The 55,867-nt window shown below is 43.0% G+C and carries 46 protein-coding genes (1 of these 46 running past the window's edge); 6 read left to right on the top strand and 40 right to left on the bottom strand.

Annotated elements, in window-relative coordinates; translation table 11 throughout:
- Window positions 1–259: 259 nt before the first annotated feature.
- A complete protein-coding gene (locus RUMTOR_RS11530) occupies window positions 260–1,285 on the bottom strand; it encodes a branched-chain amino acid aminotransferase (protein WP_009243246.1) in 1,026 nt (341 codons plus the stop codon).
- 80 nt (window positions 1,286–1,365) lie between these two features.
- A complete protein-coding gene (locus tag RUMTOR_RS11525) occupies window positions 1,366–2,793 on the bottom strand; it encodes a hypothetical protein (protein WP_004848111.1) in 1,428 nt (475 codons plus the stop codon).
- A 226-nt stretch (window positions 2,794–3,019) separates the two neighbouring features.
- Here RUMTOR_RS11525 and RUMTOR_RS13950 point away from each other — a divergent pair, with 226 nt between their 5' ends.
- Window positions 3,020–3,421, top strand: a complete 402-nt coding sequence (locus RUMTOR_RS13950) for a DUF2752 domain-containing protein (RefSeq protein ID WP_004848110.1) — start codon at window positions 3,020–3,022, stop codon at window positions 3,419–3,421.
- Window positions 3,422–3,443: 22 nt separating this feature from the next.
- Window positions 3,444–4,913 (top strand): DUF4234 domain-containing protein, encoded by a 1,470-nt coding sequence (locus tag RUMTOR_RS11515; protein WP_004848109.1) that lies wholly within the window; start codon window positions 3,444–3,446, stop codon window positions 4,911–4,913.
- Between the two features lie 198 nt (window positions 4,914–5,111).
- Here the strand turns inward: RUMTOR_RS11515 and RUMTOR_RS11510 are convergent, their stop codons facing one another.
- From RUMTOR_RS11510 to RUMTOR_RS11500, 3 genes are read right to left on the bottom strand one after another with little or no spacing between them, the layout of a single operon-like run.
- Window positions 5,112–6,071 (bottom strand): serine hydrolase, encoded by a 960-nt coding sequence (locus RUMTOR_RS11510; protein ID WP_004848108.1) that lies wholly within the window; start codon window positions 6,069–6,071, stop codon window positions 5,112–5,114.
- A gap of 39 nt (window positions 6,072–6,110) precedes the next feature.
- Window positions 6,111–6,989: an N-acetylmuramoyl-L-alanine amidase gene (locus tag RUMTOR_RS11505; protein WP_004848106.1), complete on the bottom strand. Its 879-nt coding sequence runs from the start codon at window positions 6,987–6,989 to the stop codon at window positions 6,111–6,113.
- 19 nt (window positions 6,990–7,008) lie between these two features.
- A complete protein-coding gene (locus RUMTOR_RS11500; RefSeq protein WP_004848105.1) occupies window positions 7,009–8,238 on the bottom strand; it encodes a YARHG domain-containing protein in 1,230 nt (409 codons plus the stop codon).
- A gap of 194 nt (window positions 8,239–8,432) precedes the next feature.
- On the opposite strand from RUMTOR_RS11500, the gene RUMTOR_RS11495 reads away from it, so the two are divergent.
- Window positions 8,433–9,215, top strand: a complete 783-nt coding sequence (locus RUMTOR_RS11495; RefSeq protein WP_004848102.1) for an EFR1 family ferrodoxin — start codon at window positions 8,433–8,435, stop codon at window positions 9,213–9,215.
- A gap of 208 nt (window positions 9,216–9,423) precedes the next feature.
- Here RUMTOR_RS11495 and RUMTOR_RS11490 read toward each other — a convergent pair whose 3' ends face one another.
- The 9 genes from RUMTOR_RS11490 to mtaB form a co-directional block, all read right to left on the bottom strand.
- Window positions 9,424–15,492 carry a beta-N-acetylglucosaminidase domain-containing protein gene (locus tag RUMTOR_RS11490; protein ID WP_044998279.1) on the bottom strand — a complete coding sequence of 2,023 codons (6,069 nt, stop codon included), beginning with the start codon at window positions 15,490–15,492 and terminating at the stop codon, window positions 9,424–9,426.
- A 257-nt stretch (window positions 15,493–15,749) separates the two neighbouring features.
- Window positions 15,750–16,985 (bottom strand): peptidase U32 family protein, encoded by a 1,236-nt coding sequence (locus RUMTOR_RS11485; RefSeq protein WP_009243253.1) that lies wholly within the window; start codon window positions 16,983–16,985, stop codon window positions 15,750–15,752.
- 62 nt (window positions 16,986–17,047) lie between these two features.
- Complete coding sequence (locus tag RUMTOR_RS11480; RefSeq protein ID WP_004848095.1) at window positions 17,048–17,713, bottom strand: O-methyltransferase; 666 nt, start codon at window positions 17,711–17,713, stop codon at window positions 17,048–17,050.
- A 3-nt stretch (window positions 17,714–17,716) separates the two neighbouring features.
- A complete protein-coding gene (locus RUMTOR_RS11475; RefSeq protein WP_009243254.1) occupies window positions 17,717–19,387 on the bottom strand; it encodes a ribonuclease J in 1,671 nt (556 codons plus the stop codon).
- Between the two features lie 16 nt (window positions 19,388–19,403).
- A complete protein-coding gene (locus RUMTOR_RS11470; protein WP_004848091.1) occupies window positions 19,404–19,865 on the bottom strand; it encodes a Fur family transcriptional regulator in 462 nt (153 codons plus the stop codon).
- A 147-nt stretch (window positions 19,866–20,012) separates the two neighbouring features.
- Entirely contained in the window at window positions 20,013–20,273 is a 261-nt protein-coding gene (locus tag RUMTOR_RS11465) for a DUF1292 domain-containing protein (RefSeq protein ID WP_004848089.1), read from the bottom strand.
- Between the two features lie 157 nt (window positions 20,274–20,430).
- The gene (ruvX, locus tag RUMTOR_RS11460; protein WP_004848085.1) at window positions 20,431–20,868 is read right to left on the bottom strand and encodes a Holliday junction resolvase RuvX; all 438 of its coding nucleotides are present in this window, start codon (window positions 20,866–20,868) and stop codon (window positions 20,431–20,433) included.
- Between the two features lie 6 nt (window positions 20,869–20,874).
- The gene (locus tag RUMTOR_RS11455) at window positions 20,875–21,138 is read right to left on the bottom strand and encodes an IreB family regulatory phosphoprotein (RefSeq protein ID WP_004848083.1); all 264 of its coding nucleotides are present in this window, start codon (window positions 21,136–21,138) and stop codon (window positions 20,875–20,877) included.
- Between the two features lie 114 nt (window positions 21,139–21,252).
- Window positions 21,253–22,548, bottom strand: coding sequence for a tRNA (N(6)-L-threonylcarbamoyladenosine(37)-C(2))-methylthiotransferase MtaB (gene mtaB, locus RUMTOR_RS11450; protein ID WP_009243255.1), 1,296 nt, complete (start codon window positions 22,546–22,548; stop codon window positions 21,253–21,255).
- A gap of 119 nt (window positions 22,549–22,667) precedes the next feature.
- On the opposite strand from mtaB, the gene RUMTOR_RS11445 reads away from it, so the two are divergent.
- Window positions 22,668–22,901 carry an HPr family phosphocarrier protein gene (locus RUMTOR_RS11445; protein WP_004848079.1) on the top strand — a complete coding sequence of 78 codons (234 nt, stop codon included), beginning with the start codon at window positions 22,668–22,670 and terminating at the stop codon, window positions 22,899–22,901.
- Between the two features lie 158 nt (window positions 22,902–23,059).
- Here RUMTOR_RS11445 and thiI read toward each other — a convergent pair whose 3' ends face one another.
- The 15 genes from thiI to RUMTOR_RS11370 all read right to left on the bottom strand — a co-directional run bounded on the left by thiI (window position 23,060) and on the right by RUMTOR_RS11370 (window position 41,170).
- Window positions 23,060–24,244, bottom strand: a complete 1,185-nt coding sequence (thiI, locus tag RUMTOR_RS11440; protein WP_009243256.1) for a tRNA uracil 4-sulfurtransferase ThiI — start codon at window positions 24,242–24,244, stop codon at window positions 23,060–23,062.
- 42 nt (window positions 24,245–24,286) lie between these two features.
- Window positions 24,287–25,444, bottom strand: a complete 1,158-nt coding sequence (locus RUMTOR_RS11435; RefSeq protein WP_004848074.1) for a cysteine desulfurase family protein — start codon at window positions 25,442–25,444, stop codon at window positions 24,287–24,289.
- A gap of 34 nt (window positions 25,445–25,478) precedes the next feature.
- On the bottom strand, window positions 25,479–26,246 hold the full coding sequence (locus RUMTOR_RS11430; RefSeq protein WP_004848072.1) for a 16S rRNA (uracil(1498)-N(3))-methyltransferase: 768 nt from the start codon (window positions 26,244–26,246) through the stop codon (window positions 25,479–25,481).
- A gap of 19 nt (window positions 26,247–26,265) precedes the next feature.
- On the bottom strand, window positions 26,266–27,219 hold the full coding sequence (gene prmA, locus RUMTOR_RS11425; protein WP_004848070.1) for a 50S ribosomal protein L11 methyltransferase: 954 nt from the start codon (window positions 27,217–27,219) through the stop codon (window positions 26,266–26,268).
- Window positions 27,220–27,222: 3 nt separating this feature from the next.
- On the bottom strand, window positions 27,223–28,242 hold the full coding sequence (locus RUMTOR_RS11420) for a glycoside hydrolase family 25 protein (protein WP_009243258.1): 1,020 nt from the start codon (window positions 28,240–28,242) through the stop codon (window positions 27,223–27,225).
- Window positions 28,243–28,320: 78 nt separating this feature from the next.
- Window positions 28,321–28,785 carry an MOSC domain-containing protein gene (locus tag RUMTOR_RS11415; protein ID WP_004848067.1) on the bottom strand — a complete coding sequence of 155 codons (465 nt, stop codon included), beginning with the start codon at window positions 28,783–28,785 and terminating at the stop codon, window positions 28,321–28,323.
- An 80-nt stretch (window positions 28,786–28,865) separates the two neighbouring features.
- On the bottom strand, window positions 28,866–29,837 hold the full coding sequence (moaA, locus tag RUMTOR_RS11410) for a GTP 3',8-cyclase MoaA (RefSeq protein ID WP_044998277.1): 972 nt from the start codon (window positions 29,835–29,837) through the stop codon (window positions 28,866–28,868).
- A complete protein-coding gene (moaCB, locus tag RUMTOR_RS11405; protein ID WP_009243260.1) occupies window positions 29,834–30,910 on the bottom strand; it encodes a bifunctional molybdenum cofactor biosynthesis protein MoaC/MoaB in 1,077 nt (358 codons plus the stop codon). The genes moaA and moaCB overlap by 4 nt, the downstream gene beginning before the upstream one ends.
- A 156-nt stretch (window positions 30,911–31,066) precedes the next feature.
- Entirely contained in the window at window positions 31,067–33,004 is a 1,938-nt protein-coding gene (locus tag RUMTOR_RS11400; protein WP_004848060.1) for an oxidoreductase, read from the bottom strand.
- Between the two features lie 25 nt (window positions 33,005–33,029).
- On the bottom strand, window positions 33,030–33,974 hold the full coding sequence (locus RUMTOR_RS11395; protein WP_004848058.1) for an NmrA family NAD(P)-binding protein: 945 nt from the start codon (window positions 33,972–33,974) through the stop codon (window positions 33,030–33,032).
- Between the two features lie 82 nt (window positions 33,975–34,056).
- Entirely contained in the window at window positions 34,057–34,929 is an 873-nt protein-coding gene (locus tag RUMTOR_RS11390; protein WP_227070116.1) for a LysR family transcriptional regulator, read from the bottom strand.
- 336 nt (window positions 34,930–35,265) lie between these two features.
- Window positions 35,266–37,101: an ABC transporter ATP-binding protein gene (locus RUMTOR_RS11385; RefSeq protein WP_004848054.1), complete on the bottom strand. Its 1,836-nt coding sequence runs from the start codon at window positions 37,099–37,101 to the stop codon at window positions 35,266–35,268.
- A complete protein-coding gene (locus RUMTOR_RS11380) occupies window positions 37,094–39,418 on the bottom strand; it encodes an ABC transporter ATP-binding protein (protein WP_004848052.1) in 2,325 nt (774 codons plus the stop codon). Before RUMTOR_RS11380 ends, RUMTOR_RS11385 begins: the two co-directional genes overlap by 8 nt.
- Window positions 39,415–39,870 carry a MarR family winged helix-turn-helix transcriptional regulator gene (locus RUMTOR_RS11375; RefSeq protein WP_004848051.1) on the bottom strand — a complete coding sequence of 152 codons (456 nt, stop codon included), beginning with the start codon at window positions 39,868–39,870 and terminating at the stop codon, window positions 39,415–39,417. Before RUMTOR_RS11375 ends, RUMTOR_RS11380 begins: the two co-directional genes overlap by 4 nt.
- Window positions 39,871–40,006: 136 nt before the next feature.
- Window positions 40,007–41,170, bottom strand: a complete 1,164-nt coding sequence (locus tag RUMTOR_RS11370; protein ID WP_004848049.1) for a DUF4317 domain-containing protein — start codon at window positions 41,168–41,170, stop codon at window positions 40,007–40,009.
- Between the two features lie 331 nt (window positions 41,171–41,501).
- On the opposite strand from RUMTOR_RS11370, the gene RUMTOR_RS11365 reads away from it, so the two are divergent.
- The gene (locus tag RUMTOR_RS11365) at window positions 41,502–42,842 is read left to right on the top strand and encodes an MATE family efflux transporter (RefSeq protein WP_004848047.1); all 1,341 of its coding nucleotides are present in this window, start codon (window positions 41,502–41,504) and stop codon (window positions 42,840–42,842) included.
- 75 nt (window positions 42,843–42,917) lie between these two features.
- On the opposite strand, the gene pflA is transcribed toward RUMTOR_RS11365, so the two are convergent.
- The 4 genes from pflA to RUMTOR_RS11345 form a co-directional block, all read right to left on the bottom strand.
- Entirely contained in the window at window positions 42,918–43,670 is a 753-nt protein-coding gene (gene pflA, locus RUMTOR_RS11360; protein ID WP_004848044.1) for a pyruvate formate-lyase-activating protein, read from the bottom strand.
- A gap of 206 nt (window positions 43,671–43,876) precedes the next feature.
- Window positions 43,877–46,129 (bottom strand): formate C-acetyltransferase, encoded by a 2,253-nt coding sequence (pflB, locus tag RUMTOR_RS11355; protein ID WP_004848042.1) that lies wholly within the window; start codon window positions 46,127–46,129, stop codon window positions 43,877–43,879.
- A gap of 282 nt (window positions 46,130–46,411) precedes the next feature.
- Window positions 46,412–47,743 (bottom strand): MATE family efflux transporter, encoded by a 1,332-nt coding sequence (locus RUMTOR_RS11350; RefSeq protein ID WP_009320016.1) that lies wholly within the window; start codon window positions 47,741–47,743, stop codon window positions 46,412–46,414.
- Window positions 47,740–48,231 carry a MarR family winged helix-turn-helix transcriptional regulator gene (locus tag RUMTOR_RS11345; RefSeq protein WP_004848037.1) on the bottom strand — a complete coding sequence of 164 codons (492 nt, stop codon included), beginning with the start codon at window positions 48,229–48,231 and terminating at the stop codon, window positions 47,740–47,742. The genes RUMTOR_RS11350 and RUMTOR_RS11345 overlap by 4 nt, the downstream gene beginning before the upstream one ends.
- Before the next feature lie 290 nt (window positions 48,232–48,521).
- Here RUMTOR_RS11345 and RUMTOR_RS11340 point away from each other — a divergent pair, with 290 nt between their 5' ends.
- On the top strand, window positions 48,522–49,016 hold the full coding sequence (locus RUMTOR_RS11340) for a GNAT family N-acetyltransferase (RefSeq protein ID WP_004848035.1): 495 nt from the start codon (window positions 48,522–48,524) through the stop codon (window positions 49,014–49,016).
- A 27-nt stretch (window positions 49,017–49,043) separates the two neighbouring features.
- Here RUMTOR_RS11340 and RUMTOR_RS11335 read toward each other — a convergent pair whose 3' ends face one another.
- The 7 genes from RUMTOR_RS11335 to RUMTOR_RS11305 all read right to left on the bottom strand — a co-directional run.
- Window positions 49,044–49,673 carry a cytidylate kinase-like family protein gene (locus tag RUMTOR_RS11335; protein WP_004848033.1) on the bottom strand — a complete coding sequence of 210 codons (630 nt, stop codon included), beginning with the start codon at window positions 49,671–49,673 and terminating at the stop codon, window positions 49,044–49,046.
- Window positions 49,674–49,688: 15 nt separating this feature from the next.
- Window positions 49,689–50,399: an ABC transporter ATP-binding protein gene (locus RUMTOR_RS11330; protein WP_004848031.1), complete on the bottom strand. Its 711-nt coding sequence runs from the start codon at window positions 50,397–50,399 to the stop codon at window positions 49,689–49,691.
- 11 nt (window positions 50,400–50,410) lie between these two features.
- Complete coding sequence (locus RUMTOR_RS11325; RefSeq protein ID WP_004848029.1) at window positions 50,411–51,169, bottom strand: ABC transporter ATP-binding protein; 759 nt, start codon at window positions 51,167–51,169, stop codon at window positions 50,411–50,413.
- Entirely contained in the window at window positions 51,169–52,236 is a 1,068-nt protein-coding gene (locus tag RUMTOR_RS11320) for a branched-chain amino acid ABC transporter permease (RefSeq protein ID WP_004848027.1), read from the bottom strand. Before RUMTOR_RS11320 ends, RUMTOR_RS11325 begins: the two co-directional genes overlap by 1 nt.
- Before the next feature lie 12 nt (window positions 52,237–52,248).
- The gene (locus tag RUMTOR_RS11315; RefSeq protein ID WP_004848026.1) at window positions 52,249–53,133 is read right to left on the bottom strand and encodes a branched-chain amino acid ABC transporter permease; all 885 of its coding nucleotides are present in this window, start codon (window positions 53,131–53,133) and stop codon (window positions 52,249–52,251) included.
- A 238-nt stretch (window positions 53,134–53,371) separates the two neighbouring features.
- The gene (locus RUMTOR_RS11310) at window positions 53,372–54,016 is read right to left on the bottom strand and encodes a cytidylate kinase-like family protein (RefSeq protein WP_004848025.1); all 645 of its coding nucleotides are present in this window, start codon (window positions 54,014–54,016) and stop codon (window positions 53,372–53,374) included.
- A gap of 89 nt (window positions 54,017–54,105) precedes the next feature.
- Window positions 54,106–55,867, bottom strand: partial view of an ABC transporter permease gene (locus RUMTOR_RS11305; protein ID WP_004848023.1) — the 3' portion only. Its footprint extends 389 nt past the window's final position; 1,762 of the gene's 2,151 nt are visible here — the last part of the coding sequence; its start codon lies beyond the right edge, outside the window; its stop codon occupies window positions 54,106–54,108.

The raw sequence follows: 55,867 nt of genomic DNA, 5'->3' as shown, positions 1-55,867 counted from the left end.
AGCTGCTGCCCTAAAAACAAGCGAATCACCGGAAGTGCCAAAAGGCATCTTCTGGAATTATAAGCAGTTACCAAGTTCTCGGACGAGCCCGGAGGGTTTTGTTCTGTAGGAAATCGAAATTTCCTATAGCATAAAAACAGCCCGCTTCAGGGATTCCCGGTCGCGGAACTGTTTTTATATTTCAATCATTACTTATATTACTTTTCTTTATACTGTCTTCTATACTATTTTCAAATTGCTTTTTATACTGCACTTTCTGTCATTCGATTACTTTCAGCCATCCTTCCGGTGCCTCGATATGTCCCATCTGGATTCCTGTCAACGTCTCATACAATTTCTGTGTGATTGGTCCCATTTTCTCCATTCCGCTTGGGAAACAGATTTCGTTACCATGATCTACCACTTTTCCGACAGGCGAAATTACTGCTGCCGTTCCGCACAGACCACACTCTGCAAAATCTTTTACTTCATCAAAATAAACGTCTCTTTCTTCCACTTCAAGACCAAGATAATGTTCTGCTACATACATAATAGATCTTCTTGTAATAGACGGAAGAATCGTATCTGAATGAGGTGTTACAATTTTATTATCTTTTGTTACGAAAATAAAGTTTGCGCCTCCCGTTTCTTCCACTTTTGTTCTCGTTGCCGAATCAAGATACATGTTTTCATCAAATCCGTTTGCATGAGCCGTAACAATCGCATGAAGACTCATTGCATAATTAAGCCCCGCCTTAATATGCCCCGTTCCGTGAGGAGCTGCCCGGTCAAAATCAGATACACAGATCGTAATCGGTTTTGCACCACCTTTAAAATACGGACCTACAGGTGTTGTAAACACTCTGAACTGATATTCATCTGCAGGCTTTACTCCGATTACAGGATTAATCCCAAACATATATGGTCTGATATATAATGAAGCGCCTGAACCATAAGGCGGAACATAAGCGGCATTTGCCTGAACCGTCTGCACGATTGCATCAACAAATCGGTCTTCCGGAAAGACCGGCATTTCCAAACGTTTTGCCGAATCCACCATGCGCGCCGCATTCAGATCCGGGCGAAAGGTAACGATACGTCCATCTTCTGTCGTATACGCTTTCATTCCCTCAAATACAGTCTGTGCATATTGAAGCACTCCGGCACATTCATTCATTACAATGTTAGCATCCTCTGTAAGCGTTCCCTCATCCCATTTTCCGTCTTTATAATTTGCAACATATCTCTTATCTGTCTGTACATATTCAAATCCTATATTTGCCCAGTCAAGATTTTTCTTTTCCATAATAAAGCGCCTCCATTCCTCCATTTTAGAAAACAATCACTTCTTTCTTTAAGACATTATAATACCGCCGTTTTTAAAAATCAAGAGTGCACTCTGTTTTTTTCTTGTACAATCTTCTCATACCATTTCTCTGCCGCGCCCTTTTCTTTACTATTAATAAATATGATTTCATCTGAAGTATTTATCTGCAAAATCGGTGTACACTCTACATAAATATACATTCTGCATTTTCCAGTCTTCTTTCCTCTGAATTTCCCGATTTTCTTTTGACCATCATCAGATCCATTTACTCGTTTGTATTCATCATTCGGAAGCTTTGGTAAAAGTTCTGCGCTTTGCACTTCATCAATATCAATTTCCATATCGGAATAGCCGGATGTAATCTCGATTTTATCAGATCCGACAGAAACTTTTATCGGAGTAAAATCAATCCGAAACATCAGCACACACACCCACAGAAGACATACTATCGTAATGACTATCCCTGCCGCAAACGAAATTTTCCCTGCCGGACGCGCCATATTCGTCGTATAGTTAAAAGAACACGCCCAATCCTGCACGATCAGCCGTTTATCATTCGGATTACTGTACCATCCGTTTTTCCAATAAATATCATCATCAACATAATGCAAAGTTTCATTATTCTGCAGAATCCGGTTTCTTTTTTTCTTTATATAAAATACTCCGCTCATAAAAATGAAAATCGGAACACTTTCAAGTATAATGTATACAATATATACTTCTGATCCGATCCACATCTTCTCATCCATAAAATATGTTACCCAAAGATACGCTCCGGTATTAAAAAGACTTCCGGCTATCAGTGACCATGACCAAACATTTTTCTGCAACCGGTTCACCGCCAGATTCATCTTAACATCTTCACTGTACACCGTATTGCGCGTTCGCAATATAACCGCATGTACAGCAGCAAACACAAGATTAACTGCAAATCCGCACAAAAATAAGATCCATCCATCTTCCGACTCTTTTAAATATAGTCTCACTTGCGGTAATAAACATGGCAGGACGATCAATCCGCAAAACAAAATATGCCACAACGGAGACATTCCCATTTTCTCCGATTGTGCAGACACTGTTGCATCAACTGCCGAATCCGCAGTCATAATCTTGCTTCCATTACTCCCGATCCAACCGTTTTTCATCTTCAGATCATACAGTTTTCTGTGCGTTCTATATAATAGAAGAATCGCTCCGATGCACACCTCCACAAGCCATATACTCCACACGATCATAAAGACCGAAATATACCAGAAGCAAAATCCGCATACCGCAATTCCTGCCAGCAAGTTCAAAGTATAAAACCATTTTGTCCATGTACGGTATTTTTTCATAAGCATTTTTACTTCTTCGCTTTCAGCCGCCGAACCCGGCAAATGCACTCCCATAAGCATCCCTTCCTCATACTTACGTTTCGTTCCGTAAACACCGTAAAAAATACCGATTGTACCTACATTCACGATCAAAAAAATAACAAACATCATCATCTGTCATCCCTCCGTTCCTGCAAAGTTCCGATCATACAAACCGGCAAGATCTTCCCTTTTTTTGATACGATCTCATACTTTATTTTGTATTATCTACAATAATACAAAATATGAGGAAAATCAACTTCTTCCAAAGCCATATCCTGATTGTGCGTCCACAATTATGTACACAGATTGACAATATTTTTCACCTATTGTAAACTAGAAAAATAAGGGAGAAACCAATATGAAAAAACGGCAGAATATAAGCGCACTTTTTACAATCGCAGTGTTTTATCTTATTTTAGAATCGGTATTTGGAATTACCTGTCCGATTCTTTTCCTGACCGGAATTTCCTGTGCCGGCTGCGGAATGTCGAGAGCATGGTTTTGTGTACTCCGTATGGACTTCACCGGAGCTTTCCGATACCATCCGCTTTTTTGGATATTACCGATAGGAATTATGCTGTTTCTCTTTTGGGATAAGATACCAAAAAAGATACAGAAGATCTTACTTATAACTGCCTGTGTACTATTTGGGGCAGTATACATCTTACGAATGTTGGATACGGCCGATTCCATCGTTGTCTTTCAGCCGGAAAAGGGAGCGATTTTTTCATTGATTTCTCAACTCTTTACAAAAAAATAAAGGAAACGAGGAGGGCTTTTATATGCAATGCAAGACATGCGGAAGAGAAATCTCAGACACCGCAAAGTTTTGTCCGTATTGCGGCAGCAAAACTGAGCCGCCGCATAATTCTGCTGAAAACAAAACAGCAGAAACAGCTTATGAAACCACTGCGAACACAAACGCCGAAACAGCTTACGGTACAGAAACAAACAAAAACTCAGAAACAGCTTACGGTACAGAAGCAAACAAAAACGCAGAAACAGCTTACGGTACAAAAACAAGCAAAACACCAGAAACAGACAGAGAAACTTTTAAAAACAATACAGAAGACCGCTTTCAAACAGCATCAGCAGGCGACTTAGATGAGACGAAGAAATTTTTACAGATCGGCTTTTTCATTTTAGCAGCACTCTGCTTCGTTATGGCTTTCCGCAATCTACTCTCAGGCATTCAGAATTTTTCTTACAGCCTCATCATGCAAGGTCTGGGAAATCTTCTTAACATGGTATGTTATGCAGGAATAGCGGCAGTATTGGTAATGATCGCACTTTCAAAAGAAAAACAGAGGATCAAAACATTTTTCGTAATCTTAAGCGGATTAGCGGCAATCATAGCGCTGTGCGGAATCATTGAATTTATTACATCTATGTTCCGAAGCTTCAGATATTATTTTTCTTTTGATACATTTTTCTGGATCTTATCTTCTTTATTATTAACGTTAACCATTATGGCGGCGGTTGTCGGCATCACTTATACACTCCTGCATCTCTCAGGATCGACACCGGATTTATCAAATATCACAGGAGTCATCGGCGGATCTGCCCGCAGCAGTCAGACATCCGAAACAGCACAGGGCAATACAAATAAAAAAACCAACTATCAAAACGCCGGAACAGATCATATGAATCAAAACAGCAAGACAAACTGCGAATCACAAGCCGGCAGTACAAACTATGAGGGGCAGAACATGGGTACAAACTACAACAATCAAGGAACAAACTACAATAACCAGGGACCAAACTACAACAACCAGGGTACAAACTATAATAACCAGGGACCAAATTACAACTATCAAAGTTCCGGTCCGAACTATTCAGGATCGGGTGTTACGCCACTGAAAACCGACCGCGGACTGCTCGGTTATATCGTTCTTTCGATTCTTACATGCGGAATTTACAGTTATTACTTTATATACACAGTTGCCCGCGATGTTAATACTGCTTGTGCCGGAGACGGAAAATCAACAGGCGGATTAGTACAGTTCATCCTGCTTTCCATCCTCACTTGCGGAATTTACAGTTGGTGGTGGCAGTATTCTCTCGGAAACCGCCTTGCAGCAAACGCACCTCGTTACGGTCTGTCATTTACAGAAAACGGTACTACTATTTTATTATGGCTTTTCTTTGGCTCTTTCCTCTGTTTCATCGGACCGTTTATTGCAATGAATATCATTATTAAAAATACAAACAGCATCTGTATGGCATACAATCGTTACAACGGATTAATTTAATCATTTAACATTATAATAAAAGGTTCTGCCCGAACGATCTGCATCCTGAAACTTCAGATACAAGTCAAACATAAAATTCGGTCAGAACCTTTTTTATTTCTCCTATAATCTTTTCACAATCTCTTTACAATCTCTTTTTACCATTTCCTAATATATATCCGAAAATAATATCCCGCAGTCAAAATCAAAATATTCCTGTCACGGACACATATACTCATAAATCTGCGCCGAAATCTCTCGGATAACAGATCTTGCGGCAGAAGTATCAGATAAACCGCTCATCATCACACAAACTGTATATGCTCCGTTTTCCCCAAATATAATTGCCGCGTCATTTTCCACATCGGAAAGTTCCCCCGTCTTATTTGCAGTCTCAATATTTTCCGGCACTCCTGCCGGGATCTTCCCCGTACGTTCCTGCTGCCGCATCAGATCAAGAAGTTTTTCTGATCCAACCAGCACATTTCCGTTCATTTCCCGCAGAAACTTTCCGCAGTCGTTGACAGAAGTATAATTATCATCCATATCATTCGGTGCAAGAAGCAGCCTTCCCATATGAGTATCTGCAAAACCGTGCAACCGACAAAACTCATTCACAACTTCCATTCCCGCCGAAGCATCCCCAAAACCAAGCTTACGAACAAGCTCATTTGCCGCGTCATTGTCGCTTACCGTAATCATCAAACGCAAAAGTTCTTCTGTTTCTCCTGCGTAAACCTCCTGTTCTTTCACAAAATCCATCTGTTCGTATACACATCCCGCAATATAAAGCTTGATCAAACTTGCCGCTGGCATCTGACTGCTGTTGATCGATGCCCTCGCTCCGTCAGAAAGATTTTCTGCATATACAGAAACCGAAGCTCCGGTACTTTCAAGCGGCGCCGCCGTCAACTGTATCCGATCAATTAAGTCATTTAAAATAGGAAACGCGGCTTCCTCTTCTAGTTCCGGATCGGATGATCCGACTTCTTCTGTATCTTCAATATCATCTTTTTTAATCACAATCTCTTCCTTGTTTTCTTTTTTGTTTTCTTTTTTGTTCTCTTCCTTTTCTTTTACAGTTTCTTCCTTGCCGCAGGCAGTGAACATAAAAACCGCCGTCACAAAAACAAACAAGAGCGCGCATAAGAAACTGTATCTGAAAACTTTTCGCCTCATACTTATTTTTACTCCGTCACATAAAAATATCTAAAGAACTCAAAACCCGTAATATGCATTGATCCCATCTACAATCCCATCGACCATCAACTCTCGATAGGTGGCATCCGACATGTTTGTATCATCTTGTTGATTCGTCATAAATCCCATTTCTAATATCACAACCGGTATCTGACTCCAGTTGATCCCTGTCATCGTATCATTACACCGAATCCCGAGATTCTGCATTCCACTCGCACTGCAATAACAATTTAAAATCATTTCCGCCAAACGATAACTCTCTTCGTAAACTCCGCCTACATAAGGATTTTCAGCAGAACCGATCAGAGCCATCGCACCGTTTACCGATGGATCTTCACTTCCATTTGCATGAATTCTCAAAGAAAACTCCGCCCCTGCATCATTTGCAAGACAGGCTCGTTCCGCATTGCTTATAGCTGTTTCGTTATTTTCCCGCGTCAGGATTACATCATACCCTTGTTCCGTCAGACGATCTCGAAGCATCAATGCGATTTCAAGATTAAGTTCATATTCCGGTATCCCGGTGAATCTGCCGACAGTACCGCCGGCAGATTTTTGTTTAAAATCACCTGACCCAGGAGCATTTGGCTCTTGCCCGCTCATATCTATATCCGGGCTTTGATGCCCGGGATCTATCGCGATCAAAATATCTTTTTTTACCGGTTTTTGTATGTCAGTTTGTCCTGAATGTTCCTCTGCGCTCACAGACGCCTCCGTTTGTTCCGATGTTTGTTCCGATGTTTGTTCCGATTCTTCTGATGACCGATCAGTAGTTTTGGGATTCTCAGCCGAAGCTTTCTTTCCTTCTGAAGGATCGGAAACATTTTCCCTGCCGCACGCCGAAACATCGAAAACAAGAAGACAGATAAATACAAAAAATGTAACCCCTTTTTTCATAATTATGCTCCTTTAACAATTACTCTGCATCCAACTGATATCCTTTCGGATCCATACCAAACTCGACCTGAGCCAGAAAATCTGCATTTTTCCGTTCAATTTCAGAAAGCATCGAATTGTTAAATTCTTCCGGACTGACCGTACCGTGATACCATTTCTTACTATTAAAATAATTCTGCAGTTCAGCCGATTGGAAAAGCCGGCCATGCCTCGCATAGATTTCATTTTTGGCATAATTAATCTCGCGGATATCCAAGCCTTCAATATCGCTTTCAGTTAAAAGATAAGAAGCGCTCTGCGGAAGAATATAATCTTTATTTAAAACTTCATCCTCCTCTTTTGATTTTTCAAAATCTTCTATCAGGTTTTCCCCATATTCATCCCAAATTACAAACGGTGTTATATAAAGCTTATCGTTGTCAAAATAAAATTGTCCTTCTATCTCTATCGTCTGATTAGATTTAATGCTGTCGAGCATTCCTTCCGGAAGAACAGATTGATCGATATATACGTTTCTCGCATCTTCCAGCAAAACTTTTTCACCGTAAAAATCTTCTCCGTAAAAAGTATATTCTTCTTCCAAGCGCAGAACATAATCGCCATTTTCTGTCTTTTTAATAAAGCCTTCAAAGAATAACTCATCTTCATCAAGCAGGTTATAATCTACATCATTCAAAATCTCATTTTCCGACGGTTCTGTAATATCCGTGTTGACGGAATCAGAAGACGGTTTCGGATCTTCTTTTTTCAAAACGAAAAACAACACAGCAATCACTATAGCAACTAAAACAATTCCTCCGATGACCACACCGATTATAATCGGCGCTTTGCTCTTTTTCTTCCCATAAGACTCATCCAAAGACTGCCGCATATCCGGCACATTTCCTTGATTGCCCATGTCACCCCGACCGTCTCTTTGTGATCCGAACTCTTCAAACTCTTCTTCATCCCGCACCTTTAACAACTCTTCAGAGTCTTCCGGAGACGATATATACGGCATTTCCTCAGTATCCTCAAACCGCGTACCACTCTGCTGCTCTGACCGTGCATAAGGCGTACCACATTCAGGGCAAAACAAAGTTCCCTCTTCCATCACAGTACCGCATACCGGACAAACTTTCGGCTTTGATTCCTGTGTTGAATCAAAACTTGACTCTGCATGAAACGATAGCTCTTCCTGACGCTGTCCACATTCCGGACAAAATGCAGAATCATCAGGAATTTTTCTTCCGCAATATTGACATCTCATAATCGTATTCCTCCTTATAAATAACTGCTGCTATATTTATAGTATATTTTTCCATCCTTCCGGTCAAACAAAATTTACGAATGGCGGGGACTGAACTATTGCTTTTGTTCGATATTCTATATTTATTTCTTCGTGCATTTTTATCCGTATTATGATATCATTGTAATATTACTTACAAAGGAGTCTGTTGATTTATGAAAATGAACGAATTAAAACTTATTTATTTCAGCCCTACAGGAACGACCCATAAAGTCGTTATGGAAACGGCAAGAAGTATCGATTTAAAATCAGTCTCTTTTGACCTTACGATCAAAAAAGATCTGAAACCTGTCGCAAAATTTGCGCCAAACGATTTTGCCCTGTTTGCGATCCCCGTATACTACGGTCGTGTTCCGGCGCTCTTTCTCAAATATCTTGATCTCTTTTCCGGAAACGGAACACCTGCCGCTCTTGTCGCTACATACGGATGCCGCGAATACGAGGATGCACTTTTAGAATTAAAGACCGAAGTAGAAAAAAGAGGATTCAAAGTAATCGGAGCTGCCGCATTTCCGGCAGAACACTCTATCGTGAACTCTATCGGCGCAAGACGTCCGAACAAGGCGGATTTAAAAGAAGCTTCCGAATACGGAATTTCACTGAATCGGATCATTAAAAAAGAAGATTCTTTCGCTTCTTTCGATCTGAAAGTACCGGGAAATACTCCTTACAGAAAATACGGAAAAAACGTACTTTTTCCGAAAGCCGACGTTTCCCTTTGTACAGAATGCAGCGCCTGCGCAAAGATCTGTCCGGCAGGAGCAATCTCTCTTGATAATCCGAAAAAGACAGATCACGATAAATGTATCGGATGTATGAAATGTGTCCGCTTCTGCAAACAGAAAGCCAGATATGTCAGCGCTTTTAAGTTGAATATGGCAGCAAAGAAATTAACAAAGGTCTGTCAGAGTGATAAAAAGGCCGAGATATTTCTTTAAGCTACACCGTCATCTGTTATTCAAAACAGCGGTTCAAAAATATATAAACAGATATCGATCGGTCGTCAAGTTTCCGGGCTTTCCCGCCCTTTGGCTTACCGCCTTCGCAAAAGAATCGCCGAATCCGGCTTTACTGCCGGATCCGGCGATTCTTAACTCCAGGTCATCTTATATCTTTTAATATTATCATGTGAACCTGTTTTAAATCTTATTCATCTTTTTCAAAAAATCCCAGAAAAGTTTTACGTTTCATAAATGCCGCTATCATCAAGAGTGACAGGAATAATCCGGCTAATGCTGAAACATTCACTGTATCTCCAGTTGCAACTGCTCCGTTTGAAACAGTTCCGTTTGAAGAACTTCCTGTTCCGTTGCTTCCCGGTTTCTGTACAAGACCTGCCTGTGCAGCTTCAAATGCAGATTTCGCATTTGCAAACATTTCTGCCGTTGTCTCCTTTGAATCCAGAGCCATCAGCGCATCATATGCATTTTTATATGCCGCATAGCTTTCTTCTGTATAACCTTCCGGTTTCTTCAATACGATAGAGTCTCTGTACTCATCCAAACCAACTGCACGTTTGTCCAGACCCTTGATCGCCGCACGGATTGCAGCCGCCGCATTGGCAACCTCTTCTTTTGTACCGTTTACTTTCAACGGCTCTGCATTTGTCACAGCATCTTTCAAAAGCTTATAAGAACTTACCGTATAAGTACCTGCTTTATGCTGAGCAGCTTCATTAAGAGCAGCCTTCAAATCTACGATACTTACAAGCGCCGCTTTCGCTTCTTTCATTGCAGTGATATTCGCCTGATCTAATGCCGGATCGTTCTGATCTTTATCTGCTTTTGCTTTGCTGATCGCATCCTGAAGTGCGCCGAAACTTACTTCAGTGTAATCTTTGCCGTTTATTTTTTCCATTTCTGCAATGACATCATCTACAGTTACTTCTGTTTTTTCTACCAGACCATTCACTGCATTTTCCAGATCGGAAACCGCTTTATCTACCTGATCTTTTGTTCCGTTTTCCAGATAAGCCTCTGCATTCTTCACTGCATCTTGAAGCTCTTTCCAACTGTCTTTCGTATAAAGATTCTCATCCAGTTTTCCAACTTCTGCAAGTTTTGCTTTCAATGCGGCTACATTGACAAGACCTTCTTCTGTCTGCGCAAAAGTATTTCGTGCAGTATAGACTTCTTTCGGGTTCTTCCGCTCTGTCTTATCTGCTTTCACAATCGCATCTAATGCTGATTTCGCGTCTGTATATGCTTTGTAAGAAACAGTTGTATAGTCGTCTTTATTATATTTTACTGCGTTTTCTAACTCTGTTTCTGCCAGCTCTCTCTGGATCGATGAATATACTAGTGCTTTTTCGGCTTTTTCAAGTTTTGCCGTCAGATCTTGCGCTTCTTTCTCCGAAACATTTTCTTTATCCTTTAACGCCTCTCTGATCTCATTCATCACCGACTCATATGCCGCATAAGTTCTCGCCGAATAGATCTCTACATAAACAGGAGCTTCCTCTGCTCCGACGTTTTCTTTGCCTGCTTTCATGTTGTTCAAAGCGTTTTCCAATGCAGTAACATCGCCTTTGACAACCGCGTTTTTGTGTGCGGCAAGAAGCGCTTTTTCTGCCAGATCTACAACTTCCTGAGTCACGTACTCATTTGCCGCGATCTCTTCTGCCGCTGCTTTTGCTTCTTCTGCCGCCCGTTTGCTGTCTGCAGTCCACTTATCGTCGATCGGCTTTTTGATTGCCTCATTCAGCGCATCTTTATTGACCGCTGCTTTTTCCTTTTCACTTGTCTTTATAATAGAAATCTCCGGAATGTCTTCTGCCCATGTCACGATAACTTCCAGAATCTGACTGTCTTTTCCAACCGCAAATTCATTGATCGTCTGATTCAGCTTTCCGATCGCAGCTGCTTCTTGTTTTGCTCCGTCTTTATAGAGAACTGCCTGTACATCTGCATTCGACGCCTTTCCGTTCTGTATGATACGGATCGTTCTCTGATCCGGCTCACTGATGCGATATGTAAACGAACCGTTTGCCGCAGATGGTTTGTATGTTGTCGCAAAGTTTCCGTCAAATACATTAGACGGGATCTTGCCCGCTTCTTCCGCTGTTTCTGATATGATGTCGCGGTTTGACTCTGTCGTCATATAAGCTCCGCCGTTGATCTGAAGCTCGTACAGCTCAACCCATCTCTCTGTATATGTTGTAAGCGGTACGATTCTTAAGTAACGTCCCGACACATTCAATCCGGTTGCCTCTGCATACATATTTCCCGGATTTGTAGTATCATGAAGCAGATAGTCTGCATCTTTCGCTGTCGCATTAGCCGACATCTGCACAGCCTCTGCGTTTCCGACTTCAAGGATCTTTGTCCACTGATCGTCTGTGGCATCTTTCCTGTCAGCTACTTCAAATTTTGCATGTCTTAAGAAGTCAAGACATGTCTCTTTTACATAGTATCTGAACGATTCAAAATTCACAGTCTGTCCGAGATCGAATACGATCTTTTTCCCTGCATCCTGTGTTCCTGTGATCTTGCCAAGCGTATTAAGCTTTCCGTCGAATACATTTCCGACTTGTCCGTTGCTTCGCATATCGTTTGCCGAATCTTTCTGAGCAAAATCACTTTCTACCGTTTTCTCTCCGATAAACGCATACGTCACTTTGAATTCTTGAACCGAAACATTTTGTGTCTCATTTCCCGCATTGTAAAGTCTTACATATCTTGCATCTTCCAATGCTCCTGCATTAACATCAGTCCAGATCACTCCGTTCATAGAGCTTTGCAGTTTCACATTCGCATTTTCTCCTGCGTTCACTGCAATGTTTTCGATCGCTTTGATGTTCTTTAAGTCAACACCGATATACTGATCTTTTTTCAGACTGATCGTTCCCGGCTGCAAAGAAGACATACCTGCTTCTGTCGTTCCGAGCATTCCGTGATCCTTTACATTTGTATAAATATTCTCTGTTGTTCCTGTCTGATCAACTTTCTGTTTTACAGTAAACTCAGAGAATTTTGCCCACGTAGGTTTCTTCTCCAGATTGCGGATACGGATGTAACGCGCCGTCACACCTTTCAGATCAATGTTCAGTACGTCTTTTCCTTCTGCCGCTCCAGTATACTCTGCATATCCTTCTGCCGGAGTCCATGTGCTGTTATCTACAGACGTCTCAACCGCATATTTTACAAGCTTGTCTCCGCCTGTATGTCCGACTACGATATGAGCGCTTTCCAATACAGCTTCTGTTCCGAGGTCATATCCTAAGAAATCATCTTTCAGAACAGAGTCACTTGTTGAATTTCCGTCTCCATCAGGATCGTACCATACGAATGTATTGTCATCTCCGTCATAAAGACTCGTTTCTTTCCCTTGCGCTACTTTCCAACGCTCCGTCTTGATCACTTTGTATGTGATCGGAGTCGTCATATTCTTCGGCGCGCGGATATCTAATTCACCGATGCGTACCCAGCCTGCCGTCTGCTCTTTATTCACAAGACGGATTCCTCTGATCTTGTCAGTTACGTTAATGTTTACTGTCTGATCTTTCGCGTTCGTAAACTCTCCTGCCTTTTTCCAACCGCTCTGTCCGTCTGTGCTATACTGTATTTCTACTTTTTTAAACACATCCGCAGAAGAAGTTTTGCCCTGTGTCATTCTTATGCTTCCGATCTGCTTCGCTTCCGGGAAGGTAATCTGGATATAAGCGTCTGCCGCGATCGTATCTTTTCCTTCACCGCTGTACGGTCCTTTAGCGATCCACATTTCTGTAGACAGATCTCCGTCAAACATTTTTGCCGCCGTATGATCATTTCCCTGTGTGGAAATACCGCTGAACGTCACATCTCCTGTGTAACGCTCTGTATCTTCGGAAACTTCTTCTTTTTTGTTGATCTGGATTTCGCGTACCTCAAGCCAGCAGTCATTTACATTTGCCGCTGTCGCAATGAGGCGGATTCCTTTTGCTTTCAGATCACTCGGAAGATTTGCTTCTTTTACATTGATGTCCTGAACTTTACCGAATTCTCCGGCAAAATTGTTTTCCATGCCTGTCAACGTCAGATCTTCCCATGTTCCTTCTTCTGTCATATACTGCAGTTTTGCATGTTCAAAATGATCTTTTCCGCCTCCGAGAAGGAAACGAATGCTGTCAATATCGATTACTTTGTTGTATTCTACACCGATATAATCATCTTTCGACAATGAATTCGGCGTTTTGTAAACTGCACTTGTAGACTCGTCGCCGTCAAAAATATTTTCTTTAGAACCTGTCGGCGCGTCTTTTCTGCTTGTAATGAATTTTGGGATCACTTTGTCGGGATTGACCGCTGTTTCCGCTTTTGCAGATACATACTCTGCCAATGTATTGATAAACGGAACAATGTGCTGTACGCCGACCTCGGCATATTCCTGATGATCCACATATAAAAAGTCATATGTTTTTGAACGGTCGAACGCCGTCTTTCCTGCTGTATTATAGCTGATCACAGAAGATACGTCTCCTGCCAGAGCGCTCTTTACGCCGTTTAAGTATGCGATCGCCGCTTCTGTCGTGTCATCCCAGCAGTTCAGCCAATATACGATCTGACCTTTGATCGCCTCGTTTCCGCCTGCACGATATGTCTTTGAAGCTTTTTGAAGCACTTCAAACTCTGCGATTACCGCATCTACTTCTTCCGCCGTGAGAGTCTCTGCTTCCAGTTTTTCTTTAAATGCATTTAACTTCTCTTTCAGTACAACAGATTCCTGCAAAGGTGTTACACGCGTATCCATCGCCTGATTGATCATATGCTTTGATAATTCACGCAGGGCGTCGCTCGCATCATTCATAATTGCCGAATTATGATCTACAAAGGAAAATGCATCATTCCATGACTTGTCTGCCTCTTCCTTTGTCTCCCAAATATTCCATGCATAATCTGCATTACCGAAAATAGCAACCTTGCTCGGTTCCGACTGCTGCATCGGGTTAAGCATGATTCCCTGGATTTTAGACGGCTCTACTCCCGGATGAAGGAACGTATCATAACCGCCCATGATCAAATGTTTCTTAGAGTTATCCGTACACGGCCAGTTGATCCACATAAACGGTCCGCGTCCAACGTTATTTGTAAACGTAGAAGTAAAGTTATTTGTTACTTCTCCCCATACTCTTCCGCCGGTCATAACGATCTGAACATTAGCCGGAGCCTTTTTCAACTCCTGAAGTTCTGCGCTGCTTCCGTTGCCCATATAGTCATACGGAACATAAGGGATCGTCATCTTCATATCAGGATACTGCTTTTTCACCTCTTCAAGCCATGCAGTCATATCGTTTAACAGACGTACTCCATTCGGTCCGCCCGGATTCCAAAAGTCGTCTGCAAGGATTGCGATCTGACGTACGCCCTGATCGATCACCTGTTTGAATTTTGCCTGAAGTTTCGCCAAATCAGCTTCATAATTATCATCAAAACGAAGATGATTGCCCTGCGGGAACGGATGAAGGGCATAAACAAATCGGCATTTTGATTCATTTCCCGCCTCTGCAAGCGGTCTGATCTTATTTGCCAGCTCTTCTTCCGTATAAAGCTGATCCCACTGTGTACGATGTTTCGGGTCGTCTTTCGGCGCATAGAAATACGCGTTTAATTTGTAATATCCACCCCATTTCATCAAGTTTACACGATCTTCTGTAGACCACGGATTTCCATAATAGCCTTCAATAAAACCACGGCTTACTACGTCCGCATAGTCCTCGATCTCAAAGTTTCTGATTGTCAGGCTGTCCATCTGTGCAAAAACATGATACAGCGTAGTCAATCCATAAAATGCAGAATCTGCATCTTTTCCAAGTACGGATATTACATTCTCATCACTTGCCAGAAAGTAAGAATCCGTCTTTCCAAACAAAGAGTCTTCCGGCTGATATTCTTCTGTAATATAATCTTCTGCCGTTCCGTCCTGTCCATGTACACCGACATATACATTGGTTGCGCCTTCTTTTGGCTGCTCTGCTTCGTTTACCTCGATTCCTTTGAGGTCTGCCGCCTCTTGCAGACGGTTCTTTGTCGCCTCATCGATTCCTTTGTCATAGATTACATTCAATTCTTTTCCGAGAATGTAATCTCCTTCCTGATACTCCACCTTATGTGGATTCGGATAAATGAGGTAGTCTTCTTGCGGTTCTTCCGCTGCCTGCGCCGGAACAAAATTGCCCGGTATCACAACGGCGACTGTAAGAACCCCTGCGAGCAGTCTTTTGATCACTCTTCCTGCCATAAACCTTTTCCTTCCTTTTCTCATAATATTATCAGGATACTACCATCTATCATTATATCATTTTTTACTCATTTACGATGTACTTTTTTTGTTTTTTTCATCTATTTTCATCATATTTACTTCCTTTTCTATCAATCATTTTGTCATTTCACCGTCTTTTTGAACAGTTTCGCTCTCTTATTTCCTCCATTACAAAACGGCATAGCCAAAGATACGATAAACGCCTTTGTCTATGCCGTTTCTATTTATATTTTCTTCTATTTTGATTCCTCTTCTTTTCTTCGCAAAATATCATATACGTCCGGGATTTCACTTAGTTCAACATAGAGCAGCTGTTTCGAGTGGGGCGCACTTTCCTGCTCTTTTCCCTCTTCATTCAGGATGCGCAGCACTTCCGCTTCTATGTTTCTGCCGTCCGGCTTCATAATTTCAATCGTTTCCCCGACAGAAAATTTGTTTCTCTGCTCTATCCTGCACAATCCGTCTTTGATCTCCCCGACAATGCCAAGATAAGTATACTCTTTATTGTATGTGTTGCTGTCATAGATCTGTGTCGTCTCATCCGGTTTCCCAAAGAAAAATCCGGTCGTAAACTGGCGGTAAGTACAATTTGAGATCTGTTCTTTATACCAGGGCATGTTCTGTTCATATAACTTCGGATCTTTCTTATAGTCATCGATTGCTTTTCGGTACGTCCTTGCCACTGTCGCCACATACAGAGCGGTTTTCATTCTGCCTTCGATTTTCAGACTGTCGATCCCCGCATCGATCAGCTCCGGTATATGTTCGATCATACACAGGTCTTTTGAGTTAAAAATGTAAGTTCCTCTTTCATTTTCATAAACAGGAAGGTACTCTCCCGGTCTTTTTTCTTCCACGACCGCATATTTCCAGCGGCACGGATGAGTACATGCTCCTCTGTTCGCATCTCTTCCCGTAAAATAATTACTCAAAAGACATCTTCCCGAATAAGAGATACACATCGCCCCGTGAATAAACGTCTCGATTTCCAAATCTTCCGGAATATTTGCCCGAAGTTCTTTTAGCTCTTCCATCGACAGCTCTCTGGCAGATACGACTCGACTCGCCCCCTGTTTATACCAGAAATTATAGGTTGCATAATTTGTATTATTTGCCTGAGTGCTTATATGCCTTTCTATCTCGGGGCATATCTCTTTGGCAATCTCAAATACTCCCGGATCTGCAATGATCAGTGCATCCGGTTTGATTTCCTTTAACTCTTCAAAATACTCACGCACCCCGGCAAGGTCATCGTTGTGCGCCAGAATATTAGCGGTCACATATACTTTCACACCATGCTCATGGGCAAATTGAATTCCTTTTCGCATCTCTTCCGTTGAAAAATTCTTCGCTTTTGCTCTAAGACCGAAAGCTTCTCCTCCGATATAGACCGCATCAGCTCCGAAAATAACTGCCGTTTTCAACACTTCCAGACTGCTCGCCGGAATTAATAACTCAGGATGTCTGCTCATCTTTCTCTTCATTCTCCTACTTCTTCTTTTTCTGTTTTTATGGCGGCTTATAATTTTGCGCTTTACTGCGCAATGTCCGTTCCGACTTCCTTTTTCACACTCAGCGCCACCCCGTCTCCTAAAGGAATGATCGATGTTACAAGCGCATCGTTATGTTTTAATTCGTACAGATATTCCCGCATCCGCGCATGAATCGTACGATCCCGCCGTTCTACCGCGAAACGTGACTCGATCACATCACCGTCCTGCATCACATTATCCGAGACAAGGATACCGCCCTTTGCAAGCAGACGCAGTATCTCCGGCAGATAATGAATGTACTGACCTTTCGCCGCATCCATAAAAATAAAATCATACGGTCCTTCCAATGTTTTCAGCACATCCATCGCATCGCCTTCCAGCAAAGTGATTTTCTTCTCTTTTCCTGCACGGACAAAATTTTGTCTTGCGATCGGTATTCTCTTCTCATAATTTTCAATCGTTGTGATCGCACATTCTTCCGGTACATATTCACTCATCAATAACGCAGAGAAACCTACGGCAGTTCCGACTTCCAGAACGCGCATAGGTTTTTTTACCATAAGGAGCACCTTTAAGAAGCTCTGCATCTCACGGCGTATTATAGGCACGTTATCAGCCAGAGCCTCTCTCTCGATGTCCTCTAATATTTCACTGTTTTTCGTATCCAGCGAATTGATGAATGTAATAATACGTTCATCTACTATCATAATTTACACATCCACATCCATGATGATCGGAATCACCATCGGTTTTCTCTTTGTCTTTTTCCAAATATAGTCGTTCATGGAATCGCGGATCACAAGTTTGATCTTATTCCAGTCTGTATGACGTCCCGAGAGACACTTATCCACCGCCTCGGATACCGCTCTTCTCGCATCATCCATCAGTTCTTCTGATTCTCTTACATAAACGAAGCCTCGCGATACGATATCCGGACCTGCAAGCAGGCGGTTCGTTCTTCTCTCAAGCGTAAGCACAACAATGATAATACCGTCCTCTGCCAAATGCTGTCTGTCCCGAAGCACGATGTTTCCTACGTCTCCTACCCCGAGTCCGTCTACAAGAATCGCTCCCGTGTGTACTTTATCTACTACTTCCGCACTGTCATCGCACAGTTCCAGCACATCTCCGGACTGAATGATAAATACATTTTCCTTCGGAATTCCAAGTGATTTTGCCACTTCCGCATTTGCTTTCAAATGACGGTATTCTCCGTGGACCGGAATGGCATATTTCGGCTTCACAAGAGAATAGATCAATTTCAGTTCTTCCTGACAGGCATGTCCCGATACATGGGCATCCTGGAAAATAACTTCCGCCCCTTTGGAAGAAAGTTCGTTGATCACACGGGAAACAGACTTCTCATTTCCCGGAATCGGATTAGAACTGAAGATAATCGTATCGTTTGGCTGTATCGTCACTTTTCTGTGCACGTCCGCCGCCATTCTCGACAGAGCCGCCATAGACTCTCCCTGACTTCCGGTTGTGATAAGAACCATTTTCTCCGGCGGATAATTCTTCATCTGATCGATCTCGATCAATGTGTTTTCCGGCACATCCAAATATCCCAATTCTGACGCTGTCGCAATGATATTCACCATGCTGCGCCCTTCCACAACTACTTTTCTTCCATACTTATATGCCGAATTGATAATCTGCTGCACACGATCCACGTTAGAAGCAAACGTAGCGATGATCAGCCTTGTATTCTGATGTTCCGCAAAAATATGATCAAACGTAATACCGACCGTCTTTTCCGACTGGGTAAATCCTCGCCGCTCCGCATTCGTACTGTCTGACATCAGAGCAAGCACACCCTTTTTTCCGATCTCCGCAAACCGCTGTAGATCGATCGCATCTCCGAACACCGGCGTATAATCGACTTTAAAATCTCCTGTATGGATTACGACACCGGCAGGCGAATAGATCGCAAGGGCAGACGCATCCTGAATACTGTGGTTCGTTTTAATAAATTCAATCCTGAATTTTCCAAGATTGATCGACTGTCCGTGGCGGACAACTTTTCGCTTCGTCGTCCGAAGAAGATTATGCTCCTTTAGTTTGTTTTCAATAATGCCCATCGTAAGTTTCGTCGTATAGATCGGCAGATTGATCTCTTTGAGCACATACGGAAGCGCGCCGATGTGATCCTCGTGACCATGTGTGATAACAAACCCTTTCACTTTCGATGCATTGTCTTTCAAGTATGTTACATCAGGGATCACAAGATCGATCCCAAGCATATCATCCTCCGGGAATGCCAGACCGCAGTCCACGACAACAATACTGTCTTCATACTCAAAGGCAGTAATATTCATACCGATCTGCTCTAATCCTCCAAGCGGTATGATACGCAATTTTCCGTTATTCTGTTTTTTCAAAAAATAAACACCTCCACTATTTCCCCTTTTTCATGCATTCTCTGCATATTCCGTAAAACTTTACTTCATGATCAAGAACATGAAATCCAATCGTACGTTCAATGTGACGTTCCGCTTCTTCCAGAAGGTCATCATCGAAAGGAATGATTTTATTGCAAGTTCTGCATATAAGATGATGGTGGTTATGTTTCGATCCGCCGTCCAGCAGATGTCCGATCTCGTAACGCACACATCCCTCATCCAAATTAATCTTGTCTATGAGCTGCATATCCCATAAAAGCTGGATCGTACGGTACACAGTTGCAAGTCCGATTTCCGGATGCTCCTGCGTCACCAGCTCATAAATATCTTCCGCAGTCAAATGCCTGCCTTTATTCTGCTCCAAGACAGAAAGGATCAAAATTCTCTGATTCGTAACTTTCAACCCTTTTTCTCTTAATTTTTCTTTGAGCAGTTCTTCTGTCCTGTTCTTTTTCATTCTATCCTCACCCGAAACATCCAAAAGACATTTTTCACTGCGATTTCACGCATTTTGCCATACTGTCATATCTTATATATCACTGTCCGATTTCCCGTGGAAACTCTCAGAAGTTCCCATAGCATACAATGTAATTTTCTTCTTAGATCAGAGTTCAATACTGACATCTTCAAGAAGTTCCTCAAACACCTTGGAGACCGCCTGTAACTCTTTCTCATTTTCAACGATCTCATAAACGCTCTCGCCTGATTCTTCATCACGAACGTCTTTTAATATCAGACATTCCGCATCGTCATCCTCCGACTCCGCAACAAGAATATACGCGCTCCCGTTGATCTTTGTTTCTTCAAGTATAAAAAATTCGTCCTCACCGTTTCCATCCGCAAATGCAAACTTTACTTTTTCCATATCCGAACCCCTTACATCTTTTATTTTTCTATCCTGATATCCTGCACAAAATCACCGAAAGCGCCAAAAGACACATCCCGGGATTGTAAGCAGCCGCCAAGGTCTTAGCATATCCCGAACTTTGGCTCATTGCCTATACAAAAATGACAGACTTCATTCATTCTGCCTGTTTTTTCATATGCATCAGATCAAGATAACCCTGCAAAATAAACACTGCGGCGATCTGATCTATATGTTTCTTTCTGTTTTCACGGCGCACGTTGCTCTCGATCAGAGTACGTTCTGCCTCTACGGTCGTCAGTCTCTCATCCCACAAAATGACCTCTAACCCGGTTCTGCGTTTGAGCATCTCTCCGAATTCCATAGACTGCTGCGCACGCTCTCCGATATCGTTATTCATATGTTTCGGAAAGCCGAGGACGATCTTCTCCACATCATACTTTTTGATCAGTTCCTCTATCCTCGCGCAAGTCCGCCGAAGTTTATTTTCTTCTTTTCTCTCGATCGTCTCCACTGCCTGAGCCGTAAGACGAAGAGCGTCGCTGATCGCAACGCCTACCGTTTTCGACCCATAATCAAGTCCCATAATTCTCATATCTGATTATTCCCACGAATGATGTTCGATATACGCTTTTAACAGCTCCTCGACCAACTCATCTCTCTCTACTTTCATGATCAGGCTTCTCGCTCCGTTAAAACTTGTAACATATGTCGGATCTCCCGACATGATATATCCGACGATCTGATTCACCGGATTATATCCCTTTTCTTTCAGCGCCTTAAACACGATCTCCAAAATGTCTCCGGCCGAAATCTGCGGTCCCGGTTCTACCTGAAAGAATTGTGTATTGCTGAGATCACTCATCTTGCTGTTCCTCCTTACCTTCTGTCTTTTTGTATAAGAATTCTATTCCTCATTTTTCATTTTCGGAAACTCCGAAATCACTACCTACAATTCTAATATACTCCCATTCAAAATTCAACGTATAATTTGTGAATGATTTTCAATTCTCACTTTTACGATACAATTAGAAATATTTTTTTCGGTTTCTAGTGCAATTTTCATATACTCTTTTGTATGTCCTGTCATAACAGCCTTTCCCTCGATCTGCGCGCGTTCTTCAAAAAGAACTTCCACTTCTTTTCCGATAAAGCTGTCCTCGTATGCCTTTTTCTTCCGTTCGCCGAGGGCGATCATACGGGCGCTTCTTTCCCCTTTGATCTTCTCATCAATCTGGCCGTCCATCACTGCCGCTTTTGTCCCTTCTCTCTTCGAGTATTTGAAAATATGCGTTTCATAAAAATCAACCCGGTCGACAAACGCATAGGAAGCTTCAAACTCTTCCTCTGTCTCCCCCGGAAATCCGACGATCACATCTGTCGTAAGAGCCGGATGATCAAAATATTTTCTCAATATCTGACACCTGTCATAATATTCTCCGCTTGTATACTTTCTGTTCATCCGCTTCAGCGTCGCGTCACATCCGCTTTGAAGAGAAAGATGAAAATGCGGACACACTTTCGGCATCTCGGAAAGCTCTTTTGCAAACTCTTCCGTAATAATCCCCGGCTCAAGAGAACCGAGACGGATCCGTTCGATCCCTTCGACTTTGTGTACTTCTTTTATAAGGTCAAGCAGATGTCTCTGCCCGTCAAAATCGATACCGTAAGAACTCAGATGGATTCCCGTAAGAACAACTTCTTTATATCCGTTTCCGGCAAGATCTCTCACTTCTTCCAGCACGTCCTTTGTCTGCCTGCTCCGCACTCTGCCCCTCGCATAAGGGATGATACAATACGTACAAAATTGATTACATCCGTCCTGCACTTTAATATACGCTCTCGTATGATCTCCCGGTTTTGTCAAATGCAGTTCTTCATACTCTTTCGTACGGTTGATATCTTCCATCGCATATTCTGTATGACCGCTTTTTTCCATTTCATATTGTTTCAATAATTCCGGCAGATCTTTTTTATGATTATTTCCGATCACAATATCAATACACGGATCGATCTCCTTACCCTCCTGCGCCTGTACATAACACCCCGCCGCCACAACGACCGCGTCCGGGTTTAATTTTCTTGCTCGGTGCAGCATCTGCCGAGATTTCCTGTCTGCTATATTTGTCACCGTGCATGTATTGATAATATAAACATCCGCCCCTTCTTTAAAGGGAACGATCTCATAACCTGCCTGTTCAAGCATTTCCTGCATTGCTTCCGTCTCATATGCGTTTACTTTACATCCAAGATTATGAAGTGCCGCTTTTTTCATAAGTTTACCTCTTTTTCCTATTCTTTCTATCATTGTTCCTTGACTTTTAGTTCCCTATCCCGTAGAATATTCATAGGGTTTTGACCCTATTTTATCACATATTTCAAGGAGGTAGCAAAATGAAAACTGTACAGATTTCATTAAATTCAATCGACAAAGTAAAATCTTTCGTAAATGAGATCACAAAATACGACAACGACTTCGATTTAGTATCTGGAAGATACGTTATAGACGCCAAATCCATTATGGGAATTTTCAGTCTTGATCTCTCCAAACCGATTGATCTTAACATTCACGCAGACGGCGACGTTGATGCAATCCTCGCTGCACTTGACCCGTATATCATCAAATAATAACAGTCAAACATATTTATGCGTAAATGCACAATGCAAAAAGCTGTCTCTTTTGAGACAGCTTTTTTGTAATGGCGACGAGCCAAAGCCCGGGATATACCAAAACTTCGGCAGCCGCTTACAATCCCTGAACATGCCTTTTGGCACTTTCGGTGATTCTATGCCCCTACGGTGATCACTTCTGCAGTTTCAAGCGCCGTCTTCATCAGATCATCGATACAATCTGCCAGATTGATCTCCGACTTTTCGATTCTTTCTACATTCGGCTTTGTCACCGGATGCTTTGCCACGAAAATCGTGCAGCAGTCTTCAAACGGCTGGATTGAAACTTCGTATGTGTCGATCTTTTCAGATATTTCCACAATCTCTTTCTTATCAAATCCGATAAGCGGACGGTATACCGGCAGTGTGCAGACAGCGTTTGTCGCCGCAAGACTCTGCATCGTCTGACTCGCCACCTGTCCGATGCTCTCTCCCGTAACAAGACCGAGACAGCCGTTTTTCTTCGCAAAATGTTCTGCGATCCGCATCATATACCGACGCATGATGATCGTCAGCTCATCGTGCGGACATTTTTCATAAATGGCAAGCTGAATATCGGTAAAATTAACAATGTGAAGCTTGATCGGACCTGAATAAGCAGATACGAGTCTTGCAAGATCTATCACTTTTTCTTTCGCTCTCTCACTTGTATACGGCGGTGCGTGAAAATAAACCGCCTCCAGCTCAACGCCGCGTTTCGCAACCATATAACCGGCTACCGGACTGTCGATCCCTCCCGACAGCAGAAGCATCGCACTGCCGTTTGTTCCGACAGGCATTCCTCCCGGACCCGGAATGATCTCGGAATAAATATAAACTTCTTCTCTTATCTCTACATTCAGACGTACTTCCGGATCGTGCACATCAACTTTCATCTCAGGATATGCATCAAGAACCGCCTCGCCAAGCGCACAGTTTAATTCCATCGAATTCATCGGATAGCGTTTATTCGCGCGTCGCGCTTCTACTTTAAACGTCTTGTCTGCCTGAGGATACATCTCGCCTACATAAGCAGTCACGTCTTTTTTCAATCCTTCCGGATCTTTCACTTCTTTGCGGACAACCGGACAGATCCCTACAATGCCGAATACTTTTTTGAGACTTTCAACCGTCTCCTCATAATCATATTCACCCTCGCAGTCCACATAGACTCTTCCGTGACATTTATGAACAAGGAATTCTCCGTCTACGCTCTGAAGAGCATACCTGATCTGACGCACAAGCGCATCTTCAAATATATAACGATTCTTTCCCTTGATCCCTATTTCTCCATATTTAATCAAAAATGAATGAAACTCCATCTTCTTCTCCTTCTTTGCGCCATATCTTTCTGTCATGTGAAATCAGCGCCGTGTATATTTCCGAAGCATCGGAATACAATTATATAGTGTTTCCAACGTATAGTCAATTTCTTCTTTTGTCGTAAACTCCGACAAACTGAACCGCAGCGTCGAATCAAGATATTCTCTCGGCGTTCCTATCGCCTGAAGAACACCGCTTATCGCCGGATGATTAGATGCACATGCCGAGCCTGCCGACACACAGATTCCACGATCTTCCAGCGTATGGAGCAGGACTTCGCTCCTCACTCCGGCAAATCCCGCGCTGACAATGTGCGGAGCGCTTCCTTCATCTGTAAGTCCATGCACTTTCACATTGCCAATCTGTGAAATACAGTCTATAAAATGCGTTTTCAGTTCCCGCATATGCTCCGTTTTCAGCTCAAGATCCTGATAGATCATTTTTGACGCCAATGCCAATCCTGCGATTCCAGGTACGTTTTCCGTTCCTGAGCGCATATCTTTTTGCTGACCGCCTCCGAAAATGATCGGTTTTATCTTCACACGGCTGTCCACATAAAGAAATCCCGCCCCTTTCGGTCCGTGAATCTTATGTCCGCTGGCCGAAAGCATATCGACTCCAAGTCTTTTCGGATAGATCTTATACTTTCCGAATCCTTGAACCGCATCCGTATGAAATAAGATTGACTGTTTATACTGCTTCACGATCCGGGCTGCCTCAGCAACGGGCTGTACCGTTCCGATCTCGTTATTGACATACATGACCGATACAAGGATCGTCTCCGGACAAAGCGCTTCTTTCAGCGCGTCAAGCCGAATTCTTCCGCATTCGTCAACAGGAAGATACGTGACGCGAAATCCTTCTTCCTCTTCCAGATAATGCATTGTATTCAAAATGGCAGGATGTTCCACACAAGAAGTGATCAGATGATTTCCGTTCCTTCGATTGGCCCGCGCACATCCTATCAGCGCCTGATTATCACTTTCCGTACCTCCGGAGGTGAAAATAATTTCTTTAGCATTTACTTTTAAAAGCTTGGAAATCGTTTCTTTTGCTTCTTTTATATATCTTTCAGCTTCCATTCCCTTCCGATACATTGCCGACGGATTCCCGTAATCCCGACACATGATATGATAGACAAGCTCTCCCACTTCCGGATAACACATCGTTGTAGCTGAATTATCAAGATAAACTTCCATGATTCCTTTCCTTTACTGATTTCTTACTATTAAATTATGACTCTTCTCTTTTCGGTGACACAGCGCGGCTTTCTATATGATACATCAAGATCGAAAGTGTCGTAAGACCCGCAGTCTCTGTCCTTAAAATCCGCTTTCCAAGCGTGACCGGCCGCGCCCCTTTCTCTTTTGCCCTGAGCACTTCCGCTTCTTCAAAACCTCCTTCAGGACCGATAAATATTCCGACCGACTGTCCCGGTTCTATTTGTTCGATCACTCTCACAGTCTCGGCCATACCTTCTTCCAGTTCATACGGGATAAGAACGACGTCAAGACTTTCTGCCTGTTCTAATGCTTCCGTAAAAGAACATACTCCGCAAACTTCCGGAATCACGCCTCTTCCCGACTGCTCTGCCGCTCCTTTTGCGATTAGCTGCCAGCGTTCCTGCTTTTTCACCGCTTTCTTCTCATCTAACTTTACGACCGAACGTTTTGCCGAAAACGGAACGATTTTGTGAGCGCCCAGTTCTACCGACTTTTGTACGATCCATTCCATCTTATCGCCTTTCGGAAGTCCCTGAAACAAAATAATTTCCGATGGAAGTTCCGTCTCGGTATCCAGCTTTCGGAACACATCGAGCACTGCCTGATCTTTCTCATACCGATTCAGGCAGCAAAGATAAGTCGTCCCCTGACCGTCATTGATCCTTACATCTTCTCCCACTTTCATGCGAAGTACATTTTTCATATGGTTGAGATCCGCGCCCCTGATCAAAATTTCACTTTCTGTGATCCATGACGGCTCTGCAAAAAACTGCTGCATTCCTCTTCTCCTTACCGTTTTAATTTTTTCGGGCTGTCACACAGACCCACTCGCCTTGATATGTAATGTCAAGCACTTCCAGACCTGCTTTTTTCACAGCTTCCACAACCGTTTCTTCTTTATCATCGATAATACCGCTTGTAATATAGATTCCGCCCTTTTTTATCTGATTCACGACAACCGGAGTCAGCGCTACAAGAACGTCCGCTAAAATATTGGCCGCAACAATGTCATAACACTCATATCCGACTTTATCCTGTACTTCTTTGTCATCGATAATGTTTCCGATCATCACCTCATAACGGTCTTTTGAGATTCCGTTCACTTCCATATTTTCATGAGTTGCATCGATAGCACAAGGATCTAAGTCTGTTCCGACCGAATATTTTGCACCGAATTTCAACGCAAGCATCCCGAGGATCCCGCTTCCGCACCCTACGTCAAGAATCTTCGTATTCTCCGTTACATATTTGCGGATCTGGCGGATGCAAAGCTGAGTTGTCTCATGCATTCCCGTTCCGAACGCCGTACCCGGATCGATATGGATGATCATTTTATCTTCGTCTTCCGGCTTTACCTCTTCCCATGACGGAATGATCAAAACATCGTCTACATAAAACTGGTGAAAATACTGCTTCCAGTTGTTCACCCAGTCCACATCTTCCGTTTCCGACTCTTCGATCAGACACTCTCCGACGTTTACATAAGCCGACATTTCCTCCAGTTCTTTTCTTACATCCGACAGGATCTTCTCTTTGTCTTCTTCCGGTTCCAAGTAAAAACTCAGATACGCCACGCCGTCATCCGCTTCTGTCTGCGGAAGGATATCTACAAACATCTGCTCCTTGTCCGACTGAGTAAGAGGAATTTTATCCTCGATCTCCACTCCCTGAATTCCGAGATCCATAAGCATACTGCTTACAATATCTTCTGCTTCCGTCGTCGTCTTTAACCGAAATTTATTCCATTTCATTTTTTAATCCTCCTGAAACCATAAATTCAAATCTACATTTCCCGTGATACCGGGAACTGCGCCCGTTTCACTGTACTGCCATATTTTATATTCATACGGACACTGCGGCGTCTCATGATAATCCGCATACCAGAAATCATACTCTGTAAGCTGCTCCATATCAAGCGTAAAAGTCATCCATTTTAAATTTGCGTAAATCATCGGATCGTATCCCGCATGTTCGATCGTATCACAAAACACTTTGCAATAATTCGTAAAATCCTGCCGCGTATTTCCATCTGTTCTCGCGCTGTCCCACTTGATCTCTTCTGTATCAAAAACAACAGGACCCGTAATATTATAATGCTTCAAATGCTCAAGCACAAATTCCGCTTCCTCCACTGCCTCAGCCGGAGAAACTGCCTGTGAAAAAAAATACACGCCTACCTGCAGCCCTGCTTCCAGAGCGTTCTTCACGTTTTGCTCGTACATCGCATCCAATACAAGAGAGCCGCTCTCTCCGTAAGCCCGATACCCGAGACGAACCATAACAAATTCGACGCCGGATTCTTTCACCTGCTTCCAGTCGATCACTTCTCCTTGAAATTCAGATACGTCGATCCCAAGTTTTGCCTTTGCACCTGTTTCCGGGTCCTGATAGCTTTTATAACCTGTCTGCTCATCTGTCTTTAAATCGGAAAAATCGTAAGTACATTTCGGAACATCCGAAAGCAGCGGCGCTTCATAACGGTTCTCTTCCACATCTTGAAAACAGTATCGCTTCTTTTCCCCGTCCTGATTGCCGCCTGCATTTTGTATGAGAGAACCGTTCTTCTGAACAATCCACTCTCCCGAATCGTATGTTTTATCCTCATTTCCTGTTACAGACTGCGAAATCACCTCTTTTTTCGGAGAACAGGCTGCCAGCATAAGAATCGTACAGCTTACAACCGCAATCATCTTTGCCGTTTTTCTCATACTGATTTTTATTTTCAGACTCGTCCTCTCCCCGTTTTCATCTGTCTTCTTTTTGAATCTGTCCATAGATACGCCTCTTTCTTTCCGATTCATCTATATACGCGCTTCTTCACTCCCGCCCCTTCTCATCCTTTAAATGACCGCTTACTTGAAACTTTCCGCTCTCTCTGCGAACATAATATCTCCGATTTTGATCTCTCCGCCTCGGATCACTTTTGCAAAAACACCTTCTCTCGGCATAATGCACTCTCCCATCTTCTGAAAAATAAGACACCCGTGATGACACTCTTTTCCGATCTGCGTCATCTCTAAGATCACATCGCGGCATATAAGCCGTGTTCCGACCGGAAAAGAGCGAAAATCCAAGTTTGTTACTACAAGATTCTCTCCGAAAGCGCCGTCGATCACTTCTGCTCCTTTTGCCCGAAACGCTTCGATCTTATCATGAGAAAGAAGACTCACCTGCCGATGCCATTTTCCGGCATGAGCGTCGCCTTCTATCCCAAAATCTTCTATAAAATGTGCGCTGCCCACATTTTGCTTCTGCGTTCCTTTTTCTCTGCTTACACAGACTGCGAGCACTGTTCCGCTTTCTGCTTTTTCTGACATTTTTCTCACACTCCCCGCTATCTTTGTTTTATCTTCTTTATCTTATTGCTCTGATTTTTTGTTCTGATTTCTTTTTCCTGTCAACCGCCGATCTGAGACATCTTTTTTGTTTCGATTTCTTCGCCTTTTCCAGATCTTCCGAACTCATGACCGTCAGGTTTAAAAAACACCGCTTCTCTCATCTTCTCCTCGATCAAACTGTCATCCGCCCCGTTTCTTAACATTTCCCGAACGTCTGTGCCGTTTCCGTATTGCAGACACGGCTTTAAAAATCCTTCCGAAGTGAGTCTGATCCGATTACATTTATAACAAAATTTATGCGAAAGGGCGCTGATAAATCCGATTCTCCCATCAAAATTATGAAAACGAATATACTCTGCCGGTCCGTTTCCTACTCTTTTTTTATATATTTCATAATCGCCGAATTCGTTGTGAAGCAATTTATATATTTCTTCAGACATTTTTCCGTTGAAATTTTTCCCATTTCCAATAGGCATCATCTCAATGAATCTGACATCTATTTTCCTTTTTTTCGCCAAAAGCGCAAGAGAAATGCAATCTTCTTCACAGAAAGCCACACAATTTACTTTCACTTTCAGATCAGGATATTTTAACGCAGATTCCATGCCTTCCAACGCCTTTTTTATATCACCGCCCCGCGTCATCCGAAAATAACGTCTTTCGTCAAGCGTATCAATGCTTATATTAACAGAAGCAAGCCCGTTTGAAACTAATTCGTTTATTTGTTCTTTTAATAATATCCCGTTTGTTGTCAACGTCACTTCATCTATACCCGGAATACCCTTTAACTTCCCGACAAGATCCGGTATTCCCCGCCGCACAAGCGGCTCTCCGCCTGTCAGCTTGATTTTCGTAATGCCAAGTCTTACCCCAATCCTGCACACTCTTTCAATCTCTTCAAAAGAAAGGATGTCTTCATGCGGAAGAAAGGAAAAGCCCTCTCCCGGCATACAATAAACACACCGCAGATTACACCTGTCTGTTACGGATACCCGCATGTAATCAATCCGCCTGCCGTACTGATCGTTCATCGTCCGCACTCTCCCGCCTGTCCTGTCAATATTTCAAGTCCATGTTCCACTACCGGAAGAACTGCTTCCAGATTTTCTTTTACCGCTTTCGGACTGCCCGGAAGATTCACGATCAACGTATGATTTCGGATCGCGGAAACAGCTCTGCTCAACATTGCCCTCGGCGTCACTTCCGCCGAAGCTGCTCTCATCGCCTCTGCGATCCCCGGAACATTCCGATGTGCAACTGCCATTGTAGCCTCAGGAGTACAATCACGCAAAGAAAACCCTGTACCTCCTGTCGTAAATACGATATCAACCTTTTCATCATCACAAAGTGTACATAGACACTTTTCAATTTCTTTTTGCTCATCCGGGAGAAGTTCCGTTCTCACAACATCGTATCCCTGATCCGCGATCATCTCACAGATCAACGGGCCGCTCTTATCTTCTCGTTCTCCCGCAAATCCTTTATCACTCATCGTAACGACCGCAGCTTTCCATCTGCGCGTCCGTTTCTCTTTTTTGCGGCACACGTTCTCCACATCTTCTGCCTCTGCATTTCCCGCAGATCTGTTTTCTGCCGACAGATTTTCACCGACAAGTCCGGCACACCGGTCAAAATCGTTCCATATATCTCCGCTTTTGCCTCCGGTCTTTTTCAAAAGACGGATATCGGTAATCTCCATCTTCTTATCCAATGCTTTACACATATCGTAAATCGTAAGAAGCGCGGCGCTCACTCCTGTCAAAGCCTCCATCTCAACTCCGGTCTTTCCTGTCACTTTCACTGTACAGGTACAGAAGATCGCACATTCTTTCTCATTCATACGAAAATCCACCTTACAATTCGTAAGCGGCAATATATGACACATAGGAATCAGATCTGAGGTCCGCTTCGCCCCTGCAATACCCGCCGTTGCCGCAACAGCCAAAACGTCGCCTTTACCGACTGTCCCTGCTTTCACAGCCTGAAAAACATCCCGGTTTACAAGAATCTTCCCTTCTGCCACAGCCTCTCGTGCCGTCTCTTTTTTGTCGGTCACATCGACCATGACCGCTTTTCCGTTTTCGTCAAAATGTGTTAATCCCATATAGAGTCCTTTCCGTTCTCTTACATTTTTCCAAATCATTTTTTATTCTACCACAGTTTCATAAATTTTTCGACGACAAGATTGTAAAAAAAGAATGCCCTGTACCGTGTTGCAGTACAAAGCACTCTTTTTGAATCTTCTTTCGTATATTTACATTTATAAAACAGACGCCGCTTCATGAGCGGTATGAACCGCATGATATAATGTTCCTATTTTCGTATTACAGTCTCCGACGAAAACAACTTCTCTCCCCGCATCCGCAAATGCCTGTACTTTCTCTTCATTTGCTTTTACCCCCAGCGAAAGGATGATCTGTTCATATGAAAGTTCTATCGTTTTTTCATTTTTTACAAATACGATGCGGTCGCCCTCAATGTTCATTTTGACACCGCCGATCATCTTGACCTGTTCTGCTTCCAACAGTCCGCGCAGGGCAATTTGATTAAATTTGGCGCCTCCTCTTCCAAAATCACAGACATCGATCATGTCAACCAAAGTAACTTCTTTTCCCGCTTTTGCCAAAGACAGCGCTGCTTCGCATCCGGTAAGTCCTGCGCCTACGATCACAACTTGCTTCTTTGCAGAAACTTTCCCAAGCTCCACATCTCCGACCCATACGACATCCTCTCTGCCTTTCGCAAACTTCGGAATAACAGGCTCTGCTCCGACTGCCACGATCACCGCGTCATAGTCTTTTCCCTTCAGATCTTCCGCCCGAACTTCACTGTTCAAATGAACAGAAACCCTCTCTTGACCGGAAATAGAATGAATCGTCCATTCTACATATTTTTTGATATCTTGCTTGAATTTCGGAGCGCCTGCCATTGTGAGGACTCCGCCTAAATGATCTTCTTTTTCATAAAGATCTACTGTATGCCCTCTTTGCGCCGCCGTTCTCGCCGCCTCGATTCCCGCAGGTCCTCCGCCTATCACGGCAATCCTCTTAGGCAAAGTGTTCCCCAGATTCATATACAATGTTTCCATCCCAAGTTCTGCGTTTACAGAACACCTCACCGGAGCAAGATCATAATGCGTCCGGTTAATACAATAATTGCATCTGACGCATGGTCTTGTATTCTCAGGGCATCCGCTTTTGGCGTTCTTAACCACCATCGGATCTGCCATCAGTCCTCGCGCCATAGAAACCATATCGGCCTTTCCTTCCGCAATATACTGTTCCGCCTGCTCTAATGTAACCGACCCGACTACCGTCACCGGAACAGAAATCTCTTTCCTGATTTTTGCCGCGTCTTCGATGTTGATTCCATGATCGTAATAGATCGGCTGATTCATATAAGGAGCAAGTTTTTGCTCGGAATGCATCCCTCTGGATACATGAAGAAGATCGATATACGGCTCAATCCGTTTTACAAATGCGATAACTTCATCCAGGGAAGGCGAACCCTCGATCATATCATTTGCATTGATCCGATATTCGATAGCCAGACGATCTTTGATCTTCTCACGAACCGCAGCGAGCAGTTCCACCGTAAATCTTGATGCATTTTCAATCGTATCCGCGCCATATTCATCTGTTCTTTCATTGATCCTCTTGTTCAAAAAGCATCCCGGAAGCTGCCCGTGAGCTCCATGGATCACAAGACTGTCAACTCCGCATCTTACCGCGCGCTCTGCCGCCAACGCAAAATCTTCAATATATTCCTTGATCTGTTCTTTCGTCATATAAGTAGGGTCAAGCTCTACCGCCGGCTTATCGCCGTTGTGATCTCTGTCTGCGAAGTTTCCGCCATACATATTAATGGCAAAAAGTTCTATTCCGATCTTGCACTGATACATATGGACAAGATCTGATAAGATCGTCATTTCATTTACGACACTTTCTTCGCTCATTCGCAGCAGATGAGTGACAAATGGAGGGAGATTTCGATTGACGCAGCCACATCCGATATTAATACATGCCGCTCCGCCTTTTACGATATCCCTTACCCATTCAATCAATTCACGGTTTACATGACCGTCCGCCGTCGCAAAGGACGGCCATACAGGAGTGAAAGAAACTCTGTTTTTCAATGTCATGGGGCCGATTTTGATAGGACTTAAAACATGTTCGTAGTTCATTTTCTGTTCATTCATTTTCCGATGTTCCTTTCAAAAGTATTTAATCATCTTTTGAATGTCTTGCACCGATCTGAAAATCTTCGTTATGATCGAACATATATTTCACGGTGATTGGATCATCCCCTGTCAGTTTTTTGAAATCATCAGTAAAGATATCCATTTTTCCTTCTCTGATCGCCTGCGCAAACGTCACCATTCCATCGCTTGAAAACGGAGCTTCACTGTCTTCCAGGAATACGCCGTCCGTCGTTCTTGGCACTCCCATAGCATCCCATATCTGATAATTTTCTTCATCCGTTACATTCTGGAACGTCAGATTGTTTCCTGTGGATTCATTTCCAATCTCAATAAACTGAGTAATCGTCATCAGCTCCGGTCCGTTAATATCCCAGACTTTCTGTGTAAACTCACCTGATCTGTGAAGCGCGTACGCTACAGCTTTCGCACAGTCTTTTCTTGAAATATAAGCCATTAATCCATCACCTTGTGAATTTGTAAGCGGAGTTCCCATTTTTACATAAGTAAAGTAATTTGTGACCATCGCCTCTGCATACTGTGAATTTCTCATAAACTGATAATCTAAGCCGACCTCTTTTATATAATTTTCTGTATAAATGTGGTCTTTCTTTTCAACACTAGGATTTGTCTCATCGTCTGCATTCACTAACGAAGTATAAATAATCTGTTTTACTCCTGCCGCTTTTGCCGCATCTATCGCATTTTTATGAGCTTTCTGCCTTTTCGCTCCTACAAACGGCATCGAAATAAGAGCCAGCGCATCTGCTCCTTTGAATGCCTCCGACAATCCATCTGCGTTGTTAAAGTTTGTCTGACGAGTCTCGACTCCCATATCTGCATATTTTTTGAGCGCCTCTTCACTATAACCACAAAAGATCAGATTCTCTTTCGGTTCTAAAGTAAGCAAAATTTCAGCGGCAGTTTCACCTAAATTTCCGTCAACACCTGTCAATAATAATTTACCCATCGTTTCATTTCTCCTTTGCTTTTCATACTGTAATGATAATATTTTAACAAGCAAAAAGAAACTACCTGCTTTTCTATAAAGACTATAAGTTTTTCTTATAATCTTTAAAATATGCTACAATATATTCATAAAACTGAACAACACTTTGTTTTTTATTTTCTTTTAAATAAGCCACCGCAAAATCTGCATGATGATGACTTCCTACTATTTTTACAGTGCACAGATCTTCCTCTTCCGGCACAACCTCTCTGCCTGTATATCCTATTCCTTCATCCAGTTTTATAGATATAAAATACTCCGAAAGAGAATTCACTTCTTTTACAATATTCGGTTCAAACCCATCCAATATAAACGCCTTCATAAAATCATCATAAAACTTTCTGCCCATCTGCGAAGATAACGTGATCATCGGCTCGTCTTTTACTAAAATGGGGTTGATGCTTTTATACTGACTTAATCTGTTTTTTCTGCTGCATACAATACACGTTTCCGACTGATGAATCGTTTCATAAGAAATATCCGGGTTTACAGAAAACTCTGATGACAGACCAAAAGCAATATCAATATCTCCTGCCTCCAACAGCTTTTTCCCCTCTTCAAATGTATAAACACGAACATCAAAATGCGTTTCATGCCCTTCTTTATATTCATTGATAATACGGGGAAGATATTTATTTTCAAACGGACCTGTAATCCCCACTACTATTTTCTGCGAATTCTTTTTTTGAATATAACGCGTCTGTTTCTCGATTTTCTCATATTCCTCAGATAACTGTTTGATCTTCTGATAATAATATTTACCGGCTTCCGTCAATTCAGGGCGGTATTTACTCCTGTCAAATAAACGAACTCCGACTTCTTCTTCCAGTTTAGAAATCTGCTGGCTAATGGCAGCCTGCGACAAATAGTGCTTTTTCGCCGCCTGCGAAAAGCTTCCTGTTTCTACAACTGACATAAAAAAATAAAAACTCTTTTTTAACATGTTGCCACCTCACCTGTTCCTGAGAATACTCGTTCTTTAAACTGCTTTCCTTTTTAGTATTCTTTCGTGTTATATGTGCGAAAGATCTTGCACTCAAGCTTCGGTTGTAAAAACTCAGTGCAGTTCAACTCCCATCATACCACATACAAAAATCATTTGCATCCGATCAGAACTCAACTCCACCGTCCGATCAGACCCCAGTTCGATTTCATCGCTTCACTCTTCATCTCACTGACGGGCGTCCGCCCTATGCTTAAAAAAGAGGACTCCGCACCTTGTAAGCAAGCTTACGCTGCGGAGTCCTCTTTTTTATGCGCAGGTCTGATCTGTTGATTCAAACTGTGAATTGTATAGTTCGGCGTAGAAGCCGTTTTGGGCGAGGAGTTGTGTGTGTGTTCCTTGTTCGATGATATCGCCGTCTTTCATAACGAGAATGAGATCTGCGTCTCGGATTGTCGATAATCTATGGGCGATAACGAAACTTGTTCTGCCTTTCATCAAATTATCCATTGCTTTTTGGATTCTTACTTCTGTTCTTGTATCGACGGAACTTGTCGCTTCGTCAAGAATGAGGATCTTCGGATCTGCAAGTATTGCTCTTGCGATCGTAAGAAGCTGTTTTTGTCCTTGTGAGATGTTTGTTGCTTCTTCATTGATTTCCATCTGATAGCCTCCCGGAAGTGTCTGGACGAAACGGTGAACATGTGCTGCTTTTGCTGCCTGTATAACTTCTTCCTCTGTTGCGTCGAGTTTTCCGTAACGGATGTTATCCATGATCGTTCCGTGGAAGAGCCATGTATCTTGAAGTACCATTCCGAACATTTCTCTTAGTTCGCTTCTGTTGAAGTCTCTTACGTCATGGCCGTCGATCTTGATCGAACCGCTGTTTACATCATAAAAGCGCATGAGCAGTTTGATCATCGTTGTTTTTCCGGCTCCTGTAGGACCGACGATTGCGATTTTCTGACCTTCTTTTACATTTGCAGAGAAATCGTTAATGATGATCTTTTCCGGATTGTATCCGAAATGAACATTTTCAAACTGTACATTTCCGTGAAGTCCTTCTACCGAAACAGGGTGTTCAACCGTCTGATCTTCTTCCTTTTCTTCGAGGAATTCAAACACCCGCTCCGATGATGCCGCCGCAAGCTGAAGCATGTTTGTCACCTGAGCAACTTGTTGGATCGGCTGTGTAAAGTTTCTCACATACTGAATAAATGACTGGATATCTCCGACTTCTATTGTCTTTTTAATCGCCAGAAAACCTCCGAGTATCGCTACTCCTACATAACCTAAGTTCCCTACAAACTGCATGACCGGCATCATCATTCCAGAGAAAAACTGGGATTTCCATGCAGATTCATACAATTTATCATTTGTCCGGTCAAATTCACGGATCACATCGTCTTCTTTGTTAAATGCCTTGATCACGTTGTGTCCGCTGTACACTTCCTCGACCTGACCGTTTACATTTCCGAGATATTCCTGCTGTCCGCTGAAATATTTCTGCGAATGTTTCATAACGAATGAGATCAGGCCAACGGAAATCGGCAGGATCAACAGCGCCACAACCGTCATAAGCGGACTGATCGAAAGCATCATAACGAGAACTCCTATCAGAGTCGTCACAGAAGTAATAAGCTGCGTCGCGCTTTGGTTCAAACTCTGTCCGAGAGTATCTACATCATTTGTCACACGGGAGAGCACCTCTCCGACAGGCTTCGTATCAAAATAATCCATCGGCATCCGATTGACCTTTTCCGTAATATCTTTTCTCAATCGGTACGTCGTTTTCTGTGAGATTCCGGTCATAATCATTCCCTGAATAAAGGAACAAAGCGCGCTGACTACATACAGACCGAGAGTAATAAGAAGGATCTGTCCGATTTTTCCGAAATCCATTCCCGATCCGCCCGATACTTTACTGACAAGCCCGTTAAAAATCTCTGTTGTAGCCTTACCTAATATTTTCGGTCCGACAATGTTAAATACCGTTCCGCATACTGCGAAAACAGCGACAAAAAGCATCTGCACTTTATATACGCTCATATATTTTACAAGTTTTTTAAGCGAGCCTTTAAAATCCTTTGCTTTTGCTCCTCCTCGCATTCCTCCATGAGGACCTTTCATTCCGTGCCTAGACATCGCTTCTCACCTCCTGTTCCGCTGTTTTTGCACTGATTGCTTCTTTTCTTTCTTCTGTTTTTATCGTTTCACTTTTTATATCTTCCGTTTTTCTGTCTTCACTTTGCATTCCATCTTGAAGTTCTTTTTCAGACAACTGGGATGCCGCAATCTGTTTGTAAACTTCACAGTTTCTAAGAAGCTCTTTATGTGTACCGATTCCTGCAATCTTTCCATCATCAAGTACAATGATCTGTTCTGCATTTAAAATCGTACTGATTCGCTGTGCCACGATCAGCACCGTACTTTCTTTCGTCCGCTTTTTCAAAGCTTTCCGTAGAGCAACGTCTGTCTTGAAGTCAAGCGCCGAAAAACTGTCGTCAAAAATAAACACTTCCGGTCGTTTTGCGATCGCCCTTGCGATTGAAAGTCTCTGTTTCTGGCCTCCGGACACATTCGATCCGCCCTGCGAAATAGGACTTTCATATTTGTTCGGCTTTGCTTCGATAAACTCTGTTGCCTGCGCTATCTGCGCAGCTTCTTTCATCTCCTGCCCGCCGCCTTCCGGATTCCCGAACATAATATTCGATGCGATATCACCTGAGAACAACAGTCCTTTCTGAGGAACATACCCAAGTTTATCTCTCAAATCATGCTGTGTCACTTCACGAATATCTGTTCCATCCAAACGGATACTTCCGTCCGTCACATCATAAAAACGGGGGATCAGATTGACAAGCGTTGATTTTCCGCTTCCGGTACTTCCGATAATCGCTGTCGTTTCTCCCGGTTTTGCCGTAAATGTAATATCTTCAAGAACATTTTCATCCGCACCCGGATATTTGAAAGAAACATGGTCGAATGTGAGCACACCTTTTTGTTTTTCTTCAAATTTTTTCGGTGTTTTCGGATCATGGATCACCGTCCTGCTGGACAGAACCTCATCCACACGATCTGCCGCAACAGCCGCTCTTGGAAGCATAACCGACAACATGCATATCATAAGGAATCCCATAATAATCTGCATCGTATACTGGATAAACGCCATCATATCTCCGACCTGCATCTGTCCGTCGTTGATTCCTTTTGCACCGGACCACATGATCAAAACCGAGATCCCGTTCATAATAAGCATCATGATCGGCATCATAAACGTCATCGCGCGATTTACGAACAGATTTGTTTTCATCAGATCCATATTTGCTTTGTCAAACCGCTTTTCCTCATGCTTCTCTGTACTAAACGCCCTGATCACAGGAAGTCCGGTCAATATTTCTCTCATAACAAGGTTCACTTTATCAACTAATTTCTGCAGGCTCTTAAATTTCGGCATTGCAACCGCAAACAAAACCAAAACGACTAAAGCGATCAAAACAACTGCCAGACCGATGATCCAGGACATTGAAACATTTGTCTGAAATACCTGCACAATGCCTCCGATCGCAAGAATCGGCGCATAAAGTACAATTCTAAGCAGCATCACGATAATAAACTGTACTTGTTGGATATCGTTTGTACTTCTCGTGATCAAAGACGCCGTGGAAAAATGATCGAACTCATTGCTTGAATATCCTACGACTTTCTTAAACACTCTTCCTCTTAGATCGCGTCCTGCCGCCGCTCCGACGCGGGATGCAAGAAATCCGACAAGAACGCTTGCCACCATTCCGAGAAATGCAAGACCGATCATTTTTGCTCCTGTTGAAAACAGATAGCGAAACTGCAATTCATCCATATCGATACCGAGATCTGCATAAGCTTCTTTTACATAATTTACGGCAGCCTGCTCTGTGATCGTATCAGGAAGTTCTTCCGTCTTTTTTTCTATCTCCGATACAAATGCCTGTTTCTGCTCCTGCGGCATCATTTTCAAAATATCCAAAACCGTCATATCTTCCGATATCATTTCCGGAGGAAGCTGTGCTTTCAACTGTTCTTCGATATCTGCGGTCATATCGCTTCCTGATTCAAATCCTGCCGCCATCATCATAGGCGCTGCCAGAATACCGCTTAATTTTTCCGTCCTATCCGTATCTTCTTTTACAGTATCTTTTAAGACATAAGCCTGTTCTTCATATGTTTTGTCATCCTTTTCATATGCCGACAAAACAGTTTTTCCGTCTTTTTCAGAAGTAAAAAGCAAAAGTGTCTCCATATCTTCCGCGGAAATCGCATCCGGTATATGATCTTCAACTCCGCCTTGTTGGATTCCCACATTGACGATGTCCGAAGTATATGCAGGCAAAGACAGATCACAATACGCCTGCACGATCAAAATGGCCACGATCGCAAGAAGCGCTTTCCAGTGCTCGGACGCATACTTAAATAAGTTTTTCATATCTTTTCTTTCCTTTCATATTGATCAATATTATTGTTTACATGAACTAAAAGCCTGCGAAACAATATTTTTTCTTCTACGCTCATTCCTTTAAGCAGGATCTCCTCCATTTTATCCGTCACGTCTTTTATAGATTGAATGCACGAACGTCCTTTCTCTGTAAGCGCCAACCGCATAACTCTCTGATCCGCAGGATCTGTCTGTCTTGCAATATATCCAAACTGTTCCATTTTACGGATCGATGATGTAATCGACGGAGCGGTAATATTCAACTGCTTTGCCAGATCCTTCTGCGACATAGACTCACAGTGATGAAGCGTAAGTAAAATACTTGCCTGACTTCTGTTTAGATCAAATACACTGTACATATCTTTTGCCGCAACTTTCGCCCGGTGCGACACAATTCCCAATATCCCGATCACCGGAGCATCGTTTATATCACATTGAAACATGTTATGCCTCCCTCTTACTTTTTATTTATTAGTTAGATAACTAAATAATATATTAGTAATATAACACAAAAAAGTCAACATATACATGTTGACTTCACATTTTTTTCATACTTTTTGACTAATTTTATTTAGTAGGTTAATTATATGTCTCCTGATTTTCTTCCCGTTCTTTCATTTTGATCGTCTGCACATTGATTCCGTTTACTTCTATATGATCGTCCACCGGTATCACAAGACAGCGGCGTCCGTCAATGATCCTCGTCTCAACGAGATCCGCTCTTTCCGGATTTACCTTAATAACGATGTCCGGAGTTTCAATCTGAAACTTTCTCGTCTCTGCAATATTAGATGCTAAAAGCGATGTTTTTTCTCCTGCATTTTCCGTGAAATTGCGGTCGAAACTTTCCATCTTTTCCGCCTCTACACCGCTTTGCTCAAACACTTTCTTCATATCTGTCAGATCAAGCGCCAGCGGTTCCGGTTCTTCCTTATGTTCTTCTATCAACTGATTCAGCGTTTCATGAATATTTCTGACGGTCTCATAATCTCCGTCCTCACCAAGCGTGTCTTCGATCAACATTTTAAACGTTTCTTTCTGCGTATCGGCAGACATCGGCATCTTCGTTCCGAAAAGCTGATCGATCATTCCGGGCTGTAAATCTTCTGATTTCTTCGTATAATATAGCATACTATGTAAATCCGTGCTTCGGTCATTAAAGGCAGGGAACAAAAATCCTTTATCGGGCATATCTACGATCCAGTCTCTTATCCGATCCTGAATGCAGTTGCTTTCCGCATTATAACTCAATCCTGCTTTCGACAAAGACACCGGGCAGAGACTCATAAGCAAATATTCATACACTTCGTCAGACGCGTCGAACATTTCGATCCCGTCGGAAGATTTTCCCGGAACATCATACATCGCATGGATCAAAATAATGTAATAATTCTCGGCACAGTCGTATGCCTCGATGACTTTATCATAAAACTCTTCCAAAAGCATATCATCCTGAAGCTTGCTGCTGCGAAGCTTCAAAAGAAACTCCTGCGTTCCCCCGGGCATCTCCGCATCGATCGGAAATTCCATATTCAATATATTTTTCCCGACCGTACCGGAAAGCGTCTTTTTAAAAATGTCAAAATATTTAAACGCCTCTTCTTCCGGCAATGACAAAAAAGCTTCTTTTGATTCCATCTTCTTTTCTTTCTCATGATCTACATAACACCCGCATATACGTGTAATCGCACAATTTGCCGGAGTAAACTGCTTTCTTATCTCTAATATTTCCTTCTTATTCATATTATAAACCCCTTTCCGTCATTCTTCTGTCTGTTTCTTTCGCGCCTGCTTTCATCGCATCTGTTTCTTTCGCATCTGCTTCCGTTTTGCTCATTTTCCGGCGCTATTTCCGTTTGCGCCGATCTATTATATCATACACCTGATCGGGGAATTAAAAAAGATTTGATTTTCCCTTTGTTCTATGGTACGATAGCGTCGCAAACAATAAGACCATACAAAATAGACTTTTGATAGAAAGCTTACATTTCAACGCATTTGGCTTCGCACTCTTTCTTGAAATATTTTCAGAGAAAATGCATCGTCAGATGCCTTTTTTACGGAAGGAACTTTTATGAACGCTGCAAGACAAAACGAACAATCGATCTTCCATACTTTTTTTAAATATGTATCATCAAACGTCCTCGGCATGATCGGATTTTCCTGCTATATTCTGGCCGACGTTTTTTTCATTGCAAGGGGAATCGGCGCAGACGCCCTCGCGGCGCTCAATCTGACGCTCCCTGCATACAACCTTATGAACGGGATCGGTCTGATGATCGGTATGGGCGGAGCCGCCCGCTACTCGCTTTCATCGACACGCCCGGACAGCGATACACACCGCACTGCTTTTACACATGCTCTGCTTTTGGCCGCTCTCTGCGCACTTTTCTTCTCCTTTGCGGGAGCATTTTGTTCAGAAGAGATTTCCGCCATACTCGGCGCCGATCACGACACGATCGGTTACGCCTCCGACTACATCCGCATACTGCTTCTCTTCTCCCCGCTCTTTCTCGGAAACAATCTTCTTCTTTGTTTTGTGAGAAACGACGGAGCTCCCAGACTTTCTATGGCGGGAATGCTTATCGGAAGTCTTGCCAACATTGTACTGGACTATATTTTTATCTATCCGCTTGGCATGGAAATGGCAGGAGCCGCCACTGCGACTGCAACTGCTCCTGTGATCAGTATGCTCATCATGTCTGTCCATTTTATAAAGAAAAACAACCGGTTTCATATTACAAAAATACGGCTGTCATTAAAACGCGCCGCTGATATTTGTTTCCTGGGAGTTTCCTCTCTTGTACTGGAGCTTTCCTCTGGAATCGTTATTATCGTATTCAATTTCCTGATCCTTAAGTTGAACGGAAATACAGGTGTTGCCGCCTACGGAATCCTTGCAAATATCGCCCTTGTCCTCACTTCTGTTTTTACAGGGATCGCGCAGGGCATACAGCCTATCGTCAGCAGACATGCCGATGCAAAAGGAAAGCATGTACAAAACAGTATACGAAAATATGCGCTGATCACAAGCCTTCTCCTTTCGCTTGTTTCCTACATAACGATCAGTCTTTTTTCTGTTCCTATCGCCGAAGCATTCAACAAGGCGGATGATCCTCTGTTGACAACTATCGCTTCCGGAGGCATGAGAATTTATTTTATCAACTTATTTTTTGCCGGAGTGAACATTATAGCATCTGCATTTTTATGTTCATGCGACAAACCAAAACTTGCATTTGTCATCTCTGTTTTAAGAGGCTTTATACTGATCATTCCTGCCGCATGGATTTTGTCGTCATTATTTGGATTGACAGGGATCTGGCTTACCGTTCCTGTCACCGAAGCGATTGTATGCCTGTTTTCATTCCTGTTTCTTTTTCGCGGCACACACACTCAAATAGTACAGTCAACATAAAACGCCCACTCTTTCAGGCGTATCAAAAAGTATCGGGATACAAAATTCATCTTCTGTATCCCGATACTTTCGTTTTTACTTACATTCCGCTGTACGCAGTATTTTATTTGCATTTTCAATCCGCTCTTTTGTCGGAGGATCAATCCCCTCCAACGGATACTCATATCCGAGTTCTTTCCATTTATATGCTCCGAGCGTATGATACGGAAGGACTTCGACTTTTTCCACATTACTTAGTCCGTCAATGAATTCACGGAGTTTTCCAAGCGCTCCGTCATCGTCGCTCCTCTGCGGAACAAGGACATGACGAATCCAGACAGGTTTTTTAATCTCATCCAAATATTTAGCGAAATCAAGAATATTTTCATTCGTACATCCTGTTAATATCTTATGCTGCTCATCATCGATATGTTTTATATCGAGCATCACAAGATCTGTATATTTCATCAGTTCCTGTACTTTCCCGAAAAACGGTTCTTCTCTCGTAAACGGATTTCCACTTGTATCAAGCGTTGTATGGACTCCGGCTTCCTTCGCTTTGCGGAACAATTCAATCAAGAAGTCAATCTGAAGAAGAGGCTCTCCTCCGCTTACCGTGATCCCGCCTTTATCTCCCCAGTAAGTGCGATAGCGCAGAGCTGTTTTCAGAAGCTCATCTGCCGTATACAGCGTTCCTTTCTTAAGATTCCATGTATCCGGGTTATGACAGAACTGACAGCGCATAGCGCATCCTGTCAAAAAGATCACGTATCGTACTCCCGGTCCGTCTACTGATCCAAAACTTTCAAGTGAATGAACGTATCCTTTTATTTCGTTTGCCTGTTCCATTCCGGCGTCTCCTTTTCATTTTATAAAGATTTATAAAGAAACCGGTTCTTCTGCCAAAGATCATATCTCAAGCAAAAGAACCGGACTTTCTTCATCTTATAGTCACATTTTTCTTTCTAAAGAAATCTGCAGACCTTTATTTATTGTAACAGTTCAGCCATACAGTGCAGTTTTACGAATGGCGCGGACTGAACTGTTACTATTTATTACATAGACTCGTGGCAAGTTCTTGCGATTACGTCTAACTGCTGCTCTCTTGTCAGGTCGATAAACTTAACGGCATATCCTGATACACGGATTGTAAAGTTTGCATATTCCGGTTTTTCCGGGTGCTCCATAGCGTCGATCAGTTTATCTGTACCGAATACGTTTACGTTCAGGTGGTGTGCTCCCTGATGGAAGTATCCGTCCATTACGCGGGCAAGATTTACTTTACGCTCGTCATCATCATGTCCGAGTGCATTCGGGCTGATCGTCTGTGTATTAGAGATTCCGTCAAGAGCCAGCTCGTACGGAAGTTTTGCTACAGAGTTCAGGGAAGCAAGAAGACCGTTCTTCTCTGCGCCGTAAGACGGGTTTGCTCCCGGTGACAGCGGCTCGCCTGCTTTTCTTCCATCCGGAAGAGTTCCTGTTGCTTTTCCGTAAACTACGTTTGATGTAATTGTCAGGATCGATGTTGTAGGCTCAGAATCTCTGTATGTGTGGCATTTGCTCAATTTGTGCATAAATGTCTTGAGCAGCCAGATCGCAATATCGTCTGCACGGTCGTCATCGTTACCGTATCTCGGGAAGTCTCCCTCGATCTCAAAGTCTGTTGCAAGACCGTCTTCGTCACGAATTACTTTTACTTTCGCATATTTGATTGCGCTTAAGGAGTCTACTACATGTGAGAATCCTGCGATACCTGTTGCAAATGTACGTCTTACATCTGTATCGATAAGAGCCATCTCTGCTGCTTCATAGTAGTATTTGTCATGCATGTAGTGGATCATGTTCAATGTATCAACATACAGTTTGGACAGCCACTCCATCATCTCGTCATATTTCTCCATTACTTCATCGTAATCAAGATACTCTGATGTGATTGGTCTGTAAGCCGGAGCTACTTGTACTTTTGTTTTCTCGTCAACACCGCCGTTGATCGCGTAAAGCAGGCATTTTGCAAGGTTTGCTCTTGCTCCGAAGAACTGGATCTCTTTACCTGTCTGAGTTGCGGATACACAGCAGCAGATGCTGTAGTCATCGCCCCAAACCGGACGCATAACATCATCGTTTTCGTACTGTACGGAACTTGTCTTTACAGAAATCAAAGATGTATATTTCTTGAAGTTTTCCGGAAGTCTTTCTGAGTAAAGAACTGTCAGGTTCGGCTCCGGAGACGGTCCCATGTTCTCAAGTGTGTGAAGGAAACGGAAGTCGTTCTTTGTTACCATAGAACGTCCGTCCTGTCCGAGACCACCCATTTCAAGTGTTGCCCATACCGGGTCTCCTGAGAACAGCTCGTTGTATGACGGGATTCTTGCGAATTTAACCATACGGAACTTCATAACCATGTGGTCGATCAATTCCTGAGCTTCGCTCTCTGTCAGAACACCGTTCTTCATATCTCTTTCAATATAAATATCAAGGAATGTAGAGATACGTCCGACACTCATTGCAGCTCCGTTCTGTGTCTTGATCGCCGCAAGGTATCCGAAATACAGCCACTGTACTGCTTCTTTTGCATCTTTTGCCGGCTGTGAAATATCATATCCGTAGATTGCTGCCATCTCTTTCATCTGCTGAAGTGCGCGAATCTGATCTGCGATCTCTTCACGAAGACGGAAGTCTGTTCCTTTCATGCCGTGTCTTGCATAACGCTCGAAGTCGTACTGTTTTTTCTCGATCAGGAAATCAATACCGTACAGAGCAACACGACGGTAGTCGCCTACGATACGTCCGCGTCCGTATGTATCCGGAAGTCCTGTGATGATCTTGTTGTGACGGGCTTTCTTCATCTCCGGTGTGTAGATGTCGAATACTCCCTGGTTATGTGTTTTATGATATTTTGTAAAGATCTCTTTCAATCTTTCATTCGGCTCATAACCGTAAGTTGTACAAGCCTTTACTGCCATGTTGATACCACCGTAAGGCATAAACGCTCTCTTAAGCGGTTTGTCTGTCTGAAGTCCGACAACTTTCTCCAGGTCTTTCATGCTCTCGTCGATATATCCCGGGCCGTATGCTGTAAGACCGGATACAACTTCTGTCTCCATGTCAAGAACGCCGCCTTTTGCACGTTCCTCTTTCTGCAGCTCCTGAAGTCTTCCCCACAGTTTATCTGTTGCCTCTGTAGGTCCTTCCAGGAATGATTCGTCTCCGTCATACGGTGTGTAGTTCTCCTGAATGAAATCGCGTACATCTACAGAATTTTTCCAGTTCTTTCCGGAAAATCCTGCCCACTGATCAAATTGTGCCATAATTTGAAAGCCTCCTCTGAAATCTTAATAAATTTATTCGTTTCATACCGAAGCACATCATCTGCGCTTTCGGTTCATGCAATGAGCGGTTAAACAGTCCAAATGATATCGTAATTTGTATCTCATTGCCACATGCGCTAGTATAACATCACCCGAAGGAAAAACAACCATTATAACGAGAATCCTTCTCAAAAATGCCTTTGTTCTTGATTTAGTACAATTTTGCCTGTATACGCTCTTATATTTACTATATATTGTGTTTGTTAAATCATTATCATACTTTCAGTAGCGGTACTTTTTCTTCTCCTTTATTAAAAATATAATTGTCACCGCCAAAGCCATCGTTTCTGCAGCCAAAACGGACGTCCACACTCCGTCGATACCGATAATCAGAGGAAGGAAACATACTGCCGCCACCTGAAACAAAAACGTTCTCAAAAACGAAATAGCCGCCGACACAAATCCGTTATTCAATGCCGTAAAGAAAGAAGACGCCCATATGTTGATTCCCATAATCAAGAACGAAAAAGAAAACAGGCGGAATCCGCGAACGGTCATCAAAAGAAGCTCTTTATCATAATTTACAAAAATCCTGACAAGAGGCATTGAAAGTATCTCCGCCGCTATCGTCAGTACAATTCCCGCTACAATCAAAATATTTTTACTTTTCCTGTATAAATTATGAAGCTCTGCGTCATTCCCCGCTCCGTAATGATAACTTACAATCGGAGCGCTTCCGACCGAATATCCCATAAAAACCGCAACGAAGATAAAATTCACATACATAATGACTCCAAACGCAGCCACACCGTCTGCACCTGCAAGTTTCATCAACTGAAAGTTATAAAGAATATTCACAAGAGACGTCGACAAATTCGTCACCATTTCCGACGAACCGTTCATGCATGTTTTCAGAAGAATATCTTTATACAGTTTCGTTCTCCAAGTGATCCGCAGCCCATTGCGGCTTCCTTTCGCAAAAAAGAAAAACGGCGCGATCCCTCCTACGATCTGTCCCATTCCTGTAGCGATCGCAGCTCCTGCCACTCCCCACTCAAATACTGCGATAAACAAGTAATCAAACACAACGTTCGTCAGTCCGGCCGCAATATTGATCTTCAGGCTCAAAACCGGCTCTTCCGCGGCAACGAGAAAGCTTTGAAACATATTCTGCAAAATAAACGCCGTCTGCGTCGCAAAAAGAATTCTTCCGTATACGATGCAATGTTCCAAAAGTTCGCCATCCGCTTTGAGCATCCGGGCAATTTGCGGCGTAAAGATAAAACAGATAACCGAAAAAATAACGCTGACGATAATACCGAAATAAAGAATCATCGAAAAATATTGATTCGCTTTTTCCTTCTTACCTTCCCCAAGCGTTTTTGCTACGATGGCGCTTCCGCCTGTTCCGAGCATAAATCCGATTGCTGCGATTCCCATAGATACCGGCCAGATCAGATTTGTCGCCGCAAATGGCATTTTCCCGACATAGTTTGACACAAAAAGTCCGTCTACAATACTGTACATCGACGTACAGATAAGCATAAGAACTGTTGATATTGTAAAGCGAATCAGTCTGCGGTATGTAAAGTGATCCGAAAGCTGTATGTTCATAATCTTAATTCTCCTACCTTTTGTCTGAAAATTTCCATATATTTTGCATTCAAACGTAAAAGTTTCTTTCTCTCCTCTTCTGTCATATGCATAAAAACGCCTGCCTCTGCCTCCATCACGGGAATGATCTTTTGTTTTGCCATCGCTTTTCCTTTTTCGGTCAAAACAATCTGCTTGTCATGCCCTTTGCCGCTTTCCAATACAACGCAGCCGTTTTGCACTAATTTTTTCACCGAAGAATTCACTGTCTGCCGACTGATAGAATACTGTTTTGCGATTTTCCTCTGGCAGCAACCGTCTTCAAACTCTACGATACTATACAGCACAATAAAGTCAGTGTCCGATATTCCCGCTTTTACACATATTTCATGGTAGATACTCTCCATCTCCCGATAGATCCTGTTGTTCTCTTTTAATTCTCTCGACTGCGTATAATTCATGCCAAACCCCACTTTCTGTTTTTCTTTATACATTCTTATACCTTCCATACTTTTATCCTTCCCTCCTTTCAAAAATCCGAAATCGGATTTTTCTCGTTTAATTATAATCCGATTTCAGATTAAATTCAACCATTCATCTATGATGTCTTTACCATGAGGTCCACTAAAAATAACTGTTTTTCTGTTGAGAAAGAGGAAACATTATGACATAATATTATTATAAGTCTGCCAGAACACAAAACATCTTGAACAAGAAGCGCCAAAAACATGAGAATATTTGAATAATAAAATACAAAGCAGGCGTCAGCGCTTTTTATAAGAAAGAAAGGACTTTTATTATGCGTATCCGAAAAGCAACACAACAAGATTTACATTCTATTATGCAGTTATATGAAAACGCCCGCGCATTCATGCGCGAACACGGAAACCCCGGCCAATGGGGGACGACGTATCCTCCTCAAAACATGATTGAAACAGATATCCGCTTCGGGAATTTATACGTCTGCATCGAAAAAGATACTATCGAAGCCGTTTTCTTCTATAAAGACGGCATAGATCCGACCTATCTGAAAATTTATGACGGACAATGGAAAAACGATGCTCCCTACGGCGTTGTCCACCGGATCACTTCATCCGGCAAAGTAAAGGGCGCAGCCTCTTTTTGTCTTGACTGGGCATTTTCACAATGTGGAAATTTAAAGATCGATACGCACGAAAACAATATCGTTATGCAGAATATGCTGAAGAAAAACGGATTTACTTACTGCGGACGCATCTATATAGACAATGGCGGCGAACGGCTTGCATTCCAAAAAGACTCCCCAGTACCCTGAGGAGTCTCTTGAAGCTATTCTTTTAAGTTATAAGGTTTCGCCAAACCGTACTTTTATATACGCTTTGATCTCTTCTACGCATTTCTCAAATCCGAGTTTTCCACTGTTCAGACACAGATCGTAATTTCTTGCATCGACCCATTCATGACCTGTATGGTATCTGTAAAAATCACCTCTGTACTGATCTGTTTTCTCAATATATTTCTGCATCTCTTTTTCCGTCATGCTGTGACGTTCCATTGAACGATCCAGACAGAACTTTCTGTCTGCATGCACGAATACGCTGACTACATTCGGATAATCTTTTAAAACATAATCTGCGCATCTTCCGACAATAACGCACGACTCTTTTGCCGCAAGCTCTTTGATCACCTTTGCCTGATAATTGAACAGGTTATCGTCCGAAGTAAACTCTCTGTCTTCCGGCGGGATCAATCCGCCCTCATACGGACGGCTCAAAAGCTTAAACCATCCTGCCCTGCGCACCTTTTCGTCCGACATACCAAACAGTTTTTCATTGATTCCGCTGTCCTCGGAAGCCATACGAAGGATCTCTCTGCTGTAGCAGTTGATGCCAAGTTCTTTTGCAAGCATCGCCCCGATCGTTTTCCCTCCGCTTCCGTACTGTCTTGAAATTGTGATGACGATATTTCTCATTAAAACACGCCTCCTTTACTCTCCGAGATAAGCCTTTTTAATCGAATCATCTTCCAGAAGTTCTTTTGCATCTCCCGAAAGGACGATCTTTCCTGTCTCCAACACATATGCTCTGTCGGCGATCGAAAGAGCTTTCTTCGCATTCTGTTCTACAAGAAGGACTGTCGTTCCGCTTTCGCTCACCGCACGGATAATATCAAAGATTTCATTTACCATGATCGGAGAAAGTCCCATCGACGGTTCATCCATTAAAATAATCCTCGGTTTGGACATAAGCGCGCGCCCCATAGCGAGCATCTGCTGTTCGCCGCCGCTTAATGTTCCCGCCATCTGGTTTTTACGTTCCTGCAAACGCGGAAAACGCTTATAGACACTTTTTAATGTTTCTTCAATCTCCGCCTTATCTTTTCGTGTATAAGCGCCCATTCTCAAATTCTCATAAACGCTTAATTCTGCGAACACTCTTCTTCCTTCCGGTACATGCGCCATCCCCATAGAGACGATCTTATGAGCCGGAGTTTTTGTAATATCTTTTCCTTCAAACAGCACCTGTCCGCTCTTCGGGGAGATCAGACCTGTAACTGTATGCAGCGTCGTCGTCTTTCCCGCGCCGTTTGCTCCGATCAAAGCGATGACCTCTCCTTGATTTACTTCAAAAGAAATGCCTTTGATCGCCTGGATCATACCATAATATACTTGTAAATCTTTTACTTCGAGCATTGCCATAACGATTCCCCCTATTCTCCAAGATATGCGGTAACAACCTGCGGATCGTTCAAAACATCCGACGTTTTACCTTCACAGAGCACCTCTCCGAAGTTGAGCACCGTCAACTTCTCGCAAATGCCGCTTACCAGTTTCATATCATGTTCGATCAAAAGGATCGTCATATGGAATTTTTCTCTCACAAAACGGATCATGTCCATCAATTCCCCCGTCTCGTTCGGGTTCATGCCCGCAGCGGGCTCGTCGAGCAGCAAAAGCTTCGGTTCTGTCGCCATCGCTCTGGCGATCTCAAGCCTTCTTTGCTGTCCGTACGGAAGATTAGAGGCGGCAACATGCGCCACATCTTCCAGATTGAACACTTTCAAAAGTTCCATTGCCTGCTCATCCATCTCTTTTTCCACTTTTCTGTAACCGGGAAGTCTTAAGACTCCCGAAAGAGTAGAATAATGATGTTTATTGTGAAGTCCTACTTTCACGTTATCAAGAACACTTAACTGCTTAAACAGCCGGATATTCTGAAATGTACGGGCGATTCCCGCCTTATTGATCTCAATCGTGTTTTTCCCTGTAATATCCGTTCCGTCCAGCAGCACTTTTCCGCTGTCCGGCTTATATACTCCTGTAAGAAGGTTGAATACAGTCGTCTTTCCCGCGCCGTTCGGACCGATCAGTCCGTACAGAGCTTCTTTTTCAATCGAAATGTCAAACCCGTTTACCGCACGGAGACCGCCAAATGAAATCCCGAGATTTTTAACTTCCAGTAACGCCATTATTTTACAGCCTCCTTTTTCTTCTTTCCGAAAGAAAGATATTTTTCTCTCCACTCGATCGCTTTCGGCGCCCAGTTAAAGAGCATCATGACAATGAGAACGATCGCATAGATCAGCATACGGTAATCTGACAATCCACGGAGCATCTCCGGAAGAAGTGTCAGGATCACTGCCGCTATGATCGAACCTCTGATATTTCCGATACCGCCCAAAACGACAAAGACAAGGATCATGATCGACATATTATAACCGAAGTTGTTTGTATTCGCCGTCAGCGTAGACAGATTGTGAGCGTAAAGCACGCCTGCCGCTCCTGCCATCGCCGCAGATATCGTAAACGCCATCAGTTTATATTTTGTAATATTAATACCGACTGATTCCGCCGCGATACGGTTGTCACGGATCGCCATGATCGCGCGTCCGTCTCTTGAATGGATCAGATTAAGCACGATAAACAACGTAATCAGAATCAGTATAAATCCGATAAAAAACGTCGCATCTTTCGGCGTTCCCGTAATCCCCTGCGGACCGTTAATGATAACCTTTCCGTCCGGTTCCATATTCAGCGCCATCACATCTTTTGTCGAAAAATGAAAACCGTTGGAATCTTTACCTATATACAATACGTTTACGAGGTTTTTAATGATCTCTCCGAATGCCAATGTCACGATCGCCAGATAGTCGCCTTTCAGACGCAGAACCGGAATTCCGATCAGAATGCCGAAGATCGCAGCAGCCGCAATTCCGATCAAAAGAGCCAGAAAGAAGCGCAGTGAAGCCGATTCGATCGTATCTCTCATGCATTTTGAAAAGAATGCACTTGCAAACGCGCCGACACACATAAAGCCCGCATGTCCGAGGCTCAATTCTCCAAGTACGCCGACTACGAGGTTCAGCGACACAGCCATAATAATATAAATACAAAGCGGAACCATCAATCCTTCAAGAAGGCTGGAAATACTTCCGGCGTTGATCAGTGACTGCATGATCACAAATGCCGCGATAACAAGAGCATATGTGATGATATTATTTTTTGTAGTTTTTTTCATATTTTTTAATTTATCCATCGCTCTGATCACCTACACTTTCTCTTGAATTTTCTTACCTAACAAACCTGTAGGTTTCACAAGAAGCACAATGATAAGTACCGCGAATACGATCGCATCCGCCATCTGTGACGAAATGTATGCTTTTCCGAAAATCTCGATCACACCGAGCAGAATTCCTCCGATAAACGCTCCCGGTATCGAACCTATTCCTCCAAATACAGCCGCTACGAACGCCTTAATACCCGGCATCGCTCCTGTATACGGCGTCAGGCTCGGATATGCCGAACACAAAAGCACACCTGCAACAGCCGCCAGCGCCGACCCGATTGCAAACGTAAGAGCGATCGTTCCGTTTACATTGATTCCCATAAGCTGAGCCGCGCCTTTATCTTCCGATACAGCGCGCATTGCCTGACCCGGCTTTGATTTCTGCACGAACAGCATCAGTACGATCATGATCACTACACATGCCGCGATCGTCACGATCGTCTCCCCTGAAATGTTCAGCTTGCCGCCTGCCAAAGACAAACCTTTCCACTTAATAACCGACGGAAACGTCTGTGCGTTCGCCCCGAATACGAGAAGCGCCGTATTCTGGAGAAGGTAGCTTACGCCGATCGCCGTGATCAATACGGCAAGTGAAGACGATGCGTTACGCAGCGGTTTGTACGCGATACGTTCGATCAAGATTCCGAGTACCGTACACACGATTACAGCGGCAACGATCGCAAGGATCGGCGACATCCCCGCCTTCATCATCGTGATCAGCGCCATATACGCACCGATCATAATAACGTCGCCATGGGCGAAGTTCAGCATCTTCGCAATCCCATAAACCATCGTATACCCAAGCGCTATGATCGCATAGACACTTCCAAGACTGATTCCATTAATCAAATACGATATAAAACTCATGTCTCATTCCCTTTCATTTCTCTTATTGTTCCGATAAACGATCTCTTCTCTGTTTATCATGATTAATAAGGATTATACCACAAAAAATATAGGATTATCAATAAGAAAAAACGAGTACGCTCGGTTTTTTTCACGTACCCGTTTTTAACTGCTTTATTTTGTATCTATCCGGCTTTTTCTTCCGAAATAAAAACTCCCCTGCATGACGTGTCATTCATTTTACATATATGCCGGCATTTTATGACTCGACGTCTCTCCCGGCATCCCATTTGCGGTAAATAGCTTCGAGAGCATCCACCGCTCCGTCGATCCCTAAAAGACTCGTATTAAACATCATGCTGTTCGACTCGATTCCACCCCATTCGCGGCCGGTCCTTGCCTCATAATAAAGCTTCCTTTCGCGGTCTGTCTTTTTGATCTTATCTGCCGCCTGCTTTTCGTTTAGTTCATAAAGCTTCATGATTCTGCGGATACGATCGTCCTTATATGCATAAATAAACGTATTGATGCAGTTTGAATAATCTCCGAGGATATAATCCGCACATCTTCCGACAAAAATTCCCGGACCTTTCTCCGCAAGTTTCCTTATGATCGCCGACTGCCTGTTAAAGACGAGATCACTTAGAGGTTCTCCCGACTCGTCTCCGCTCATAAATGCAGTATAGTTTCCTGTACTGACTATATATGCCGTGAGAAATCTTCCGAGAATCGTCTCGTCTACCTGCGTCGCATCTTCACTGCTGATCCGAAGCTCCTGCGCCGCCATGCGGATCAGATTATGATCGTAAAGCGGAATGTCAAGCCGTTCTGCCAATCGATTTCCTACTTCATGCCCGCCGCTTCCGAATTGCCTTCCGATCGTGATAATCGTGTGTTTCATCATATGTGCCACTCCTCTCTGCGGATCGCTGTATTGATATACTCAAGTATAACATTGTTTCCCGGGTATGAATAGAAATTTATTGATTTTTTCTATTTTTCCTTACTGCTTATGATCGTATAATAGCTTTTTGACGTTACGACATAAACAAGTACATAGAAGAGTGCAAACACGAGATAACATCCGATCGTCACGATCACAAATACTTTCGCTTCCACGCCTGACATAAGCATCAGTATTTTCTGAATCATCGGAAATGCAAACGCAAGATGAATTCCCGCCATGATCAGAGGCATGAAAAATACAGTAAGCACCTGAGAGTTGATCGTCTGCTTCACTTCTTTCTTTGTCATTCCCACTTTCATAAGAATATTAAAGCGATCCTGATCTTCATATCCTTCGGAAATCTGCTTGTAGTACATAATCAGCACAGTACCGAACAGGAATACCGCTCCGAGAAGCACTCCGAGGAAAAACAATCCGCCGTTGAGCGCAATGAAATCTCCTTTACCGTACGCTTTACTGTCCGCATAATAATTTGCCAGCGAATCTCCCATCCGATTGCCCTGTTCATCTGCCGCTTCGGATATATGCTCAAAAGATTCCAAAATATCCTTGTAAATCTCTATCTGTTTTTCTTCATCACATTTCAGATCAAAGTCATAACATTCTTTCAGGGAAAGCAGGTACAATGTTCCGTCCTGCAAAGGTTTTGCATTGATCGTTTCGTACGCAGTCGCTATTTTTTCGATCACAGACAAATCTTTTACAACAACCTGATATGACCCCTGCATATTCGCCATGGCGTTGCCTACCCCTATCGGAGGTTCTTTCATTGTCTCTACTTTCCATGTTCCGACGCCGTCGATCGTAAAGGAATCATACTCATAATCTGTTTTATATGAGTAGAGCATCATCTCATCTTCAGCCAAAGTCTTGTCTGTGCCTTTCAGTTTGTTGTAATCATCCATTGTTGTAAAATACATCGTCTTCACAGATCCTGACATCCCTGCATTAATCGAGGAAATCTCCCCTTTCATCTTTTCAAAATCAATACTTAAAACATCGTCTGACTGTACTCCGGAAAGAGAGTAAAGATTATAATTTTCCAAGTTCTCAGCCTTTACTTTATGAGATTCAAGCACCTTTTCCACAGCCTCTTTATACGTCATGGTCATCTCCGGCGTCAAACGCTGCACTACGCTGTCTTTTAATTCTGTATCTGTTCCGTCCTCATTTTGCGGAAGGGATGTTTTCCCGCTCCACTCGATCGTGATGTCATGTGGATAACGGTTTCTGATCGACGATTCCGTATCTGCATAAATACACATCGTAGACGAGATCGTCACAAGCACCATCGTAGATAAAATACAGATCGACGCCAGACCCGCTCCGTTTCTCTTCATTCGGTAAACCATCTGTGACAAAGATACAAAGTGTCTCGTCTTATAATAATACTTTTTGCTCTTTTGCAGCAGCTTGCAAAGAGCGACCGAACCTGCAATAAACAGAAGGTATGTGGCAATGATCACCATAACAACCGCGAGAAAGAATACAAGCATCGCAGTTGTCGGATCGATGATCTTCACAGCCAGATAATATGCTCCGGCAAGGATCACCGCTCCCGCAAATGCAAAGAGCCAGTTTGCCTTCGGCGGTTTTTCGCCGACATTCTCACTTCTGAGCATCTCAATCGGACGAAGTTTATATACCGACACAAGCATGCGGATCATAATAAGCAGAAAGATCGCAAGAAACAGACCGACTGTCATAAGGATCGGCTTCATTTCTATATGAACTCCGAATCCGGTCGCCCCGTCAAGAAGCTTAATTGCCAGAAGTTCCGCAAGTTTT

Source organism: [Ruminococcus] torques ATCC 27756, assembly GCF_000153925.1.
In the GTDB taxonomy this organism is placed as follows: Bacteria; Bacillota; Clostridia; order Lachnospirales; family Lachnospiraceae; genus Mediterraneibacter; species Mediterraneibacter torques.
The sequence above is the reverse complement of the archived record's forward strand: the minus strand, read 5'-3'. Positions and strand labels throughout refer to the sequence as shown.

Excerpts from the sequence above, each read along its gene's own strand:
- RUMTOR_RS11530 (WP_009243246.1), bottom strand. The coding sequence starts at position 1,285 with ATGGAAAAGAAAAATCTTGACTGGGCAAATATAGGATTTGAATATGTA.
- RUMTOR_RS11525 (WP_004848111.1), bottom strand. The coding sequence starts at position 2,793 with ATGATGATGTTTGTTATTTTTTTGATCGTGAATGTAGGTACAATCGGT.
- RUMTOR_RS13950 (WP_004848110.1), top strand. The coding sequence starts at position 3,020 with ATGAAAAAACGGCAGAATATAAGCGCACTTTTTACAATCGCAGTGTTT.
- RUMTOR_RS11515 (WP_004848109.1), top strand. The coding sequence starts at position 3,444 with ATGCAATGCAAGACATGCGGAAGAGAAATCTCAGACACCGCAAAGTTT.
- RUMTOR_RS11510 (WP_004848108.1), bottom strand. The coding sequence starts at position 6,071 with ATGAGGCGAAAAGTTTTCAGATACAGTTTCTTATGCGCGCTCTTGTTT.
- RUMTOR_RS11505 (WP_004848106.1), bottom strand. The coding sequence starts at position 6,989 with ATGAAAAAAGGGGTTACATTTTTTGTATTTATCTGTCTTCTTGTTTTC.
- RUMTOR_RS11500 (WP_004848105.1), bottom strand. The coding sequence starts at position 8,238 with ATGAGATGTCAATATTGCGGAAGAAAAATTCCTGATGATTCTGCATTT.
- RUMTOR_RS11495 (WP_004848102.1), top strand. The coding sequence starts at position 8,433 with ATGAAAATGAACGAATTAAAACTTATTTATTTCAGCCCTACAGGAACG.
- RUMTOR_RS11490 (WP_044998279.1), bottom strand. The coding sequence starts at position 15,492 with ATGGCAGGAAGAGTGATCAAAAGACTGCTCGCAGGGGTTCTTACAGTC.
- RUMTOR_RS11485 (WP_009243253.1), bottom strand. The coding sequence starts at position 16,985 with ATGAGCAGACATCCTGAGTTATTAATTCCGGCGAGCAGTCTGGAAGTG.
- RUMTOR_RS11480 (WP_004848095.1), bottom strand. The coding sequence starts at position 17,713 with ATGATAGTAGATGAACGTATTATTACATTCATCAATTCGCTGGATACG.
- RUMTOR_RS11470 (WP_004848091.1), bottom strand. The coding sequence starts at position 19,865 with ATGAAAAAGAACAGGACAGAAGAACTGCTCAAAGAAAAATTAAGAGAA.
- RUMTOR_RS11465 (WP_004848089.1), bottom strand. The coding sequence starts at position 20,273 with ATGGAAAAAGTAAAGTTTGCATTTGCGGATGGAAACGGTGAGGACGAA.
- ruvX (WP_004848085.1), bottom strand. The coding sequence starts at position 20,868 with ATGAGAATTATGGGACTTGATTATGGGTCGAAAACGGTAGGCGTTGCG.
- RUMTOR_RS11455 (WP_004848083.1), bottom strand. The coding sequence starts at position 21,138 with ATGAGTGATCTCAGCAATACACAATTCTTTCAGGTAGAACCGGGACCG.
- mtaB (WP_009243255.1), bottom strand. The coding sequence starts at position 22,548 with ATGAAAAAAGCGGCACTTCATAATCTTGGATGTAAAGTAAACGCATAT.
- RUMTOR_RS11445 (WP_004848079.1), top strand. The coding sequence starts at position 22,668 with ATGAAAACTGTACAGATTTCATTAAATTCAATCGACAAAGTAAAATCT.
- thiI (WP_009243256.1), bottom strand. The coding sequence starts at position 24,244 with ATGGAGTTTCATTCATTTTTGATTAAATATGGAGAAATAGGGATCAAG.
- RUMTOR_RS11435 (WP_004848074.1), bottom strand. The coding sequence starts at position 25,444 with ATGGAAGTTTATCTTGATAATTCAGCTACAACGATGTGTTATCCGGAA.
- RUMTOR_RS11430 (WP_004848072.1), bottom strand. The coding sequence starts at position 26,246 with ATGCAGCAGTTTTTTGCAGAGCCGTCATGGATCACAGAAAGTGAAATT.
- prmA (WP_004848070.1), bottom strand. The coding sequence starts at position 27,219 with ATGAAATGGAATAAATTTCGGTTAAAGACGACGACGGAAGCAGAAGAT.
- RUMTOR_RS11420 (WP_009243258.1), bottom strand. The coding sequence starts at position 28,242 with ATGGACAGATTCAAAAAGAAGACAGATGAAAACGGGGAGAGGACGAGT.
- RUMTOR_RS11415 (WP_004848067.1), bottom strand. The coding sequence starts at position 28,785 with ATGTCAGAAAAAGCAGAAAGCGGAACAGTGCTCGCAGTCTGTGTAAGC.
- moaA (WP_044998277.1), bottom strand. The coding sequence starts at position 29,837 with ATGAACGATCAGTACGGCAGGCGGATTGATTACATGCGGGTATCCGTA.
- moaCB (WP_009243260.1), bottom strand. The coding sequence starts at position 30,910 with ATGGGATTAACACATTTTGACGAAAACGGAAAAGCGGTCATGGTCGAT.
- RUMTOR_RS11400 (WP_004848060.1), bottom strand. The coding sequence starts at position 33,004 with ATGAATGAACAGAAAATGAACTACGAACATGTTTTAAGTCCTATCAAA.
- RUMTOR_RS11395 (WP_004848058.1), bottom strand. The coding sequence starts at position 33,974 with ATGGGTAAATTATTATTGACAGGTGTTGACGGAAATTTAGGTGAAACT.
- RUMTOR_RS11390 (WP_227070116.1), bottom strand. The coding sequence starts at position 34,929 with ATGTCAGTTGTAGAAACAGGAAGCTTTTCGCAGGCGGCGAAAAAGCAC.
- RUMTOR_RS11385 (WP_004848054.1), bottom strand. The coding sequence starts at position 37,101 with ATGTCTAGGCACGGAATGAAAGGTCCTCATGGAGGAATGCGAGGAGGA.
- RUMTOR_RS11380 (WP_004848052.1), bottom strand. The coding sequence starts at position 39,418 with ATGAAAAACTTATTTAAGTATGCGTCCGAGCACTGGAAAGCGCTTCTT.
- RUMTOR_RS11375 (WP_004848051.1), bottom strand. The coding sequence starts at position 39,870 with ATGTTTCAATGTGATATAAACGATGCTCCGGTGATCGGGATATTGGGA.
- RUMTOR_RS11370 (WP_004848049.1), bottom strand. The coding sequence starts at position 41,170 with ATGAATAAGAAGGAAATATTAGAGATAAGAAAGCAGTTTACTCCGGCA.
- RUMTOR_RS11365 (WP_004848047.1), top strand. The coding sequence starts at position 41,502 with ATGAACGCTGCAAGACAAAACGAACAATCGATCTTCCATACTTTTTTT.
- pflA (WP_004848044.1), bottom strand. The coding sequence starts at position 43,670 with ATGGAACAGGCAAACGAAATAAAAGGATACGTTCATTCACTTGAAAGT.
- pflB (WP_004848042.1), bottom strand. The coding sequence starts at position 46,129 with ATGGCACAATTTGATCAGTGGGCAGGATTTTCCGGAAAGAACTGGAAA.
- RUMTOR_RS11350 (WP_009320016.1), bottom strand. The coding sequence starts at position 47,743 with ATGAACATACAGCTTTCGGATCACTTTACATACCGCAGACTGATTCGC.
- RUMTOR_RS11345 (WP_004848037.1), bottom strand. The coding sequence starts at position 48,231 with ATGGAAGGTATAAGAATGTATAAAGAAAAACAGAAAGTGGGGTTTGGC.
- RUMTOR_RS11340 (WP_004848035.1), top strand. The coding sequence starts at position 48,522 with ATGCGTATCCGAAAAGCAACACAACAAGATTTACATTCTATTATGCAG.
- RUMTOR_RS11335 (WP_004848033.1), bottom strand. The coding sequence starts at position 49,673 with ATGAGAAATATCGTCATCACAATTTCAAGACAGTACGGAAGCGGAGGG.
- RUMTOR_RS11330 (WP_004848031.1), bottom strand. The coding sequence starts at position 50,399 with ATGGCAATGCTCGAAGTAAAAGATTTACAAGTATATTATGGTATGATC.
- RUMTOR_RS11325 (WP_004848029.1), bottom strand. The coding sequence starts at position 51,169 with ATGGCGTTACTGGAAGTTAAAAATCTCGGGATTTCATTTGGCGGTCTC.
- RUMTOR_RS11320 (WP_004848027.1), bottom strand. The coding sequence starts at position 52,236 with ATGGATAAATTAAAAAATATGAAAAAAACTACAAAAAATAATATCATC.
- RUMTOR_RS11315 (WP_004848026.1), bottom strand. The coding sequence starts at position 53,133 with ATGAGTTTTATATCGTATTTGATTAATGGAATCAGTCTTGGAAGTGTC.
- RUMTOR_RS11310 (WP_004848025.1), bottom strand. The coding sequence starts at position 54,016 with ATGATGAAACACACGATTATCACGATCGGAAGGCAATTCGGAAGCGGC.